The sequence below is a fragment of the Agrobacterium sp. LY4 genome, from assembly GCF_001526585.1.
In the GTDB taxonomy this organism is placed as follows: Bacteria; Pseudomonadota; Alphaproteobacteria; order Rhizobiales; family Rhizobiaceae; genus Agrobacterium; species Agrobacterium leguminum.
Map to the genome: position 1 here is coordinate 1 of NZ_ASYA01000008.1, position 57,671 is coordinate 57,671.

50 protein-coding genes and 1 pseudogene (1 of these 51 running past the window's edge) are annotated in these 57,671 nt (G+C 60.7%); 20 read left to right on the top strand and 31 right to left on the bottom strand.

Features of this window, described 5'->3' with window-relative positions; all coding sequences use genetic code 11:
• Window positions 1-288: TOBE domain-containing protein (locus L904_RS08900; RefSeq protein WP_156428575.1), on the top strand; the 288-nt coding region annotated here is incomplete at its 5' end.
• Between the two features lie 436 nt (window positions 289-724).
• Here the strand turns inward: L904_RS08900 and L904_RS08905 are convergent.
• From L904_RS08905 to aztA, 10 genes are all read right to left on the bottom strand, one after another.
• A complete protein-coding gene (locus L904_RS08905; protein ID WP_020813329.1) occupies window positions 725-1,801 on the bottom strand; it encodes an ABC transporter ATP-binding protein in 1,077 nt (358 codons plus the stop codon).
• A gap of 4 nt (window positions 1,802-1,805) precedes the next feature.
• Entirely contained in the window at window positions 1,806-2,636 is an 831-nt protein-coding gene (locus L904_RS08910) for a carbohydrate ABC transporter permease (protein ID WP_020813330.1), read from the bottom strand.
• Between the two features lie 3 nt (window positions 2,637-2,639).
• Window positions 2,640-3,584, bottom strand: coding sequence for a carbohydrate ABC transporter permease (locus L904_RS08915; RefSeq protein WP_003525091.1), 945 nt, complete (start codon window positions 3,582-3,584; stop codon window positions 2,640-2,642).
• 150 nt (window positions 3,585-3,734) lie between these two features.
• Window positions 3,735-4,994 carry a sugar ABC transporter substrate-binding protein gene (locus L904_RS08920; RefSeq protein WP_003525092.1) on the bottom strand — a complete coding sequence of 420 codons (1,260 nt, stop codon included), beginning with the start codon at window positions 4,992-4,994 and terminating at the stop codon, window positions 3,735-3,737.
• Window positions 4,995-5,031: 37 nt separating this feature from the next.
• Window positions 5,032-6,204 carry a PLP-dependent transferase gene (locus L904_RS08925; RefSeq protein ID WP_020813331.1) on the bottom strand — a complete coding sequence of 391 codons (1,173 nt, stop codon included), beginning with the start codon at window positions 6,202-6,204 and terminating at the stop codon, window positions 5,032-5,034.
• Window positions 6,201-6,893: a FadR/GntR family transcriptional regulator gene (locus L904_RS08930; protein WP_031234537.1), complete on the bottom strand. Its 693-nt coding sequence runs from the start codon at window positions 6,891-6,893 to the stop codon at window positions 6,201-6,203. The genes L904_RS08925 and L904_RS08930 overlap by 4 nt, the downstream gene beginning before the upstream one ends.
• A 230-nt stretch (window positions 6,894-7,123) precedes the next feature.
• Window positions 7,124-7,597, bottom strand: a complete 474-nt coding sequence (locus tag L904_RS08935; RefSeq protein ID WP_020813333.1) for a ribonuclease H — start codon at window positions 7,595-7,597, stop codon at window positions 7,124-7,126.
• 125 nt (window positions 7,598-7,722) lie between these two features.
• Window positions 7,723-8,748: a zinc ABC transporter substrate-binding protein AztC gene (aztC, locus tag L904_RS08940; RefSeq protein ID WP_020813334.1), complete on the bottom strand. Its 1,026-nt coding sequence runs from the start codon at window positions 8,746-8,748 to the stop codon at window positions 7,723-7,725.
• A gap of 28 nt (window positions 8,749-8,776) precedes the next feature.
• The gene (gene aztB, locus L904_RS08945; protein ID WP_080657678.1) at window positions 8,777-9,643 is read right to left on the bottom strand and encodes a zinc ABC transporter permease AztB; all 867 of its coding nucleotides are present in this window, start codon (window positions 9,641-9,643) and stop codon (window positions 8,777-8,779) included.
• Entirely contained in the window at window positions 9,636-10,463 is an 828-nt protein-coding gene (aztA, locus tag L904_RS08950; protein ID WP_020813336.1) for a zinc ABC transporter ATP-binding protein AztA, read from the bottom strand. The genes aztB and aztA overlap by 8 nt, the downstream gene beginning before the upstream one ends.
• Before the next feature lie 296 nt (window positions 10,464-10,759).
• On the opposite strand from aztA, the gene zigA reads away from it, so the two are divergent.
• The gene (gene zigA, locus L904_RS08955) at window positions 10,760-11,965 is read left to right on the top strand and encodes a zinc metallochaperone GTPase ZigA (RefSeq protein ID WP_020813337.1); all 1,206 of its coding nucleotides are present in this window, start codon (window positions 10,760-10,762) and stop codon (window positions 11,963-11,965) included.
• A 192-nt stretch (window positions 11,966-12,157) separates the two neighbouring features.
• Here the strand turns inward: zigA and L904_RS08960 are convergent, their stop codons facing one another.
• The 3 genes from L904_RS08960 to L904_RS08970 all read right to left on the bottom strand — a co-directional run bounded on the left by L904_RS08960 (window position 12,158) and on the right by L904_RS08970 (window position 14,064).
• Window positions 12,158-12,595, bottom strand: coding sequence for a YqaA family protein (locus L904_RS08960; protein ID WP_031234538.1), 438 nt, complete (start codon window positions 12,593-12,595; stop codon window positions 12,158-12,160).
• Window positions 12,596-12,691: 96 nt separating this feature from the next.
• Entirely contained in the window at window positions 12,692-12,961 is a 270-nt protein-coding gene (locus tag L904_RS08965; protein WP_020813339.1) for a hypothetical protein, read from the bottom strand.
• Complete coding sequence (locus L904_RS08970) at window positions 12,958-14,064, bottom strand: GTP-binding protein (protein ID WP_162144099.1); 1,107 nt, start codon at window positions 14,062-14,064, stop codon at window positions 12,958-12,960. Before L904_RS08970 ends, L904_RS08965 begins: the two co-directional genes overlap by 4 nt.
• Window positions 14,065-14,402: 338 nt before the next feature.
• On the opposite strand from L904_RS08970, the gene ugpB reads away from it, so the two are divergent.
• The 4 genes from ugpB (at window position 14,403) to L904_RS08990 (ending at window position 18,584) form a co-directional block, all read left to right on the top strand.
• Window positions 14,403-15,713: a sn-glycerol-3-phosphate ABC transporter substrate-binding protein UgpB gene (gene ugpB, locus L904_RS08975; protein WP_035260638.1), complete on the top strand. Its 1,311-nt coding sequence runs from the start codon at window positions 14,403-14,405 to the stop codon at window positions 15,711-15,713.
• 69 nt (window positions 15,714-15,782) lie between these two features.
• On the top strand, window positions 15,783-16,664 hold the full coding sequence (ugpA, locus tag L904_RS08980; protein ID WP_003523346.1) for a sn-glycerol-3-phosphate ABC transporter permease UgpA: 882 nt from the start codon (window positions 15,783-15,785) through the stop codon (window positions 16,662-16,664).
• Between the two features lie 10 nt (window positions 16,665-16,674).
• The gene (gene ugpE, locus L904_RS08985) at window positions 16,675-17,523 is read left to right on the top strand and encodes a sn-glycerol-3-phosphate ABC transporter permease UgpE (protein ID WP_020813343.1); all 849 of its coding nucleotides are present in this window, start codon (window positions 16,675-16,677) and stop codon (window positions 17,521-17,523) included.
• Window positions 17,523-18,584: a sn-glycerol-3-phosphate import ATP-binding protein UgpC gene (locus L904_RS08990; RefSeq protein ID WP_020813344.1), complete on the top strand. Its 1,062-nt coding sequence runs from the start codon at window positions 17,523-17,525 to the stop codon at window positions 18,582-18,584. Before ugpE ends, L904_RS08990 begins: the two co-directional genes overlap by 1 nt.
• A gap of 72 nt (window positions 18,585-18,656) precedes the next feature.
• On the opposite strand, the gene L904_RS08995 is transcribed toward L904_RS08990, so the two are convergent.
• From L904_RS08995 to odc2, 6 genes are all read right to left on the bottom strand, one after another.
• Complete coding sequence (locus L904_RS08995) at window positions 18,657-19,100, bottom strand: glyoxalase superfamily protein (RefSeq protein WP_020813345.1); 444 nt, start codon at window positions 19,098-19,100, stop codon at window positions 18,657-18,659.
• A gap of 208 nt (window positions 19,101-19,308) precedes the next feature.
• Window positions 19,309-20,007 carry an OmpW family protein gene (locus L904_RS09000; RefSeq protein WP_020813346.1) on the bottom strand — a complete coding sequence of 233 codons (699 nt, stop codon included), beginning with the start codon at window positions 20,005-20,007 and terminating at the stop codon, window positions 19,309-19,311.
• Between the two features lie 311 nt (window positions 20,008-20,318).
• Complete coding sequence (locus L904_RS09005; protein WP_003523351.1) at window positions 20,319-21,614, bottom strand: MFS transporter; 1,296 nt, start codon at window positions 21,612-21,614, stop codon at window positions 20,319-20,321.
• A gap of 89 nt (window positions 21,615-21,703) precedes the next feature.
• On the bottom strand, window positions 21,704-22,105 hold the full coding sequence (locus tag L904_RS09010) for a MarR family winged helix-turn-helix transcriptional regulator (RefSeq protein ID WP_020813347.1): 402 nt from the start codon (window positions 22,103-22,105) through the stop codon (window positions 21,704-21,706).
• 147 nt (window positions 22,106-22,252) lie between these two features.
• Entirely contained in the window at window positions 22,253-22,822 is a 570-nt protein-coding gene (locus L904_RS09015) for a GNAT family N-acetyltransferase (protein ID WP_020813348.1), read from the bottom strand.
• A 249-nt stretch (window positions 22,823-23,071) separates the two neighbouring features.
• Window positions 23,072-24,205 (bottom strand): ornithine/lysine decarboxylase, encoded by a 1,134-nt coding sequence (gene odc2 / locus L904_RS09020; protein ID WP_035261035.1) that lies wholly within the window; start codon window positions 24,203-24,205, stop codon window positions 23,072-23,074.
• Window positions 24,206-24,742: 537 nt separating this feature from the next.
• Here odc2 and L904_RS09025 point away from each other — a divergent pair.
• The gene (locus L904_RS09025; protein ID WP_020810861.1) at window positions 24,743-25,636 is read left to right on the top strand and encodes a LysR family transcriptional regulator; all 894 of its coding nucleotides are present in this window, start codon (window positions 24,743-24,745) and stop codon (window positions 25,634-25,636) included.
• A 56-nt stretch (window positions 25,637-25,692) separates the two neighbouring features.
• On the opposite strand, the gene L904_RS09030 is transcribed toward L904_RS09025, so the two are convergent.
• The 9 genes and pseudogenes from L904_RS09030 to L904_RS09070 form a co-directional block, all read right to left on the bottom strand.
• The gene (locus tag L904_RS09030) at window positions 25,693-26,646 is read right to left on the bottom strand and encodes a substrate-binding domain-containing protein (RefSeq protein ID WP_020810860.1); all 954 of its coding nucleotides are present in this window, start codon (window positions 26,644-26,646) and stop codon (window positions 25,693-25,695) included.
• A gap of 72 nt (window positions 26,647-26,718) precedes the next feature.
• Window positions 26,719-27,720: an ABC transporter permease gene (locus tag L904_RS09035; protein WP_020810859.1), complete on the bottom strand. Its 1,002-nt coding sequence runs from the start codon at window positions 27,718-27,720 to the stop codon at window positions 26,719-26,721.
• A gap of 50 nt (window positions 27,721-27,770) precedes the next feature.
• The gene (locus L904_RS09040; protein WP_020810858.1) at window positions 27,771-29,294 is read right to left on the bottom strand and encodes a sugar ABC transporter ATP-binding protein; all 1,524 of its coding nucleotides are present in this window, start codon (window positions 29,292-29,294) and stop codon (window positions 27,771-27,773) included.
• A 193-nt stretch (window positions 29,295-29,487) separates the two neighbouring features.
• Window positions 29,488-30,108, bottom strand: coding sequence for a TetR family transcriptional regulator (locus L904_RS09045; protein WP_020810857.1), 621 nt, complete (start codon window positions 30,106-30,108; stop codon window positions 29,488-29,490).
• A gap of 118 nt (window positions 30,109-30,226) precedes the next feature.
• Window positions 30,227-33,360: pseudogene (locus L904_RS09050) on the bottom strand (multidrug efflux RND transporter permease subunit).
• A gap of 11 nt (window positions 33,361-33,371) precedes the next feature.
• Complete coding sequence (locus tag L904_RS09055; RefSeq protein WP_080707354.1) at window positions 33,372-34,562, bottom strand: efflux RND transporter periplasmic adaptor subunit; 1,191 nt, start codon at window positions 34,560-34,562, stop codon at window positions 33,372-33,374.
• Window positions 34,563-34,961: 399 nt separating this feature from the next.
• The gene (locus tag L904_RS09060) at window positions 34,962-36,467 is read right to left on the bottom strand and encodes a sensor domain-containing diguanylate cyclase (protein WP_035263901.1); all 1,506 of its coding nucleotides are present in this window, start codon (window positions 36,465-36,467) and stop codon (window positions 34,962-34,964) included.
• 166 nt (window positions 36,468-36,633) lie between these two features.
• Window positions 36,634-37,458: a bifunctional allantoicase/(S)-ureidoglycine aminohydrolase gene (locus L904_RS09065; protein ID WP_035263903.1), complete on the bottom strand. Its 825-nt coding sequence runs from the start codon at window positions 37,456-37,458 to the stop codon at window positions 36,634-36,636.
• A gap of 92 nt (window positions 37,459-37,550) precedes the next feature.
• Window positions 37,551-38,597, bottom strand: a complete 1,047-nt coding sequence (locus tag L904_RS09070; RefSeq protein WP_035263905.1) for a class I SAM-dependent methyltransferase — start codon at window positions 38,595-38,597, stop codon at window positions 37,551-37,553.
• A 316-nt stretch (window positions 38,598-38,913) separates the two neighbouring features.
• Here L904_RS09070 and L904_RS09075 point away from each other — a divergent pair, with 316 nt between their 5' ends.
• Window positions 38,914-40,908: a bifunctional diguanylate cyclase/phosphodiesterase gene (locus L904_RS09075; RefSeq protein ID WP_035263906.1), complete on the top strand. Its 1,995-nt coding sequence runs from the start codon at window positions 38,914-38,916 to the stop codon at window positions 40,906-40,908.
• A 43-nt stretch (window positions 40,909-40,951) separates the two neighbouring features.
• Here L904_RS09075 and L904_RS09080 read toward each other — a convergent pair whose 3' ends face one another.
• Together L904_RS09080 and L904_RS09085 are read right to left on the bottom strand one after the other, a co-directional pair.
• Window positions 40,952-42,028, bottom strand: a complete 1,077-nt coding sequence (locus L904_RS09080; RefSeq protein WP_020809437.1) for an Ldh family oxidoreductase — start codon at window positions 42,026-42,028, stop codon at window positions 40,952-40,954.
• A 91-nt stretch (window positions 42,029-42,119) separates the two neighbouring features.
• Window positions 42,120-44,813, bottom strand: coding sequence for a DNA translocase FtsK (locus tag L904_RS09085; protein ID WP_020809438.1), 2,694 nt, complete (start codon window positions 44,811-44,813; stop codon window positions 42,120-42,122).
• 374 nt (window positions 44,814-45,187) lie between these two features.
• Between L904_RS09085 and L904_RS09090 the strand changes: the two genes are divergently transcribed.
• From L904_RS09090 to L904_RS09135, 10 genes are all read left to right on the top strand, one after another.
• Entirely contained in the window at window positions 45,188-46,798 is a 1,611-nt protein-coding gene (locus L904_RS09090; RefSeq protein WP_020809440.1) for an ABC transporter substrate-binding protein, read from the top strand.
• 9 nt (window positions 46,799-46,807) lie between these two features.
• Window positions 46,808-47,797, top strand: coding sequence for an ABC transporter permease (locus L904_RS09095; RefSeq protein ID WP_031233608.1), 990 nt, complete (start codon window positions 46,808-46,810; stop codon window positions 47,795-47,797).
• Entirely contained in the window at window positions 47,794-48,624 is an 831-nt protein-coding gene (locus tag L904_RS09100) for an ABC transporter permease (protein ID WP_020809442.1), read from the top strand. Before L904_RS09095 ends, L904_RS09100 begins: the two co-directional genes overlap by 4 nt.
• Complete coding sequence (locus tag L904_RS09105) at window positions 48,621-49,424, top strand: ABC transporter ATP-binding protein (RefSeq protein WP_020809443.1); 804 nt, start codon at window positions 48,621-48,623, stop codon at window positions 49,422-49,424. Before L904_RS09100 ends, L904_RS09105 begins: the two co-directional genes overlap by 4 nt.
• Window positions 49,421-50,200 (top strand): ABC transporter ATP-binding protein, encoded by a 780-nt coding sequence (locus tag L904_RS09110; protein ID WP_020809444.1) that lies wholly within the window; start codon window positions 49,421-49,423, stop codon window positions 50,198-50,200. Before L904_RS09105 ends, L904_RS09110 begins: the two co-directional genes overlap by 4 nt.
• A gap of 9 nt (window positions 50,201-50,209) precedes the next feature.
• Window positions 50,210-51,328 carry an alanine--glyoxylate aminotransferase family protein gene (locus L904_RS09115; RefSeq protein ID WP_020809445.1) on the top strand — a complete coding sequence of 373 codons (1,119 nt, stop codon included), beginning with the start codon at window positions 50,210-50,212 and terminating at the stop codon, window positions 51,326-51,328.
• 158 nt (window positions 51,329-51,486) lie between these two features.
• Window positions 51,487-51,681 carry a hypothetical protein gene (locus L904_RS28095; protein WP_003523745.1) on the top strand — a complete coding sequence of 65 codons (195 nt, stop codon included), beginning with the start codon at window positions 51,487-51,489 and terminating at the stop codon, window positions 51,679-51,681.
• A 66-nt stretch (window positions 51,682-51,747) separates the two neighbouring features.
• Window positions 51,748-52,230 carry a helix-turn-helix domain-containing protein gene (locus tag L904_RS09125; RefSeq protein WP_031233609.1) on the top strand — a complete coding sequence of 161 codons (483 nt, stop codon included), beginning with the start codon at window positions 51,748-51,750 and terminating at the stop codon, window positions 52,228-52,230.
• A 14-nt stretch (window positions 52,231-52,244) separates the two neighbouring features.
• Window positions 52,245-52,649, top strand: coding sequence for a VOC family protein (locus L904_RS09130; protein ID WP_003523747.1), 405 nt, complete (start codon window positions 52,245-52,247; stop codon window positions 52,647-52,649).
• A 38-nt stretch (window positions 52,650-52,687) separates the two neighbouring features.
• Window positions 52,688-52,915, top strand: a complete 228-nt coding sequence (locus tag L904_RS09135) for a hypothetical protein (protein ID WP_035263909.1) — start codon at window positions 52,688-52,690, stop codon at window positions 52,913-52,915.
• 138 nt (window positions 52,916-53,053) lie between these two features.
• On the opposite strand, the gene L904_RS09140 is transcribed toward L904_RS09135, so the two are convergent.
• Complete coding sequence (locus L904_RS09140) at window positions 53,054-54,865, bottom strand: IlvD/Edd family dehydratase (RefSeq protein ID WP_020809448.1); 1,812 nt, start codon at window positions 54,863-54,865, stop codon at window positions 53,054-53,056.
• A gap of 522 nt (window positions 54,866-55,387) precedes the next feature.
• On the opposite strand from L904_RS09140, the gene ytfQ reads away from it, so the two are divergent.
• Together ytfQ and L904_RS09150 are read left to right on the top strand one after the other, a co-directional pair.
• Window positions 55,388-56,347, top strand: a complete 960-nt coding sequence (gene ytfQ, locus L904_RS09145) for a galactofuranose ABC transporter, galactofuranose-binding protein YtfQ (protein WP_020809449.1) — start codon at window positions 55,388-55,390, stop codon at window positions 56,345-56,347.
• 75 nt (window positions 56,348-56,422) lie between these two features.
• Window positions 56,423-57,671: the 5' portion of a sugar ABC transporter ATP-binding protein gene (locus L904_RS09150; RefSeq protein WP_020809450.1), read on the top strand. The gene runs 275 nt beyond the window's last position; only the first 1,249 of its 1,524 coding nucleotides appear in the window; it begins with the start codon at window positions 56,423-56,425; its stop codon lies off the right edge, out of view.

Sequence of the window (57,671 nt, forward strand, 5' to 3'; positions counted from 1 at the left end):
CGCATGAACCTGGTGACCGGCGATTACGCTCGCCAAAAGGGAGCGACCACCGCCGGTGTGCGGCCCGAGCATCTGGTGCTGTCGAAGGAAAGTGGGCTCTGGCAGGGCAAGGTGACGGTGGCCGAACATCTCGGATCGGATACCTTTCTGCATCTCGAGGTCGACGGTATCGGGCCGATCACTGCCCGCACTGACGGTGAGTTCGAATGCAAACACGGCGATACCGTCTTCATTACGCCCGATGAGACAAAGATCCACAGGTTCGAAGAAAAGGGTGTGGCGATCTAGGTGCTGGCTTTCACAGGATTTTTCATTCACAGCGGACCCGCAGGCGCGTGGGCTTACCCCCCTCTGCCCTGCCGGGCATCTCCCCCTCAAGGGGGGAGATCGGCAAGAGGCTCTTTCATCGCTTCACTCGCAAGCTTGGAGATGTGCGAGACTTTGCCGCAGATCGATCTCCCCCCTTGAGGGGGAGATGCCCGGCAGGGCAGAGGGGGTAAGCCCCACGCGCCTGCGGGTCCGCTGTGAACGAAAAATCTTGTGAAAACTCCCATCCAGCCGAAGCCTCCACAATAGACGACAGAAGGGCAATCTGATGCCACGGTTGGCGCGTTTGCGAAGGTTCTCAACGTCTCCAGCTCTCCGTCCTTCCGGCTTTAGCCAAAATGACGGAGGAGGCATACAACGGCACAGGAAACCCTCCCGCCGAGTACTATATGAAGCCTCACGCCTCGCCGACCCTCACGCCACTCCTGTCGAAGACATGCAGCCTTTCCTGCGGGAAACCGACCCGCAGGGATTTACCCGGCTGCAACAATGCCCGGTCTGACGAAAACAGCTTGAACGGCAATCCATGCACGGTGAGGTGCAGGATGACGCCGAGGCCGGTCGGCTCGACCAGATCGACCGTCGCTTCCACACCGCCTTCAGCCGGCGCTACAGTCACATGTTCCGGGCGGATACCGAGCGTGACCGACTCGCCATCGGCGAGATCCACTTCCCGGCCAAGCGCCAGACGCGTGCCGTCACCCAGCACGACGAAACTGCCGCCATTCTCCCGTCCGATCCGGCCTTCGAGAAAATTCATGCCCGGCGAACCGATGAAGCCGGCGACGAAAAGATTGGCGGGGCGGTCGTAAAGATCGAGCGGTGCGCCGATCTGCTGCACATGGCCGGCATTCATGGCGACGATCCGTGAGGCAAGCGTCATCGCCTCGATCTGGTCATGGGTGACGTAGACCGAGGTTGCGCCAAGATCGGCATGCATGCGCTTGATCTCGGCCCGCATCTGCTCGCGCAGCCGGGCATCGAGGTTGGACAGCGGCTCGTCAAACAGGAAGGCTTTTGGCTGACGCACGATGGCGCGGCCCATGGCGACGCGCTGGCGCTGGCCGCCGGAGAGCGCCTTCGGGCGGCGGGCGAGATAGGGATCGAGGCCGAGTTTCGCGGAAGCACCGGCCACCGCCGCAGCGATGGTTTCTTTCGGGCGGCGGCGCAGGCGCAGGCTATAGCTCATATTGTCGGCAACGCTCATATGCGGATAGAGCGCATAGGACTGGAAGACCATGGCGATATCCCGATCCTTCGGCCGGCGATCATTGACGCGTTCACCGTCGATGGACAGGTCGCCGGACGTTATCTCTTCAAGGCCGGCGATCATGCGCAGCAGCGTCGATTTTCCGCAGCCGGAGGGACCGACGAGGACGATGAACTCACCATCCCTGATATCAAGATCGACGCCATGCAGCACAGCGAGGTCGCCATAGGTCTTGCCGACATTCTTCAGCTCAATGGAAGCCATGGGATTATCCTTTCACCGCACCGGCCGTCAGGCCCTGCACGAGATAACGTTGAATGAGCAGGAAGAAGAGACAGGCCGGAATGAGCGCCAGAACGCCCGCCGCCATCATCTGCCCGAAATCGACGGAGAATTTCGAAACGAAGGTCAGAAGGCCAACCGGGAACGTGGCGCTCTGGTTGCCGGAAATCAGCATCAGCGCAAACAGAAGCTCGCTCCACGCGGCGGTGAAGACGAAGCCGAGCGTCGCGGCAATGCCCGGAAGCGTCAGCGGCAGAATGATCTGGCGGAAGGACGTAAACCGGCTCGCCCCGTCGATCATCGCCGCCTCTTCCAGATCCTTCGGAATACCATCGAAAAAGGACTGCATCAGGAAGGTGGCGAAAGGCACGTTGAAGGCGGTGTAGACGATGACGAGGCCGGTCAGACTGTTGGTAAGCCCGAGCGGCGACAGCATCTTGAAGATCGGCGCGACCAGCATGACCAGCGGAAACATCTGGGTGATCAACATTAGCGCGACGATCCAGTATTTGCCCTTGAAACGAAAACGCGACAGCGCGTAACCCGAGAGCGAGGAGAGTATCGTCACGGCAAGTGCCGTGGAACCCGCGACGATGACGCTGTTCTTAAAAAACGTCGGGAAGGCACTGTTTTCTATGACGAAACGATAATGATCCCAGGTCGCCCGCGATGGCCACATCCTCACTCCTTCGCTATAGAGCAGATCATTCGGCGTGACGGACACCTTGAGCAGCCAGAACAGTGGGAACAGTGCAAAGGCGATATAGGCAAGGATCGCTAGACGATGGGCAAGGGTGAGAAATATCCTTGAGGTCATCGGTCAGTCCTTCTCGATCAGGCGCTGGCGCAGCAGCACGATCAGCATGGAATAGGCAAGCAGCAGCACCAGCAACACCAGCGCAATGGCCGAGGCATAACCGAAATCCAGACGCCGGAAGGCCTGGGTGAAGATGTAGCTGGCGACGATCTGCGTGCGGTCGGCCGGTCCGCCATTGGTCATGACGATGATGAGATCGGCGAAATTGGCGATCCAGACGGTGCGCAGCAGGATGGTGATGGCGATGGTGGGCGCCAGAAACGGCAGGGTGATGGAGGTGAAACGCTGCAGCGGGTTTGCCCCGTCAATTTCCGCCGCCTCATAAAGATCGCGCGGGATGGCCTGAAGTGCGGCAAGCAAGGTGATGGCGAAGAATGGAATGCCCCACCAGACATTGGCGATGATCGGCCCCCACATGGCAAGCTGCGGATCGGCGAGAATATTGTTGGGTGCGGATAACAGCCCGAGCGAGACCATCCAGTGCGGCAGCGGCCCGATGACCGGATTGAACAACCATGCCCAGTTGAGACCGGCAAGGAAGGTCGGCACGGCCCATGGCAGGAACACCAGTGCCTGCGCCAGCCCCCTGCCCGCAAAGGGTTTATCGAGCAGCAGCGCCAGAATGAGGCCGAAGAAGAATTGCAGGAAAACCGAAGCGCCGGTCCACCACAGCGTATTTTTCAGCGCCCGGTAAAAAGCCGCATCCTGAGACAGAGCCTCCAGATGTTTGAGGCCAACGAAACCGCCGGAAAACGGATTGAGCAGCTGCACATCGCGAAAGGCATAGGAGAGGCCAAGCACCAGCGGCACCAGCATGACGGCGACGATGAGCACGAGGACCGGGGCGCTGTAAAGCCACGGTTCGGCCCAATCGGCAAACCGCCGCATCGCGGGCTTGCCAGCCGGTTTGCGCGCGGCCACCGGCCCGGCGCCATGGGCATAGGACATTGTATCGCTCCCTGATCGGACGACGAACGGACGGGTTTTCCAGCCTTTCGGCTCACCGATCCGAAAAATTTCTATGAAAAGGCCTGTCGCAGCGAAGGCCGGCAAGACCCGCCGCACGGGCATTTGCGCCCGCACGGCCGGTCAATGTCGTTACTTCGAGGCCAGGAACTTCTGCTGCGCCTTGGTCATGTAATCAGCCCATTGCTTGGCAAGGTCTTCCGGCGTGATATCGCCGAGCAGCGCTTCCTGCGATGTCTTGATCACAAGCGAATCCTTGAAGAAGGCGAATTCCTCAAGATAGGTCGGCATCGTCGTCGGCACGGCGTTCTTGTCGGCCAGTTCGTCGAACCAGCCCTTGAACTGCTCGCTGGCATAGAAGGGGTCCTTCTCCGCCGACTTGTGCACCGGCAGCGCGCCGGTCTTCTTGTTCCACTCGATATTGCCTTCCGGCCCTTCGAGCGTCTCGATCAGCTTCCAGGAAAGGTCCTTGTTTTCGGATTTCGACATCATCGACCAGCCGGCGAAACCGATCGTCGGGAAGGTCTTGCCGTCGGGGCCCTTGGGCATGGTCATGACGCCGAAATCTTCCGGCTTCATGCGCTGGGCAATGGCGATAAGGGCGTCCGGATCCTGATCGAGGAAGGCGCAGGTGCCGGAATAAAAGCCGGCGACGATCTCATTGAAGCCCCAGTTGACGCTGTCCTTCGGCGCCAGGCCGTTCTTGTAGAGATCGACCACATAGGTCAGGCCCTTCACCCAGCCGGGGCTGTCGAAGGTGGAGGTGCCTTCCTTGGTGAAGAACTCGTTCGAGCCGGCCATGGAAGCGCCGAACATGACCCAGCCATTGAGGCCACCCGGGCCGCCGCGCAGGCAATAGCCATATTTGCCGGGAAGGGCCGCGACCTTCTTCGAGGCGTCGGCGAATTCGTCGAGCGTCTTCGGCGGCTCCTTCACGCCTGCCTGTTCCAGCAGTTTCTTGTTGTAGAACATGGCGCGGAGATAGAAGCCGTAGGGCAGCATATAGGCCGTGTCCTTCACGTCGCGGCCGAGTTCCAGCGTGCGGTCGCTGAGGCCCGCAGTGTGCTCCCATTTGGCGAGATAGGGCTCAAGGCTTTCGAGCATGCCGTTATTGGCATAGAGCGATAGCCATGTGTCGGGCATTTCCATCACGTCAGGCACATCGCCAGCCGAGACCATGGTGGCGAATTTCTGGAAGGCTTCGCTCCACGGCAGGGAGATGATTTCCACCTTGGTGCCGGGATTGGCGGCCTCGAATTTCGAAACGATGCCCTTCAGCGTTTCGGTGCGTTCCGGGCTGGTGATGACTTCCACCAGCTTCAAAGTCGTGTCCGCCAGCGCCGTTCCGGTCATCAGGGCGGTGAAGATTGCTGCTGTTACCAGTTTTTTCATGTCGTTCTCCCCTTTTTGTCGTCAGTTTAAAAACGCGTCAAGCGGCGGAGGCCGCCTTGATCGCGGGTTCGAGATCGTTCCAGAGCGCTTCCGTGCCCTCCAGCCCGACATGCAGGCGCACCGAACGCGCGCTGATGCCGAAGGTGTGGGCGGAGTTTGGCTGCGCCTTCTGTTCGAGCACCACTTCCCCCGGAACGATCAGGCTTTCATGCCCGCCCCAGGAAACACCCAGTTTGAAAAGCTTGAGGCGGTCGGCAAAAGCGCGCACATCCACCCCTTCCTTGAAGATGAAGGAAAACAGGCCCGACGTGCCGTTGAGACCCGGCGGCAGGCGGTTCGCCAGCCCCGGATGGCAGACCTTCTCCACCACATCCAGCGCCTGCAGGCGGGTTGCGATCTCAAGCGCCGATGCCTGATGCGCCTTCATGCGCAGCGGCAGGGTGCGAAGCCCGCGAATGAGCAGCCAGGCATCGAAAGGCGACATCTTGCCACCGAGATAAGGATAGGTTTCCGCCCGGATGCGGTCGATCATCGCCTTCGAACCGGCCACCACGCCGGAGACCACGTCGCTATGGCCGCCCAGATATTTCGAGGCGGAATGCACGACGAGATCGACGCCGAGCGAGATCGGCTGCTGGAAGACCGGGCTTGCCCAGGAATTGTCGATGACGGTGACGGCGCCGTGCCGCTTGGCAATGGCCGCCAGCGCGCCGACATCATGGGCCTCCATCACCCAGCTCGTCGGGCTTTCCATGTAGAACAGCTTCGCACCCGGCATCGCCTTTTCAACCGCCGCCTCGTCGCGACCGTCGACATAGACCACCTCGATATTCATGCGCTGCATGAAGGTGCCGAACAGGCGGAATGCATCGGGATAGACATGGCGCACGGCGACGATCCGGTCGCCCGGCGAAACGAAGGAGAGCACGGTGGAGGAAATGGCCGACATGCCGCTTGCAAAACCGAGCGCATCTTCGGCCCCTTCGAGCTTCGCCAGCATCTCCTCAAACAGCCGCACGGTGGGGTTAAGCCCGCGCGTATAGACCGGCCGCACCTTTTCGCCGCGATAGGTGGAGACCATTTCGTCATAGCTGGAAAAGGTGAAAAGCGAGGTCTGCACGATGGGCGGCACCACGGCCTCGAAGGCGTGGACCTCATCATGAGCGACGATCAAAGAGGCGGGATCGAAGAGATCGTTGCCTTGGTTCATTTCGACATGTCCTTGATATCCTCCTCGACGACAGCGAGGATTTTCAGTGTTTCTTCACGCGCACCGGCTGCATCGCCGGCGGCGATGGCGTTGAACAGCGTGCGGTGAAAGGGGAAGGAGCGGCCGGCGAAATCCGGGCGGTCGAAGGGTTTCGACCAGAAGCGTTCGAAGCCTTCGCGCATCTGCTCCAGAAGCTGCTTGAACAGCGTATTGTGGGTGGCGTCGTAAATCGAAAGATGGAAGGCGAGATCGGCCTTGCCGGAGGTTCCCTCGGCCAGATGCACCCGCTCCATCTCATCGAGACGCGCTTCCATCGTGGCGATATCCTCTGGCGTGCGGCGTCGCGCGGCGGCCATGGAGGCCTCCACCTCGATGCCACGCCGTACCTCCAGCGTCATCAGCAGCGCATCGCGCAGGCTTTCGGCATCGATGGAAATCGGCATATGCACGGTGGCGGCGGAAATCGGCTTCAGCAAATAATTGCCGCTGCCTTTGCGGCTGTCGATAACGCCCAGCGCCTGAAACTTGCGAATGACTTCACGGATGGTGGAGCGGCCGACGCCGAGCGCTGCCATCAGTTCCCGCTCCGCCGGCAGCCGGTCTCCCGCCCTCAGCCCTGCCCGCTCCACATAGTCGGAAAGCGCGGCTTCCACCTGGCGCACGCGGTCGCTCGGCGGAATTGGCTGCATGAGTTCCCGGCTGGACCTGTCCAAGACGCACCCTCTAAATTGGTCTGACATCTTACCATTTCAAACAGCATGTCGATTGTCAACCGGCAAGGCGGCCGGGCGTGCACACCATTCGGTTGGAGTCGCGAAAGAGTACCGGCGCAACCGCTCGATACGGAAAAAGGTCGAGACGGGAGATGGCTTAAGTGAAGAGATTCATGCGCCGAATCACGGCGACTGACGGCCGTCGGCTAAATCGCCGTCGCGCGGGCCACTCCACGCGCCAATGCATCGGCATGCTCGTTGCCGACAGTGCCGGAATGCCCTTTGCACCATTCTATAACCACATGGGGATGCCGCTCCAGCAGGCTGTCGAGCTGCTGCCAGATGTCCCTGTCGGGGATCGGTCTTCGGCGGCTGCGCTGGTTGGGCGTGATCCGCTTCCAGCCGTTGTTGCGCCAGATCGCCCTATATCGGCGGCAGCCTTCGATGACATGAACGGCATCCGTCCAGAGTGTGACTGCCCGTGTTGGCGCCTCGACGGCGATCCAGGATAGTGCGTTGAGAACGGCGAGGACCTCGAACGTATTGTTCGATGTGCCGACAGTCCTGCCTGAAGCGGAATGGACTTGGTGGCCCGCTTCATGAACCACGAACGCCCATCCTCCGGAGCTGGAAGCATCGTCGAAGGAGCCGTCGGTGAAGATGTGAAGCGCATCGGACATGAGGAGGCTTTGTAGCACCAATATGGAAATCGCTAAAGGAAGAGTTCCAGGGCCGTTGCATAAACACAAAAGCAGAGAGGGCGGCACAAGCCACCCTCCCCGAACTCACAGCGATATGGTCGAACTTACTGGCCGAGCACGGCCGCCGTGATCGTCTCGATATTGTGGTTGATCATGTCGATATAGGTTGCAGCCGGGCCGTCAGCGGTCGAAAGCGCGTCGGAATAGAGCGTGCCGCCAACCTTCAGGCCGGTTTCGCTGGCGATCTGGTCGATCAGCCGCTTGTCGGTGATGTTTTCGACGAAGATCGCCGAGGCCTTGTCGTGCTTCACCTGATCCACCAGCTTGGCGACATCGGCGGCCGAGGCTTCGGATTCCGTCGAAACGCCTTCAGGTGCGAGGAAATTCAAGCCATAGGCATGCTCGAAATAACCGAAGGCGTCATGCGAGGTGATGATGACGCGCTTTTCCGGCGGGATGGCGGCGATCTCGGTCTTCACCTTCTCGTTCAGAGCGGCAAGCTTGGCGATATAGGCATCCGAATTGGCGGTGTAGGTCGCGCAACCGGCCTTGTCGACCTCGCAAAAGGCGCCGGCAATATTCTTCACGTAGATTTCGGCGTTCTTGATCGACTGCCAGGCATGCGGGTCGAACTCGCCGTGATGGTGATGTCCTTCATGTCCGTGGTCGTGATCATGGGCCTCGGCGGTCTCATGGCTGTGGCCGGCTTCCTCTGCCTTGTGGTCGTGACCTTCCTCTTCCTCGGCTTCCGGATGGGCGTGACCTGCCGGCTCTTCGGAAAGCTTGAGCGGCTCCACGCCCTTGGTCAGTTCCACCACCGGCGCCTTGGTGCCGCTGGTGTCGATCAGCCGCTTCAGGAAGCCTTCGAATTCCAGACCGTTGACCAGCACCACATCCGCCTTGCTGACGGCGACGGCATCGGCCGGGCGGGGTTCATAGACATGGGCGTCGCCATCCGGCCCGACCAGCGTGGTGATTTCGACGCGGTCGCCGCCGACGTTCTTCGCGAAATCGGCGATGATCGAGAAACTGGCAACGACCTTGAGTTCGGCGGCGGAGGCCTGCGCCATCAGAACCGGGGAGAGGGAAAGAAGGCTGGCGCAGGTGGCCAGACGGAAGGTTTTGAACATGAAGGTTCTCCTTTTTCGAACGCTGTTTTCAGGCCGTCCTGTGACGGCCGGAACCGAGAAGATCGCTGAGCACGCCGCGCGTGCCGATGAGGATGGAGAGCGCATAGATGACGCCCGCGGAAAGGATGATCGCCGGGCCGGATGGCAGCGACGCGTGATAGGACAAAAGCAGACCGGCAAAGCAGGACACCATGCCGATGCCGATGGAAATGAAGCACATGGGCGCGACACGGTTGGACCAGAAGCGGCTGGCGGCGGCGGGCAACATCATCAGCCCGACGGAAAGCAGTGTTCCCAGCGCCTGAAAGCCGCCGACCAGATTGAGCACGACGATGGCAAGGAAGAGGAAATGCACCGGGCTGCCCCAGTTGCTGACCGAGCGCAAAAACAGGGGATCGAGGCATTCCGCCAGCAGCGCCCGCCAGACGGTTATCATCACCACCAACGTCACGATGCAGATGCCGCCGATCAGGCCAAGCGCCTCATTGTTCAGCGCCAGCACGGTGCCGAACAGCACATGCATCAGATCGACGCTGGAACCGCGCCATGAGACGAGCAGCACACCGAGCGCCAGCGAGATGAGATAAAAAGCGGCAAGCGAGGCGTCTTCCTTCTGGATGGTGAAGCGTGACACAGCACCGGCACCCAGCGCGACCAGAAGGCCGACGGCCAGCCCGCCGATGGTCATGGGCAGGATTTCCAGCCCGTAGAACAGAAACCCGATCGCCGCTCCCGGCAGGATGGCGTGAGACATGGCGTCGCCCGTCAGGCTCATGCGGCGCAGCATCAGAAACACACCGACCGGGCCGCAGCTGATGGCAAGGATCAGCGCACCGGCAAGCGCGCGCTGCATGAAGACATATTGGACGAAGGGTTGGATGAAGATATCAGCCATGGACATTCGAATTCGCGTGGGAGTGGGCATGGGAATGGGCGGATGCAGCCTGCGGACTTGCCCCGACGATCTGCAGCGAAGGCGCCTCGGCCGGCTCGCACCAGGGCGCATTCTCCTCCCACGCCTCGTGGAAATGCCGCGCCTGCCGGATGTTCTCCGCCTGCAGGACCTCGGCCGTCGGACCCAGCCCGACAAGCTTTCGGGCAAGGAACAGGGTCTCCGGAAAATGCTGCCGCACGAGCTGGAAATCATGAAGGACGGCCAGAACCGTGCGCCCCTCCGCCACCCATGATTTGATGAGGACCATAAGGTCGGAAACGGTGCGCTCGTCGACGGCGTTGAAGGGTTCGTCGAGCAGGATCAGTTGCGCATCCTGCAACATGGCGCGGGCAAACAGGGCGCGCTGCATCTGGCCGCCGGAGAGCGAGTCGATATTGCGCTTTTCGAAACCGGAAAGCCCGACCGCCTCCATCACGCGGCCCATCGCCGCCCGGTCTTCGGGACGGTGGCGGCCAAGCAGGCCGCGTTTCGGCCAGAGACCAAGCGCCACCAGATCCCGCACTTGCGCCGGAAAAGAGCGGTCGAGTTCCGATTGCTGCGGCAGATAAGCGACGGACAGATTTGGGCTTACCCGGCATTCGCCGCCGAGCGGCTTCAAAATGCCGGCAATGCCTTTCATCAGCGTGGATTTTCCCGAGCCATTGGCGCCGACCACCGCAGTGAGCGAGCCTTTGGCGATATCGCCATTCAGATGATGCACGGCCGCGCGGCCGGCATATCCAAGCGTCAGATTTTTGAAGGCGAGGCACGGATCGCTCATCGATCCCTCCGGGGCAGGATGTCATTCGATGGCCCTTGATATGTAATGTTATTACATTCGTCAAACGAATATGTAATGAAATAACATTAACTATCGGAAAGATACGTTGCGCTTCGCATAAGCCGCAGCTCCGCATTGCGGGGACGCTTTTTTTCTGTCGCCCGTTGACAGGCGGTCAACATGTAATGTTATTACGTTACAAAACAAAGACGGGGCAGCACCGAACCCGTCGTTTCCAGATCGTGCGCGTGGTCGCCATGAGGTCCACGCGAGCGTTGCCAAAGAACGAGGTCCATATGTCGCAAAAACTTCCCGTCACCGTGCTTTCCGGCTTTCTCGGCGCCGGCAAAACGACGCTTCTCAACCATATTCTCGCCAATCGCGATGGTCTGCGCGTGGCGTTGATCGTCAATGACATGAGCGAGATCAATATCGACGCCGCACTGGTGCGCGATGGCGGCGCCAATCTCTCCCGCACGGAAGAGCAATTGGTGGAAATGACCAATGGCTGCATCTGTTGCACGCTGCGCGACGACCTCCTGACGGAGGTGCGGGCGCTGGCCGAACAGGGCCGTTTCGATTACCTTCTGATCGAATCCACCGGCATCGCCGAGCCGCTTCCGGTGGCCGCGACCTTCGATTTTCGCGATGAAAACGGCCGCAGCCTTTCCGATGTTGCGCGTCTCGACACCATGGTGACGGTGGTGGATGCCGCCAATCTTCTCAACGATTACGGCTCGTCCGATTTTCTCGCCGACCGGGGCGAAACGGCGGGCGATGGCGACAACCGCACCATCGTCGACCTTCTGGTGGAGCAGATCGAATTCGCCGATGTCGTCGTTCTCAACAAGATCGGGACTGCCACACCGGAACAGCGAGACGCCGCCCGCAAAATCATTGTCGGGCTGAACCCGGATGCGAAATTGATTGAAGCCGATTTCGGCAAAGTGGTGCTGAAGGAGGTTCTGGGCACGGGGCGTTTCGATTTCGCCAGGGCCGAAGAACACCCTCTGTGGTTCAAGGAATTGCACGGCTTCAAGGACCACATTCCCGAAACCGAGGAATATGGCATCCGCTCCTTCGTTTACCGCGCCCAGAAACCCTTCGACCCCGTGCTGTTCCAGCGTTTCATCGACCGCGCCTGGCCCGGCGTGGTGCGCGCCAAGGGCTTCTTCTGGCTGGCGACGCGTCCGCGTTATGTCGGTGAGATCAGCCAGGCCGGCGCGTTGGTGCGTACCGGCAAGATGGGCCTGTGGTGGTCCGCCGTGCCGAAGGAGCAATGGCCGCGCGAAAAGCAGTTCCTCGATATGATGAAGCCCTATCTCGATCCGGTCTTCGGCGACCGCCGACAGGAAATCGTCTTCATCGGCTCCGACCCGATGAACGAGGCGCGCATCCGCGCGCAGCTCGATGCCTGCCTGATCGATACCGAGGCATTCACACCGGATGCATGGCGGCATCTACCCGATCCTTTCGCAAGCTGGGACCGGCAGGCGGCTTGATTGTCTCCACCGCCCGCATTTCAGCCGAGTGGTTGCGTCTTTCGCCTTCTCCCCGCCGGGGAGAAGGTCGCGGCAGCGGGATGAGGGGGCAAGGGCAGTGAGTTACGGCAGCGTTGCCCCCTCATCCGACCCTTCGGGCCACCTTCTCCCCGGCGGAGAGAAGAAACAGGCCGCAGCGTTTCTTGCGAAACACTACAGAAAATTCAGCGTCACCAGCGCCAGAACGAGATAACGCCCGACCTTGGCGATGGTGACCAGCAGCAGGAAGACCGGCAGCGGTTCCTTCATGATGCCGGCGGCGACCGTCAGCGGATCGCCGATCAGCGGCGCCCAGCTGATGAGCAGTGACCATTTGCCATAACGACGATACCAGTTCTGGGCGCGCTCCAGCGCCGCCTCACCGACCGGAAACCAGCGTTCATGCCGAAAGCGCTCGATGCCTCGGCCGAGCAGCCAGTTCGCAAAGGAGCCGGCGACATTGCCGGCGCTGGCCACGACGACCAGCAGCCAGACGGGCTGCGATTTCAAAACGATGAGGCCGGCCAGTGCGGCCTCCGACTGCATGGGCAGAATGGTCGCCGCGATAAACGCCGTCAGGAACAAACCCGCATATACCGCCAGATCGGCCATTGCCCGCCCTTCATCATCCGCGAATCCCGCGCTGCCCCTGAAGTGGCGGATGAGGGCGGCGGCGGTCAAGCGCATCCTGAGCCTGAAGACGGGTTCTCAAGCCGAATTCGCGGCGATGGCGCGCACGATATCGTCATGATCCACCGCGAGAAGCGCCTTGTGGATGGATAGTTGCCGGCTGGCACCGGAAGCCGACAGGATGACGATCACCGTTTCGCGTGGTGGGCAATCCGGCAGGGAGCAGGAAAGCTCGCTGACGGTGATAATGTCTTCGGGGTAGAGATGCAGCAGATCGCGGGACCATTGCTTCAGAAGACGGGCCTGCGAGACGATTGCCGAGCCGCTACGCGCAAGCGGATTGTTCATGCCCTGCCCTTTCGCCCCGCCCGCGAGGCCAACGTATCGAAGAGAGCGCGGATCGGCTGCTGCGGCATATCCATGCCGATCAGCACGATGCGCGTGGAACGATTGCCATCCGGCCAGCGCTCCAGGCGGGTCAATGGATAAAGCCGGTGCTGCACCGCATGGGCGACAACCGGCCGCTCCGGGTCATCCGTCGCGCCGAAAATTCCCTTGAGCCGCAACAGGCCGGAATGCACATTGCTGGTGACGAGCTCCAGAAAAGTGACGATCGCCTGCGGATCGAAAGCGCCGTCGAAGGTGAGATCGAAAGCCTCGACCCCGACCCCATGGCGATTGATATCGTGCTGGTGGGCGGCATGAAGGCTCAGCCTGTCGGCCGCAAGCCACCCCGGCGCATCCTCCGGCTTGCCGCGCAGCGAATAATCCGACGCTGCAAACAACGACATCAGATCGAAATCGGCGGCATTACGGTCATGAAACGATGCCGCAGGATTGAGATCCGCGAGGCTTTCGCGGTCCACGGCCGCAGCATCGGCAAGATCGGTTTTCGTCAGAACGATATGATCGGCGAAGGCAAGCTGTTTCCAGCCTTCGATAAAACTGTCGAGCATCGCCGGACCGGAGACAACGTCGAAAGCCGTGACCACGCCTGAAAGGTGGAAATGCCGGGCCACGATGTGATCGCGCAGGCCAAGCGCCGGCGTGCCACCGGCGATCAGGCTGTTGATGATCGGCGCGGGATCGGCAAGGCCGGTGGTTTCGATGACGACCCGCGATACTTCCGGCATCATCCCTTCCAGAAAGGCCTGATGCAGCTCGTAAAGCGAGGTGCGGATATCGCTGGTGGCCGTACAGCAGATGCAGCCCGTCGTCGTTCTGAAATATCGTTCAGAACCCGTTCGCACCAGACCGTGATCGATGGGCACCGAGCCGAATTCATTGACGATGACCGCGGCATCGCGCATGGACGGCTCAGTCAGAAGCGCGTTCAGCAACGTCGTCTTGCCCGCGCCCAGAAAACCGGTCAGCAGGGTAACCGGCACCGTGCGGACAGGTGGCGCGACGGCCGAATCGTCCCTGGAATCGACCGCATTTTTCCGCTTCATTCCGAACACATCCGCACCTTCGCCATCCATAAATTCGCCGCACCATAATACGTAATGTAATAACATATCAATGACGATTATTGGATTTCCGGCGGGAGCTAATCCCGCGCCGGCATTCCCCTAACGGTCGGGCGCATGAAAAAACCATGGAACGCAGGAAATGGAATAATAAATCCGTTTCCTTCACTTTCGTTTTAATCGTTCCACGTTCTCTTGCATTTTCGTTAGAGTTCGCTTTTAATCAGATCGCTAGTACAGAAAAGATCGCCCGCAGCCGGATCGAGGAGGAACGACTGCAATAAGGGGCTGTATCTTTTACTGTTTTCATAACGGGAGGAATGACCTTGAAAAAACTCAGCTACCGCCTCGCCGCGGCATCCGCGCTTTCGTTTTTTGTCACATCGAATGCATATGCAGTAACGGACATTCAGTGGTGGCACGCCATGACCGGCGCCAATAACGAGGTCGTGGATACGCTTGCCAAAGAATTCAACGATAGCCAGAAAGAATACAAGATCACGCCCGTCTTCAAGGGCACCTATCCGGAAACCCTAAATGCCGGCATTGCGGCGTTCCGCGCCAAACAGCCGCCGGCGATCATTCAGGTCTTCGACGCCGGTTCGGGCGTGATGATGGGTGCTGCCGGCGCCATCAAGCCGGTGGCCGACGTGCTGAAGGAAGGCGGCTATACCTTCAACAAGGCCGACTATCTGGCCGGCATCGTGGCCTATTATTCCAAGCCTGACGGCACCATGCTGTCCTTCCCCTATAATTCGTCCTCGCCGATCCTCTATTATAACAAGGATGTCTTCCAGAAGGCCGGCCTCGACGCCGCCAACCCGCCGAAGACCTGGCCGGAAGTTTTCGAAGCTGCCAAGAAGATCAAGACCAGCGGTGCGGCCCAATGCGGTTTCACCTCCACCTGGCTCACCTGGATTCAGACCGAAAACTTCGCTGCCTGGAACAACGTCTCCTATGGCAGCAATGAAAACGGCCTTGGCGGCACGGACGTGAAGCTTGCGGTCAATGCACCGCTCTTCGTCGAGCATTTCCAGGCGATTGCCGATCTCGCCAAGGACGGCACCTTCCGTTATGGCGGCCGCACCTCGGAGGCCAAGCAGCTGTTCATGTCCGGCGAATGCGGCATCCTGACCGAATCCTCCGGCGGCCTTGGCGATATCGTCAAGACCGGCATGAATTACGGCATCGGCCAGCTTCCCTATTATGAGGGCCATGGTCCACGGAACACCATTCCCGGCGGCGCCAGCCTCTGGGTCTTCGGCGGCAAGAGCGACGCCGAATATAAGGGCGTGGCCGAATTCTTCCACTTCCTCTCCCAGACCAAGATTCAGGCACGCCTGCATCAGGTCTCCGGCTATATGCCCGTGACCATCGCGGCCTATGAGGAAACCAAGAAATCCGGCTTCTACGACAAGAACCCCGCCCGTGAAACGCCGCTGCTGCAGATGATGGGCAAGCCGCCGACAGAAAACTCCAAGGGCGTGCGTCTCGTGAACCTGCCGCAGGTGCGCGACATCATGAATGAGGAGTTCGAGGCGATGCTGGCCGGCAAGCAGGACGCGAAAGCGGCACTCGACAAGATCGTCGAGCGCGGCGATGCGGCCATCAAACAGGCTGCCGGCAACTAAAAGATCCCCTGCCCCGCCCGCATCCTCAACAGGGTGCGGGCGGCATTCCCATCTCATCAGGAGATCGCCGTGCAAAGCGTCGTATTCCCCAACAAGATCCTGCCCTATCTGCTGGTCGCGCCGCAGATCATCCTCACGGTGATCTTCTTCTTCTGGCCGGCAAGCCAGGCGCTTTACCAGTCGACCATGCGCGAGGACGCCTTCGGGCTGAACAGCAATTTCGTCGGGCTGGCGAATTTTTCCGCCGTGCTGTCGGATGAAAGCTACCTGAACTCGCTGCAGGTCACCGTCATCTTCAGCATCCTGACCGCGCTCGTCTCCATGGGGCTGGCGCTGCTTCTGGCGACGGCGGCGGACCGCGTGGTGCGCGGCAAGGGTTTTTACCGCACCATGATGATCATGCCCTATGCCGTCGCCCCTGCGGTGGCCGGCATGTTGTGGCTCTTCATGTTCAACCCGGCCATGGGCACCTTCTCCTACATTCTGCGCCGCAACGGCATCATGTGGGACCCGCTGCTCAACGGCGATCAGGCCATGCTGCTCGTCGTCGCGGCTGCCGCGTGGAAGCAGATCAGTTATAATTTCCTGTTTTTTGTCGCAGGCTTGCAGGCAATTCCTAAATCATTGCTGGAGGCGGCCTCCATTGATGGCGCGCGCGGTTCGCGACGCTTCTGGACCATCGTTTTCCCGCTGCTGGCGCCGACAACCTTCTTCCTTCTGGTCGTCAACACGGTTTACGCCTTCTTCGATACCTTCGGCATCATCCATGCCGTCACCGGCGGCGGCCCGGCCAAGGCGACGGAAACGCTGGTCTACAAGGTCTATAATGATGGTTTCGTGAACCTCAATCTCGGCTCTTCCGCCGCGCAATCCGTGATCCTGATGGTGATCGTCATCGCGCTCACCGCCTTCCAGTTCCGCTTCGTCGAGAAGCGCGTGCATTACGGCTGAGGATTTACTGATGATTGAAAATCGCCCGGTCGCCCGCGTGATCGCCCATCTGATGCTGGCTCTCGGCATCATCATCGTGGCCTTCCCGATCTATTACACCTTCGTCGCCTCCTCCATGACGTCGACGGATATCATCCGCCCGCCCATGTCGCTCCTGCCCGGCGATCATCTGAGCGCCAATTACACCGAGGCCATGGTCGGCGGTGTCGAAAGGGTCGTGGGCGTCAGCCTCGAGCGGCTGCTGTTCAACAGCTTCGTCGTGGCGCTCGCCATTGCCATCGGCAAGATCGTCATTTCGTTCCTTTCGGCCTTCGCCATCGTCTTCTTCCGCTTTCCCTTCCGCATGGGCTTCTTCTGGATGATCTTCATCACGCTCATGCTGCCGGTAGAAGTGCGCATCCTGCCCACCTACAAGGTCATCGTCGATCTTGGGCTTATCGACACCTATGCGGGATTGACGCTGCCGCTGATGGCCTCGGCCACGGCAACCTTCCTGTTCCGGCAGTTCTTCCTGACCATTCCCGGTGAGTTGGTTGAGGCGGCGCGCATCGACAATGCAGGGCCGTTCCGTTTCATGCGGGATATTCTGCTGCCGCTGTCGAGAACCAATATCGCCGCCCTTTTCGTGATCCTGTTCATCTATGGCTGGACCCAGTATCTCTGGCCGCTGCTCGTGACCAACGACGCCAAGATGAACACGATCATCATTGGCCTCAAGCGCATGGTGGATTTCACCGACGCTTCGACGCCATGGAATTATGTGATGGTGACGGCGATACTCGCCATCATCCCCCCGATTATCGTTGTGGTGCTGATGCAGCGCTGGTTCGTCAAAGGTTTGGTGGAGACCGAAAAGTAATGGCAAAAATTGCGCTGAAAGACGTCCGCAAGGTTTATGGCGGCAATGTCGAGGCCATCAAGGGCGTATCGATGGATATCGCCGACGGCGAAATGATCGTGCTGGTCGGCCCCTCCGGCTGCGGAAAATCCACCCTGCTGCGCATGATCGCCGGGCTGGAAGGCATTTCGGGCGGCCAGATCGTCATCGGCGACCGCGTCGTCAACGATCTCGAACCCTCCGACCGCGACATCGCCATGGTGTTCCAGAATTATGCGCTTTATCCGCATATGACGGTGCGCCAGAACCTTGCCTATGGCCTGAAGAACCGCAACACGCCGAAGGAGGAAATCGAACGGCGCATCACCGAGGCGGCCAAGGCGCTGGAGATCGAGCAGTTCCTGGAGCGCAAGCCGCGCCAGCTTTCCGGCGGCCAGCGCCAGCGCGTGGCCATGGGCCGCGCCATCGTGCGCAAGCCCGCGGCCTTCCTGTTCGACGAGCCGCTCTCCAACCTCGATGCCAAGCTGCGCGTGCAGATGCGGGTAGAAATCCGCCGCCTGCAACGCTCGCTCGCCACCACCAGCGTCTACGTGACCCATGACCAGATGGAGGCCATGACGCTGGCCGACCGGCTGGTGGTGCTGAATGCCGGCCGCATCGAGCAGATGGGCACGCCGATCGAGCTTTACGAAAAGCCGGCAACCACCTTCGTCGCCACCTTCATCGGCTCGCCTTCCATGAACCTGCTGAGCCATGGCGCGACATCGGCAAACGGCACTTCCGGATGGTCGGTGCAGGGAACCGAGGCACTTCCGCAGGGCGTCGCCACGCTCGGCATCCGCCCCGAAGACATTACCCTTGCCGATGAAGCCCCCGCAGACGCCGCCTTCACCGGCACCGTGCAGGTGGATGCCGTGGAACTGGTGGGTGCGGAAAGCTACGTGCACGGCTCCTTCGCCGACGGCACAACAATCGTCTTCCGCGTCCACGGCCGCTCTCAGCTTCGCATCGGCGAAACGCTGAAGATCGCCGCACAGGCGAAGGATTTTCACCTGTTCGATGCGGCGGGGAAGAGAATCTAAGCCTGCCGACGAAAAAGGGACACCCGCCACTCGGCGGGTGCTCGCACTATAGCTAGAATCTCCGACGGCTCGTTACCACACCAGCTCTACCTGCGGCCGACCGTTGGAGGTTTTCTCCACGGTGCGGCCGGATGTATCAACATTGCAATGAACGCGCTGCCGGAAAGCGGAAAAGCTTTCGAAACTCACCACATCCACCGGATCGTCGAGATGCAGGGTCAGCCGGTAGCGTTCGGGATCGCCGCCGAGCGCCTGCACGCCGAGAACGGAGGCCACGAAGGGTTGGCCGAGGTAAAAACCTTCCACCCTTGAACCCAGAAGATAGGGGTTGAAGGCGGGGCGGTTGCCGGCCGATGCGTGGAGGGTGTTCCAGTCGCGGAAGCCATATTGCGCGGCGATGAGTTCCAGCGCTTTCGAATGGGTGATTGCCTGCCCCTGATCCTCAAGGGCGGCGCGCAGGCGTTTTGCCTGTTCTTTCAGTCCCTCAAGTGCGGGGAGCGGTTTGGACACGTTCATAACGGTTCTCCAACATGCGCATGCCGACTATTCCGAAGGGGGTCCGCGTTGCCATCGACGACATGCAAAACATGGGATGACCGTTATTAAAGAAAGAGCTTCACCAGGGGCGCAAGCGCCTGCGGACGGCCGGGGCTCTTTGCCCGTGGCCGTCCCTATAGCCCAGAAAGCGCCGCCCGTCAAAGGCGGCGCTCAGCCGATCCCGTGATCAGAAGCGATAGGTGATACCCGCGCCTATCAGCCAGGGATCGAGCTTCGCCTTGCCGCTGATCGGCGTGCCGCCGAGTTCCGCCGTCCAGTCGGTCTTAAGGAAGATCTTCTTCACGTCGAAGTTCACGCCCCAATGCTCGTCCAGCATATAGTCGAAACCGACCTGCACGGCTGCACCGACCTTGTTCTTGACGTCGAGATTGCTGAAACCGGGCTTTTCCGTCTGGTTATAGAACAGCGAATAGTTCACGCCCGCGCCGATATAGGGCTTGAAAGCGCCGAAATCGGTGAAGTGATATTGCAGCGTCAATGTCGGCGGCAGCAACCACGTCTTGCCGACGGGCGTGCCGGCCAGCAAACCCTCGCCATTGATCTTGGCATAGGTGGTGCCGAGGATAAGCTCTGCGGCGAAGTTTTCGGTGAAGAAATAGCTGATGTCGAGTTCCGGGATCACGGTGTCCGAATAGGACAGGCCCGCTCCCGGCAAACCGTCGACGCTGCCGCTGTCATGGGTGATGACGCCGAGGCCGCGCACGCGCAGCATCCACGGGCTTGCCGCCGCAATCGCCTCTTCGGCGGTGGGGGCCGGCGCTACCTGGGCCAGATCGGCAGCCATGGCATTGGCGGATACCAGCATGGCCGCAACGCCAACTGCGACACTGGCAAGCAAGGCGGTTTTTTTGTTTCTGTTCGTCATTCCATCTCTCCTATAGCGCACCGCAGCCGGGCAAGTCCCCGGAACCGGCTGATGACGGCGGGCTTTCGCGAATCTTCGCCTGCCGCAACCGCTTGGGGCCACTATGACGAAGGGAGAGGCGGGCCGATTGAGATGGATCAAACCGGGACCCCGATCATGGATCGGAACGATTAACCGGCAAGCATTGTGACAATTACGCAACAAATGCCATCCAGCGATAGAGAAGCGGATGCACAAGGCGCCCGGCCAGACGCCGGAAAAATACGAAAAAGGCCTGCATTTGCAGGCCTCCTTCCAGTGCATCACCTCTATCACGCGGCCTGGGGCGTCAGGGTTGCGGAACCCGGCTTGCGCAGAAGCAGAACCGAGACGGCCGCGATCATGCACATCAGACCGGCAATCTGCAGCGCGGGCATATAGGTATCGAAGTCGCTCTTGAAGAAACCGGCGCCAAAGGCGGCGGTGGCGGCTCCCAGCTGATGGCCGGCAAACACCCAGCCGAAAACGAGACCGGCCTTTTCGCGGCCGAAATTCTCGGCAGCGAGCTTCACCGTCGGCGGCACGGTCGCCACCCAGTCCAGCCCGTAAAAGACGGCGAAGACCGAAAGCTCCACGAAGCTGAACCCCGAGAATGAGAGATATAGCAGGGAAAGCCCGCGCAGACCGTAGAACCAGAACAGCAGGAAGCGATTGTCGAACCGGTCGGAAAGCCACCCGGCGAAGATCGTGCCGAAGAAATCGAAAATGCCGATCACCGCCAGCGTGCCTGCCGCCGTCACCGCAGCCATGCCGAAATCGCCGCAGATCGAAATCCAGTGTGTCTGGATGAGACCATTGGTCGAAAGCCCGCAGACAAAGAAGGTGCCGAAAAGCACCCAGAACACCGGGTTGCCCGATACGCTCTTCAGGGTCACCAGCGGCGATACCAGTGTGGCGAGAAGATTGTGATCCTGCTTGACCGGCTTCGCCACCGCCGTCTCGCCATAGGCCGGCAGGCCGACATCGGCAGGATGGTCACGCATCAGAAGCAGGACGAGGACCATGGCGGTGGCGATCACCGCAACGGAAAGGGTCAAGGCGGCTCGCCAGCCGTAGGCTTCCGTCAGCGCCGCCAGCAGCGGCAGGAAAACAAGCTGGCCGGTGGCGTTGCTCGCCGTCATGAGGCCGATCACCAGTCCGCGACGCTTGGAAAACCAGCGTGTCGCCACGGTGGCGCCCAATACCAGCGCGGTCATGCCGGTGCCGACGCCGATCACCACGCCCCAAAGCAGCAGCAATTGCCATACCTCGGTCATGAAGAAGGAGGCGACAATGCCGCCCATGATCAGGGCAAGCGCAGTGGACACCACCTGCCGGACGCCGAAATGATTCATGAAGGCGGCGGCAAAAGGCCCGAGCAGGCCAAAAAGCACCAGCCTGACGGCCATTGCGGAGGAAATATCGGCGATATCCCAGCCGAATTCCTGATGTAGCGGCTGGATCATCACCCCGGCGGACCCCATGGCACCGGCGGTGGCCAGCATGGTCAAAAAGGTGGTTGCGGCAACGAGCCAGCCATAATGCAGATTTCTGCCGGCCATCCAGCTGGCGAGGCGTGTGGAGAGCATGTTCAAATTCCCTTTCCAGCGGCCGCGGCCGATATTTTACGGGTATATACCCTGTATTGCGGGCAGATACCCGCTTATGTCTCCAAAAATCACAGGGCTGCGAGCAGTTCCTGCAATTGTGCTGTCTTCTCAGGCCCAAGCCGGGCCTCGATTTCATCCTGCACCCCATCCCAGAGCGGCGCGCCAGCTTTCAGGATCGCGTGGCCTTCCTTCGTCACGGTCAGCATCGCTTCCCGCTGATCCTCGCCGTGGCCGATGGCCACCAGACCCATGCGAGCCAGCACCTTGGCGTTGCGGCCGACGGTGGAGCGATCCAGTTCCACCCGCGCGGCCAGATCGGTCAGCGAGACCGGCGCGGTGCGATTGATATTCCGCAACAGGCTGAACTGACCGATATTCACGCCAAGCGGCGCCAGGGCCTCGTCATAATAGGACGAAACCTTGCGGGATGCTTTGCGCAACAGGATGCAATGGCAACTATCGTTTGGCATTTGTCTCGGGTATATACCCGTAAATTTCTGCGCGCAAGATGCGCCCGGAGAAATTATCGGCGGGCAACGGCCGACCCCATGGCCATAGAGCAGAAACAATAAACCCCGGCTTTGGGCCGGGGTTTGATATCAGCAGCGAGACTCGTCTCAGGCCGAGAGCCTGCGGCCGCTTGCCACCAGCAGGCCGGCAGCGCCTTCAAGCCAGCCGGATTTCAGTTCCAGCGCCAGGAAACGGCTGCGCTCGAACGGGCCGGGCATGATGAGATGCTGGGCCTTGTCGGCGAAAAAGCCGAAGCGCTCGTAATAAGGTGCATCGCCAACCAGAAGAACGGCGCCGTGGCCGCGCTTGGTGGCTTCGGCAATGGCGGCACGCATCAGCGCCGAGCCGATGCCCTTGCCCTCATGGGCGGCATCGACGGCCAGCGGGCCAAGCAGCAGCGCTTCGACGGCGCGGCCTTCGCGCGAAATGCCGGCTTCGACATTCCACAGGCGCACCGTGGCGATGACATGGCCATCCTCATCGCGGGCGACGAGCGCAAGGCCTTCGGCCGGAATGCGACCGGCGCGCAGCTTTTCGGAAGACTTGCGGCGGCGGCCGGCGCCCATGGCGCGGTCGAGCAGGTTCTCACGGGCGACGACATCGCCCGGATTTTCCTGATCGACATGAAATGTCTGCGGCGTGAAAAATGCCCGTACCGAATTCAAAAGAGCGGCCATCCTTGGCCTCCCGTCACACTACCGCCCACACGCGGCCCTTGATGAAAAATTGGTGGAGCCGTTCCGGCCCGCCGACACGCTTTCCTCGGCTGGAAGAGGTGCAGCAAGCAGGGATTTGCGCATCAGCACAATCGGCAAGGCCGGAACGGAAGCTTGGTCGAGACGCCGCCCTGCTCAGCGGACGGCGTTCGGACTTTTAAGGAGCATCGGATTTTCCGAAAACCGCGTAACGCTTTTCGGTTCGATGCTTTAGATAACGTAGGCCTTCAGCGGCTCGAAACCGTTGAACGCGACCGCCGAATAGGTGGTCGTGTAAGCGCCCGTGCCTTCGATCAGAACTTCGTCTCCGATGGTCAGCGAGACCGGCAGCGGATACATGTTCTTTTCATACAGCACGTCGGCGCTGTCGCAGGTCGGGCCGGCCAGAACGCAGGGCTCCATCTCGTCCTGATCGCGTGTCGTGCGGATCGGGTAACGGATAGCCTCGTCCATCGTCTCGGCGAGACCGCCGAACTTGCCGATGTCGAGGAACACCCAGCGGTGGTTGTCATTGTCAGATTTGCGCGACACGAGAACGACTTCCGCCTTGATGACGCCGGCATTGCCGACCATGCCACGGCCCGGTTCGATGATCGTCTTCGGAATCTGGTTGCCGAAGTGCTTGCGCAGCGCCGTGTCGATCGCCTGGCCGTATTCTTCGGCAGCCGGAACGTCGCGCAGGTACTTGGTCGGGAAACCACCGCCCATATTGACCATCTGCAGGTGGATGCCCTGCTTGGCGAGCGAAGCGAAGACGCGCTTGGCATCGGCCAGCGCCGCATCCCATGCGTCGAGATTCATCATCTGCGAACCGACATGGAAGGATACGCCGTAGGACTCGAGACCGAGCTGATGTGCGTAGACCAGAACGTCGACAGCCATCTGCGGAACGCAGCCGAACTTGCGCGACAGCGGCCATTCGGCACCTTCGCCATCCGTCAGCACGCGGCAGAAGACGCGCGCGCCAGGAGCGGCACGGGCAACCTTCTCGACTTCCTCATGGCTGTCCACGGCGAAGAGATCGATGCCGAGCGCATGGGCGCGTGCAACATCGCGTTCCTTCTTGATGGTGTTGCCGAAGGAGATACGGTCAGCCGTCGCACCGGCATCGAGCGCCATCTGGATTTCAGCCACGGAGGCGCAATCGAAGTTGGAGCCGAGCGAAGCGAGCAGCTTCAGGATTTCGGGAGCCGGGTTTGCCTTGACGGCGTAATAGATGGCGCTGTTCGGCAGGGAATGCCGGAAAGCGTTGAAATTGTCGCGCACGACGTCGAGATCAACCACGAGGCAAGGGCCTTCGGGACGTCGGGTCTTGATGAAGTCGAGAATGCGTGCAGTCGTCATCGATGTATTCCCTGTTAAACCGGCTTCGGAAAAATCCGAAGGACAAAGGACGCTCGAGATATGCATTCGAATCAGCCGGTGGAGGCGCAGAATCGATAGCATACGCTCAAGGCGCGAATGTGAACGATGCCCTGCCAGAGCATCATTCGGCTTTGTCTGCCATGGATTGGAGGGAATGACCCGACCGCACTTCAGGCAATGATGGTGTGCCTCTTTAGTACCCCGGCTGATGGAAAGCCGGCAGAGAACCAGAAAGGCCCGCACCGTCGTTGCTTCGTATGTCCTCGCATTTTCCGGTTGGCCGGAATAGCGACTGGAGGGGTTAGTTCCAGGTACCTTACCTAAATCCTCACCACATCGAGGAATCGGCGGACACACATGGGCACGTGCGACTTTGGGCAGCACGGGAAATAAGAATATTCGCAGTCATAATCAAGAGGATTTTTTCACCAAAGAGCGGATTTTTTCGGCAATGAATTAAGGGTTGAACAGTCTGCCCTCGCCGTTCAATTATATGGAACGAACTGGAGGATTTTCATGGACACGCTCACCCGCATCCGCGCCTTTATCGATGTCGTCGAAGCGGAGGGTTTTTCCGCCGCTGCGCGCAAGACGGGGCGTTCCAAGGCGCTTCTGTCCAAATATGTGCGGGAACTGGAGGACGATCTCGGCGCACTGCTCCTCAACCGCACCACCCGGCAGTTTTCTCTGACAGAAGCCGGGCACACCTATTACCGCACCGCTTCAGACATTTTGAAGGAGATCGATAACCTTGCCGATCTGGTGCGCGAAAAGAATGCCGATCTGAAGGGCAAGCTCAGGATTTCCGTTCCCCGCACCTTCATCGATGCCGATGTCGGCCAGAGCCTGATCGACTTCGCCAAGGAAAATCCGGAGCTGTCGCTGGAAATCGTCGCGGAAGACCGATTCGTCGACCTGATCGAGGAGGGTTTCGATCTCGCGGTTCGGATAACCCGGCTGGAGGATTCGGGCCTCATCGCCCGCAAGCTCTCCGATTTCCGGGTCTATGCGGTGGCGACGGCGGATTTCGTGGCGAAACATGGGCCGCTCGACGGACCGCAGGATTTCTCCCGCGTTCCCTTCATCATCGACACCAATACGCGGTTTCACAATACGGTGCGCTATCTCGAGCCGGATGGCGGCTCGAACTCCGTCACCATCAGCGGACCGATCGAGGTCAACAGCCCACAGGCCACGCTGCGCGCCGCCCGCGCCGGCCTCGGCATTGCGCTGGTGCCCGATTTCATCGCCAGACCCTATATCCAGTCCGGCGAGCTGGTGACGCTGTTCGACGATTTTATTTCCAAGGACAGGGGTATCTATGCGGTCTATCCGCATCGCCGCTACCTGCCGGCCAAGGTGCGCAGCTTCGTGGATTATCTCTCGGCCTGGTTCAGGAAGAACGGGTGAGCCACAAAATGAAACGCCCGCCTTTTGGCGGGCGTCGGTGTTAGCGGAAAATCAGATCAGAACGGCGAATCCGGGAAGTAGAACTGCTCGGCATTGTCCTTGGTGATGAGCGTCGCATCGAGGATATATTCACCCGCGACCGGCACCTGATCGTAGAAATGCCCGGCTGTCAGCTGCATGGCGGTCGCCACCATCGCCGGCGGGTAGAGAACGTCGACCGGCACCAGCTTGTCGCCATCCATGACCTTCTTGATCATGTCCTTGGAACCGGCGCCCGCGACGATATACTGGATATCGGTGCGTTTCGCCTGCTGGATCGCCTCCAGCACGCCGATAGCCATGTCGTCATCCTGACACCAGACCACGTCGATCTTCTTGTACTTGGTCAGATAGTCCTGCATCACGCGGAAGGCGTCGTCGCGGTTCCAGTTGCCGTATTGACGGTCGAGAACCTTGACGCTGGAACCGGCGATACCCTTGTCGAAACCGTCCTGCCGCTGCTGATCGATCGGGATCGGCAGGCCGCGAATGACCACGACTTCGGCGTCAGGCGTGGTCTTCTTGATGTATTCGCCTGCCACCTGGCCAAGTGCGGGGTTGTTGCCGGCAACATAGAGATCGCGGATCGAATTGTCGTTGACGCTCGGCGCGCGGTCGACCAGCGCGACGAAGGTGCCCTTGTCCTTGATCTCCTTGATGGCGTTGACCAGCGGATCGGGATCGGACGGCAACACGACCAGCGCATCGAGCCCCTGCACGGCAAGGTCCTGCAGCGCATTGGCCTGATTGGCGGCGTCCGGCGACGTCTTGACGATGACATTGAGCCCCGGATGTTCCTGCATCAAAAGCTTCGCCACACGCTCGGCATGGTAGACGACGCCCGCCGTCCAGCCATGGTCGGCCGCTGGAATAGAAACGCCGATGGTGACCTTCTTATCCTGCGCATGCGCTGAAGCGGCAAGCACCGTGGCCAGCGCGGCAAAGGCCACGCCGATGAATTTACTACGCATAGTCTCTTTCCTCCCAAGACCGGGGCGTTCCTCCTTCGACCGCGCCTGCCCCACATGGCGCGGCGTGATACGTCACCTGCGGCTGAGCGAACGCTGCACCAGCATGGCGATGATGATGATGGCCCCCTGAATGGCGCCGATCAGATATTCGCTGACGAAGTTCGACAGGATCATGATGTTGCCGACGATCTCCAGAATGAAGGCGCCGCAGATCGTCCCCCAGATGCGCCCCACCCCGCCCCTCAGCGCCGTGCCGCCGACGACGACGGCGGTGATGGCCTGCAACTCCCACAACATGCCTGTGGTGGCCGAAGTGGAAGCGAGGCGCGGCACGTAAAGCAGCACCGCAACGGCGACACACAGCCCCTGCACCACATAAGCGATGGTGCGCACCCGCGCGACCGAAATGCCGGAATATCGCGCCACATCCTCGCTCGACCCTACTGCGGTCAGATGCCGCCCGTAACGGGTGCGGTAAAGCACGAAGGCGGCTATCGCAGCGGTGACGAAGATGACGATGACCGGCACCGGCACGCCCAGAACATTGCCGAAATAAACCGGACGATAAAGCGTCTGGATTTCCGGATTGCGCAGCGTGATCGCCCCGCCCTGCGACAGCCATGTGGTCAAGCCGCGATAGATGCCCATGGTGCCGAGCGTGGCGATGAAGGGTTCGATACGGCCGATGGTGGTGATGAGGCCGTTCGTCAGCCCGCAGGCAGCCCCGATGGCGAGCGCCAGCGCCATGGCGGTGAGCAGCATCAAAAGCGGACTGGCGATGACGCCGCTATTCATGAACAGGATCATCAGGCTGGCGACGAAAGCCACCATCGCGCCAACCGAAAGATCGAGCCCGCCCGAGGTGATGACGTAAGTTGCGCCGAGCGCGATGATGGCGATGAAGGCGCTGCGGGTGATGACGTTCAGGAGATTGTCGATGCCGATAAAATTGGGATTGGCGATGGTGCCGAGAACCAGCAGCAGGGCCAGCGCCACGAAAGGCGCGACGGCGCGCAGATCCCAGTCCTTCGAGGTCTTCGGCGTTTTGCCGTTGTCAAATGCGGCCTCAGTCATGTTTCCCCTCAGTCTCTTTTGTCAGGCCATGTTTCCCGGCACACGGGCGCTCAGGCGGGTTCCTGCGTATGAACGCCCGTCGCCAGCGCCACGATGTCGTTCTCGGTCATGCGCTCACCCGTCACCTCCCCGACGATCCGGCCCGACCGCATCACCAGAATGCGGTCGCAGATGCCGATCAGCTCCGGCATCTCCGAGGAAACGACGATGATCGAGCGCCCCTCATCCGCGAGCCTGGCGATGAAGCGGTAAATCTGTTCCTTGGTGCCGATATCGATACCGCGCGTCGGTTCGTCGATGATGACGATGGACGGATCGATGAGCATCATCTTGGCCAGCAGCAGCTTCTGCTGGTTGCCGCCGGAAAGCTGGCCCGCCAGCAGATCCTTGCGGCCGGTGCGGATGTCGAAATCGCGGACAGCATCATCGAGCGCCGCCGTTTCCCGGCGGGTATCGATCTGGAACAGCCGGCTGAATTTCTTCAGCGAAGCAAGCGTGAGATTGACACGCAAATCCTTGGTAAGCAGCAGGCCCTTGCCCTTGCGATCCTCGCTCAGATAAACGATGCCGGCCTTCAGGCTGTCTTCCGCCTTTGCGAAATGCACCGGCCTGCCGTGGTGTCGCACCGTTCCCCGACCGGCGCGCAGGCCGAGTATTCCTTCCATGAGCTCCGTTCTGCCCGCGCCGACCAGACCGGCGAAACCGAGGATTTCGCCCCTGCGCAGGCTGAAACCGGCATCCTGAGCATAACCCGGAACAGTAAAACGCTCCACCTGCAGAACCGGCTCGTGCTCTCCGCCGGCGGCGCGGTCCGGATAAAGCTTGGCGACATCGCGCCCCACCATCAGCCGCGCCATATCGGCAGGCTCCAGCGCCGATGCCGGATGGGAGGCGACCAGCCTGCCGTCTCGCAGAACCGTCACACGGTCGGCGATCTCCTTCACCTCCGGCAGACGATGCGAAATGTAAAGTACGGCCACGCCTTTCGCCCGGATGTCCCTGATGACATTCAGCAGCGCATCCGTTTCGATGGGCGTAAGGCTCGCCGTCGGCTCATCGAAAATGACCACACGATGCGGCACGAGGAGGACGCGGGCGATCTGCACGAGCTGCCGCTGGGCAATCGACAGGCTGCCGACAATGGCGTCCGGATCGATCGTAGCGCCGAGATCGGCGATTGCCTTGCGGGCGCCGGCGCGCATGGCGCGGTCGTCCACCATGGCGCCCCGGCGCATTTCGCGGCCGAGATAGATGTTCTGCGCCACCGTCAAATCCGGGGCCAGCAATATTTCCTGATGCACGAGAACGATGCCGCGATGTTCGGCATCCACCGGACCGCTTAGCGTAACGGCGTCGCCATCGATGCGGATTTCCCCGCCCGACGGCTTTTCATTGCCGGCCAGCAACTTCATCAGCGTCGACTTGCCGGCGCCGTTCTCGCCAATGATCGCATGGACCTCACCGGCGCGCACCGCGATCTCTATATCCTTGAGAACCTGTACCGGCCCGAAAGACTTGGACAGCCCAACCGTCCGGATAAGGGCGCGGTCTGGAGATTCGTCAGCAAAAGCCATGTGCCGTCACCGGAATCCGGCGTGAACGGACGGCGCTTGCCCCTTGATTTTATCTGAAACGACCATCTGCGAACTCCTCCCAAAGCTCGAGGAAGAAGCTAGCCTTCGTTTTGAGGTACGTAAAGCAAATTTCGCTGGTGTTTTAGAATACACTCAAATTTGACCGCCGCGCCGGGTCTGGGAAATCCGGTCGCTATGTCGGGGAGCGTCGAAAAGCCTTCATGAGACGATGCACCGCTTCCGCACCCTCATTGGCCAGATCGAAACGCTTGCCGAACAGCAGCCAGTCCGAGCACATGCCTTTCAGCAGCCAGTAGAGCGCCCCGAGCGCGGACTCGGCTGTCCAGTTATCGTTGAAAGCCCCTTCCGCCTGCGCCCGTTCGAAAGCCTCCTCGAGCAGCCGCTTGTGGTAACGGTCCAGCTCCTCCTGCGCGCGCAGCACGGGGGCGAATTCATCGGAATAATTGGTGCGCAGGCTGATGGTCATGATGCGCTGGCGCTGTTCGTCTTTTGAAAGAAGCGAAAGCCAGTTGCACGCGGCGTCCTCGATCTTGGCCAGCAGCGCCTCCCCCTTGAGGTCCGGATCGCCGAAATCGAGCAGGTCCGATTCCGGCAGCGCCACCGATTCGTAAAGGCCGATGAAAAGGTCGCTCTTGCTGGAAAAATGCCAGTAGATCGCCCCGCGCGTAACGCCGGCCGCAGCCGCCACCTCATCCAGAGAGCTGTTGGCCACGCCCTTCTTGAAGAACACCCGCTCGGCAGCGGCAAGGATCGCCTGACGCGTCTCTTCTGCCTCGGCCTTGGTTCGGCGCATGCTGATGTCTCCTTCCAGTCGCGGCACGGCGCTTTCGCACCGTGCCTTGTTTGCGATGCCGGGCTGTCAGTCAGATGAACGCATTCACGTGACTTTTCGCCCAGCCGTCACACCCGTTTTATTCCGCCGGCGATACCGCGTCAGCAGCAATCTCATTCTCCTTCTTCCGATCCCCGAAAATCTTCATGACGAAGACGAAGAAGACGGGAACGAAGAAGATCGCGAGGATCGTCGCCGAGATCATGCCGCCGAGAACCCCGGTGCCGATGGCGTTCTGGCTCGCCGCACTGGCGCCCGAAGCAATCGCCATCGGCAGCACGCCGAGCGAGAAGGCGAGCGACGTCATCAGGATCGGCCGGAAGCGCAGATGCGCCGCCTCCACCGTCGCATCATAGGTGGATTTTCCTTCCGCCCGCAAATCCTTGGCGAATTCGATGATCAGGATCGCGTTCTTGGCGGACAGGCCGATGATCGCGACGAGGCCTACGAGGAAGTAGACGTCGTTCGGCATGCCGCGCAGCATCACCGCCGCTACCGAGCCGATGACGCCGAGCGGCACCACCAGCATGACGGAGAGCGGAATGGACCAGCTTTCGTAAAGTGCTGCCAGCAGCAGGAAGACGAACAGAACGCTGAGCCCGATCAATGCCGGCGCCTGCGACCCGGACTGGATTTCCTGCAGCGACTGGCCGGTCCATTCGAAACCGAAGCCGCTCGGCAACTCACCCGCTAAGCGCTCCATTTCGGCAATGGCGTCACCCGACGAATAACCGGGGGCGGACTGGCCGCCGATACGGACCGCCGGATAGCCGTTGTAACCGACCACCTGCGAGGGACCGCGCACCCATTCGACCGTGGCGAATGAGCTCACCGGCACCATGCCGCCATTGGCATTGCGGACGTTGAGGTTCAGGAGATCCTCCGTCTTCATGCGCTGGCCCTGTTCCGCCTGCACCGTCACGCGCTGCATGCGGCCGGCATTGGGGAAGTCGTTGACATAGGACGAGCCCATATTGGCAGAGATGGTGGCGTTGATATCGCTGAAGGTGACGCCGAACGTATTGGCCTTCTCACGGTCGATGATGAGATTGACCTGCGCCGCATCCGGCATGCCTTCGATGCGAAGACCGGCAAGGATGGGGCTCTGGCGGGCAGCGGCCATCAGTTGCGCACCGGCGGCGCTGAGAGCCGCCTGTCCCGCGCCCGAGCGATCCTGCAGGCGGAAGGTGAAGCCGCTGGAATTGCCGAGGCCCTGGATCGGCGGCGGCGACAGCGCAAACGACATGGCGTCCGGAAGACCCCACAGCTTGGCGTTGACGCGCGCCGATATGGCGGCGGCGGAATCGTTCGGTCCGCGTTCGCTCCAGTCCTTCAGGGTGGCGAAGGCGAGACCCGCATTCTGGCCGGAGCCGGAGAAGGAGAAACCCGAAACCGCAATCACGCGATCCACCGCCGGCTCTTCCATGAAGATCTTTTCGATCTGCTGGATGGATTGCAGGGTGCGGTCGCTGCTGGCTTCCGCCGGCGCCTGAATGTCGACGATCAGATAGCCCTGGTCTTCGTTCGGAAGGAACGAGCTCGGCAGCTGCATATACGCCCAGCCAAGACCGACCAGCAAAGCCGCGTAGATGACCATGAAGCGACCGGAACGCTTGATGATGCTGCCGACGGACGAGGAATATTTGTGCGACGCCTTGTCGAAGCCGCGGTTGAACCAGCCGAAGAAGCCCTTCTTCTCATGGTGTCCGGCCTTGATGGGCTTCAGGAACGACGCGCAGAGCGCCGGCGTGAGCGACAAAGCAAGGAAGCCCGAAAACAGGATCGACACCACCATGGTCAGGCTGAACTGCTGGTAGATGATGCCGACGGCGCCTGGGAAGAAAGCCATGGGCACGAACACGGCCGTCAGCACCAGCGTGATGCCGATGATCGCGCCGGAAATCTGGCCCATCGCCTTGCGGGTGGCCTCCTTGGGCGACAGATGCTCCTCTGCCATGATGCGCTCGACATTCTCGACGACGACAATCGCGTCATCCACCAGAATGCCGATGGCGAGAACCATGGCGAACATGGTCAGAACGTTGATCGAGAAACCCGAGACATACATGATGGCGCAGGTGCCGAGCAGCGCCACGGGCACCACCAGTGTCGGGATGATGGTGTAGCGGATATTCTGCAGGAAGACGAACATCACCACGAAGACGAGGATGATCGCCTCCACCAGCGTGTTGATCACCTTCTGGATCGAGATTTTCACGAAGGGGCTGGTGTCATAGGGAATTTCATATTCCAGACCCGGCGGGAAATATCGGGACAGTTCTTCCATGGTGGCGCGAACGCCCTCGGAGGTCTGCAGTGCATTGCCGGTGGGCGAAAGCTGCACGCCGATGGCGGCGCTCGGCTTGCCGTTCAGGCGGCTCGAGAAGTTATAGCTTTCGCCGCCCACTTCCACGCGTGCGACATCGCGCAGCCGCACGGATGAGCCGTCCGGATTGGCGCGCAGCACGATGGAGCCGAATTCTTCCGGTGAGGTCAGCTGCCCCTGCACGTTGACGGTTGCGGAAATCTGCTGGCCGATGGGATTTGGCGATGCGCCGATGCGGCCGGCGGCAACCTGCGAATTCTGCGCCTGAATGGCGCCGATGACGTCGTCGAGGTCAGGCTGAGGCCCAGCATCTTGTCCGGGTCCATCCAGATACGCATGGAGCGCTGGGTAGCGAAGAGCTGCGCGCTGCCGACGCCGGGAACGCGGCGCAATTCGCCGAGTACATTGCGGCTGAGATAATCGCCGAGACCGATGGCGTCCGTGTTGCCGTCGACGGAGGTCAGCGCCACCATCATCAGGAACGACGTGCCCGCCTGCTCCACGCGCAGGCCCTGCTGCGTCACCGCCTGCGGCAGGCGGGGTTCGACGCGGGCGATGCGGTTCTGGACCTCCACCTGGGCTTCACCGATGTTGGAGCCCGGCGCAAAGGTGACGTTGATGGAAATGCGGCCCGAAGATTCCGACGTCGATTCGAAATAGATCAGGCCTGGAACGCCGTTCAGCTCTTCTTCGATGGGACGCGTGACGCTCTGGTAAATATCTTCCGGCGACGCGCCCGGATAGGTCGTCGAGACGGAAATCTGCGGCGGGGCGACATTCGGATATTGCGCAATCGGCAGCATGGGAATGGCGAGCAGGCCCGCCAGCATGATGAAGATGGCGACGACCCAGGCAAAAATGGGCCGATCGATGAAAAAACGTGCCATGAAATCGGTCCTTATTGCTTCGCAGCCGGAGCCGCGCTCTCGCTGTCAGCGGCGGTTGCGACATCGGCCTCATCGGACCACGGTTCCGGCTTCACTTTCGTGCCCGGAGCGGTCTTCTGGAAACCTTCGGCCACGACGCGGTCGCCATCCTTCAGACCCTCGGAAATCACCCAGCGATCGCCGATGGAGCGACCGACGCTGACGCGACGCTGCTCGACCGTGTCTTCGGCATTGACGACAAGCACGCTCGCCTGCCCGCCGGCATCGCGCTGAACCGCCTGCTGCGGCACGGCGAAGGCCGCTTTCTGGATACCCTGCTGGATCTGTACGCGGACATACATGCCCGGCAGCAGATCGCCGTTCGGGTTAGGGAATTCACCGCGCAGCGTCACCTGACCGGTGGTTTCATCCACCGCCGCTTCGGAAAACAGCAGGCGGCCGGGCAGCGGGTAACGGCTGCCGTCATCGAACAGCAGGTTGACTTCTGCCTCGTTCGGGCCGGTCATCAGCTTGCCATCCTGCAGGGCCTTGCGCAGGCGGATGAGATCGGCGGCCGGCTGGGTGAAGTCGGCATAGATCGGATCGAGCTGCTGGATCGTCGCCAGATTTTCAGAGCCAGTGGCGCTGACGAGGGCGCCTTCGGTAATACGCGCGCGACCGATGCGGCCGCTGATCGGGGCTTTGACATCGGCATATTGCAGATTGAGCTTCGCTTCCGCGACGCCGGCTTCGGCCACGGCCACCTCGGCATCCGCCTGCGCCAGCTGGGCGATGGCGTTGTCGAATTCCTGCTGGGAACCGACGTTGGAACGGCGCAGCTGCTGCTGCCTGTCGGCCGTCTGCCGCGCCTGAAGCTGCGCGGCCTGCGCCCGGCGCAGCGTGCCCTCGGCGCTGTCGACGCGCACCTGGAACGGCGCGGGATCGATCCGATAGAGAACATCGCCTTCCGTCACCAGCGAGCCCTGCTCAAACACCCGCTCCACGATGATGCCGGAGACACGCGGGCGCACTTCGGCAAGCCGCGTCGGCGCAATGCGTCCCGGCAATTCGTTGGTGATGGGCAGTTCTTCCTGGCTCACCGTCACGATCTTCACCGCACCGGGCGGCGGCGCGCCGGGCGCGGACGCCTGCTCATCGCTACATCCGACAAGAACGATGCCCGTCAACAACACCGCCGCGATCTGCCCCAATCTCTTCGCCATACTGCGCTCCGAATCCATAAAAAATGTCACATTTACATACATACTAAGACGTATGTAAAACTTCAGCAACGAAATTGTTGCAGCGCAAAAGCCCTCTCACGCGCTTGTGAAGGCGTGTGAGACGGCTTGCGGAGAGCGCTGTAATTGGGAACGGAGGACTAACTGGCGTTCAAGGCAGGACATATCCCGACGAGCCGGAGGCGACAGCCGGACGGATGAAGCTTTCCGCTGTTTCCGTCGCGACCAAACCACCACTGCGTGGTTTAGATTCCCCGACAACATTCTCTCGACGTCATCCTCGGGCCTGTCCAGAGGATCTGCAACCGATTGATTTTATTCGACGTGACTAGATCTTCGGCATGGGGCTGAGGGAATGCCCCACGACGCCCTCACTACCCCTCAGGACAGACGCTTCAGCGAGGAGGCTTCCGGCTGCGGACCGGGTTTCGTCGTGTCGTTATTGTCGGCGGATCTGTTGCGCAGCGCCGCATAATAGGCGTTCTTCTGCTCGTACATATTCATATCGGCGCGACGCACCAGCGATTCCATCGTCTCGCCGGCCTCGCTGGTGGCCACACCCAGCGACAGGCTGAGCGGTGCGCTGGAATAGAACTGGTTGTTGATCTTCAGCAGCTCATAAACGGTCTCGACCATGGCGGCGGCCACCTGCCTGTCGGCGCCGGGAAGAAGGATGGCGAATTCGTCGCCGCCGATGCGCGCGGCATGGTTCGGCGCGGTCACCACGCCATTCAGCACCTCGCCCACACGCCGCAACAATGCGTCGCCAGCATCGTGTCCCAGCTTGTCGTTAGCGTCCTTCAGGCCATTGAGATCGATGACGATGGCCGAAACCGGCCTGAGCGCGCTGCGCTCCAGCCGGTTCAGCTCGTCCGAATAGAAGGCGCGATTGTGCAGCTTGGTCAGCACATCGTGCTTGCCGAGATATTCGAGATAGGCTTCCGCCTTCTTGCGCGCGGTAATGTCCGTCAGCGCCACCTGCACCAGCGACCAGTCGCGCTCATGGCCGGGGAAGACGGAAAAATGCAGGAGCACATGCCGCTCCGAACCGTCAAGCGCGTAATTCACCACCTCGCGATGGTGGGTGAGATTGCCGTTCCAAAGCTCCATCAGCTGTTCCCGGAACGGCTTTTCCATCTCGCCGCGGAAAATATCGCCGAGTCGCTGCAACAGAACCTGCCGGTCCGGCGCGCAGAACAGGTCCAGCGTGGCGCGGTTGACGTCGATGACGCGGATTTCGCTCATGCATTGCCGCACGAATTCGGGATGCACATCCATGAACACGCGGAAATCGACGATGCCGCGGTCCCTAACCTCCTCGATCAACCGCCGCACGCGACTGAAATCCTCCACCCACAGGGAAACGGGCGAATGTTTGAACATGCCTTCGGCGTAACGGCGGTTGAGAAGTTCCTTGCGGCGCGCCTCCTCCCGCTCCGTCACATCCTCGGTGGTCAAAAGCAGCCGTCCGAGCGTTTCTTCATGGCCGGGTATGACCGCGCCGCGCAACTGGATATCCAGCCGCTTGCCGCCGATTGAATAATTGACCGCGTTGCTGGTGAATTCCGTCTTGCCCGCCCAGAGTTCGGAAAGCTCGTTCACATGGCTTTCCAGCATGTCGTCACGAAAAATCCGATGGAGATTGTCGATGAGATGCGCCTGATCGCGGGCCTCGAACAGTTCCAGCGTTCTGGCGTTGACCTTGATCACGCGGATTTTCTGCGAGCAGGCCGCCACTCTCGATAAATCTTCCAGAAGAAACGCCCGGATATCCTCGACGCCCTGCGATCGCCAGATATCGAACTGGCTTTTCACCTCGCTGAAATCCTCGATCCACATCGCCACGGGGGCAAGATTGAAGACATTGGTATCGATTATCTCATTCATACGGGAGGTCTTCTCAAGGATAGCAGGCGAATGCCGAAACGGTGCGGAACAACGATGGCCGCCCGCATAACCGGATTTATTAGTGATATTCGATTTAACGCAAGCATTTATCGCGCAAACCGCCGGATTGCGCGATAATTCATGGGTTTTGCGGATATGATGCCCGTTACCAGAGCTTCACGTGCCGGTTCACATCCTTGTAGAGCAGGTAACGGAAGCGGCCCGGTCCACCCGCATAGCAGGCCTGCGGGCAATAGGCGCGCAGCCACATGAAGTCGCCCGCCTGCACTTCCACCCAGTCCTCGTTCAGCCGGTAGACGGCCTTGCCTTCCAGCACATAAAGGCCATGTTCCATCACATGGGTTTCCATGAAGGGAATGGTCGCGCCCGGCTCGAAGGTGACGATATTGAGATGCATGTCGTAACGCACATCTTCCGGATCGATGAAGCGGGTCGTCGCCCATTTGCCGTCCGTATCCGGCATGGCCGACAAAGCGTGCTCATCCTCATGCGTGAAGATCGCCGGCGGTGGCTCCAGCCCCTCGATCGCCTGAAACGCTTTGCGGACCCAGTGGAACTTGACGGGCGCCTTGCCCGAATTGCGAAGCTGCCAGCGGGAACCGGCCGGCAGGAAGGCAAAGGAGCCTTCCCGCAACGCATGCTGCACGCCCTCGAATTCCACGGTCATTTCGCCGTCAACGACGAAGATCGCCGCTTCGGCCCGTGCGTCCGGTTCCGGCCGGTCGCTGCCGCCGCCCGGCTGCACCTCGACGATATATTGCGCGAAGGTTTCGGAAAAACCCGTCATCGGCCGGGCGATGATCCACGCGCGAGTGCCGGTCCAGTGCGGCAGCACGCTCGTCACAATATCGGACATGACGGTTTTGGGGATGACCGCATAGGCGGTCTTGAACACCGCCTTGCTCGACAGAAGTTCCGTCTGTCCCGGCAGACCGCCCATATCCGAATAATATCTCTTCATTTCAGCCATTCCATTCTGCAACGCATTCGGCGCGGATTCTTAGGCCCGCGCCAGCGTTTAATCAAATGGTTATTGGCAAGCAGAGACTGGCCCGAAGGATGTCACACCTTCTTACGCATCGTGGCGTAGACGATATTGTGGTTCTCGCCGAAGAACACATCCGCCTCGATGCTTGCGGGATCGGCGCTGGCATTGACGATCCGCCACATATCCGCCTTGGAGCGCAACAGCAGCGCCCAGTTCATGAAGGTTTCCATGTAACCGTCGACGACGATATCCTCCGAGAAATTGGCGAAGAGGAACATGCCGCCGGGCTTCAGCATTTCCATGCAGCACCGCGTGAGTTTGATCGCCACGCGGTCGTTCAGATAATCGTAGAGACCGGCCGCGTATATCAGGTCGAAAGTGCCGAGTTCCTGCGTGCGCAGGACGATATCGCGCACCGAACCGTCGATCGCCTCGATGCAGCTACCGTTGAAATCGCGGGCGACGGAACCGACGCTCAAGGGGTCCTGATCGAGCGCCACCCAGCGCTTGATTTTACCCTCTTTCAGCGCGACGGAGGCATCCGCTTCGCGCAGATGGCCGGAAGCGATGGTGAGGATTTCCGTCTCATTACCGTGCCGGGCCGCAGCCTCATCGACGAACCGTGTTAGCAAATCGCGCCGCTCGCGCACGGCGACCGAGGAACTGGCATCCTTGGTGTAGTCGTAAAGGGCCGCACCGAGCGGCGTGGCGTTATTTACCAGTTCGGCAACGCTGTCGTGGCCATAAATGAAATCGAGCAGCTGGGCATCGCCCGAATAACCCCGCGGCTTTTCGAAAGACCAGCGCGTGAACGGGTCCTCCAGAAAATGGGTCGAAACGGGGTGATTCTGCACCAGCGGAATCAGTTCAGCCCACACGCTGGAGTGGAGCTTCTCCCGCAGGGCATGCAGTGCACCCGCCGTTCTATGTATTATCTCACGTGCTGAAACACGATTGTCGAATTGCTGCTGTGCCAATTCGAGAATGAGCGCAATCTCTGCTTTCGCAACTGCGAACTGCTCATCGAATGTTTCCGTTCTGCGTGCAAAAATCTCTTTTGCGACAGTATCCGGGGTAATCAGACTTGCCCCGTCAAGATTTTTCTTCTTTACCCGCACCACTTCAGCCTCCAGTATTAACACATTGTTAACTATACGTTTCTGGGAGGCGGAAGGCCACTCGCTTTCGATTTTTGAGCGGTGTAGGGATACATTAGTAGATTAGCGTATTTTTTTGGTCACACTGGTGAGGACGGGAGAAAGCAGATACGCGATTTAGTGAAACTTAATGTTGCGAACGTATGATGCGTTCTTCCTTTCCATGTTCTCCGCACGCATCGGCAGGGATCGACGGGAACCCGCACTGGGTGCGACAGCACACGGAAAAGTGGAATAAGCAGTTACTTAATAAAGTATACGCAACACTATGGGAAAGTGCATGAAGCACACATTGGGAGAGGTGAGTGGACAGCAAGACTATCGGCGGCCGGACTCCCGGTTTTCTGATGAACTCCTTGCCCTTTACCAGCAGGAAGGTGAGCGCAGCCGCCGCGGTTCGATCCGGCGGGGCCTGTGGACCGCTGTCTTCATCTATCTGCTGTTTGCCGCAACCGACATCATTCTGATACCTGACGTCGCTTTTTACACCATTATCGCACGCCTGATTGTTGTCCTGTCATCCCTGCTGACGCTGGAGATTCAGCTAAGCAAGGGCGCCAGCACCACGGCGCTCGATCTCACCTGCGCCACCGCTCTCGTCATGGGCTATATCGGCTGGCTGCTGCCCTCGCTGTTGACCGACAATACCGAAAACATGTCCTATTACATGGTTTTCGGGGCGATCTTCATGATGGGCGCCAATCTGTTTTTCACCTTCCGCTTCCATCTGTCGCTGGTGTCTTCAGGCATCATTCTCGTTACCTATTTTCTGGCGGCCACGCAGTTTCCCGAAGACAGCTTCTACAAGTTCGCCTTCGGCACTTTCTACATATCCTGTTTCGTCTTCACCTCTTACGTGAACTGGAACCTGAACCGGGAGCGCTACCACGTCTTCGTCAACGGGCTGGAGGCGAAGGCCCAGCAGAAGGCGGCGGACGAACGTGGCCAGGCGCTGCTGCGGCTTTCCAATACCGACTCCCTGACGGGCCTGCAGAACCGCCGCGCGATAGACCACCATCTGCGCCTGCTGTGGGACAACTGGATCAGGAAGGAAGAAGGCTTTGCCGTTTTCCTGATCGATGTCGACTTCTTCAAGAAATACAACGACCGTTACGGCCACCAGGAAGGCGACAAGTGTCTGGTAACGGTGGGCAACGCCCTGCAGGATGCGATCATCGAACACGGCGCTTCCATCGGCCGCTATGGCGGTGAGGAATTCATCGTGCTGGCGCCGTTCAAGTCCAAGCAGCAGGTGGGTGAGCTTGCCGAAACGATCCGCCACACCGTTGAAGACCTGTCGCTTGCGCATGACCAGCGCCGGGATGGCACCTTCATCGTCACCGTCAGCATCGGTGCGTCCTTCACCCGTTCCAATGCGGACGGCAAGCTGGAAAAGATCATCAACGAGGCCGACCGCGCGCTCTATATAGCCAAGGGCAATGGCCGCAACTGCATGAAGCTGTTCGATCCGGACGACCCGCAAACCAGCGACGAGACGGAGAATATTGCCGCCCTGCTGAAAATCGCCGTCGCGGAAGATCTCGTTTCCCTCGTCTATCAGCCTATTCTCAACATTTCGACCAATGAGACCGCAGGGGTCGAAGCGCTGATGCGACTTCGCCTGCTGGATGGCAATCCAGTCGCACCCGGTATTTTCATTCCGATTGCCGAACGCACCGGCACGATCATGGAACTGGGCCTGTGGACCATCAAAACCGTCTGCAAACAGATACTGGCCGATGACAAGGTGGCGGTCGTCAGTGTCAACGTGTCACCGATGCAATTGAAAAATCCGGGTTTCGCCACTTCCGTGGCGGCCATTCTCGTGGAGGCGGGAATTGCCGGCAACAGGCTCGCCTTCGAAATCACCGAAGGCGTCGACATGGAAATGCATTCGGACGTGCTGCGTTGTCTGAACGATCTGAAAACGCTCGGCATCAATATCTGGCTGGATGATTTCGGAACGGGTTTTGCCGGCCTTTCCTGGCTGCGCATGACGGATTTCGATACCGTCAAGATCGACCGCTCCTTCCTGCACGACAGCAAGACCCCGCGTGGCCGGGCGATGCTGCAGGACATGATCCGCCTCATTCGCAACCGCGGCCACAAGATCCTGATCGAAGGCGTGGAGACTGAGGAACAGCTGAGGCTCGTGCGTCAGATGGAGATCGACTACGCGCAGGGTTATTATATCGGTCGCCCCATCGGGGCCGAAAGGCTGGGCGCGGCGGCAGCGCCCTATCCGCGCCCGAACATGCTGCTGCGCCCTGCCTGATCGCGGGATGACGGCGGAACGCCGCCGTCAGCCGCAGGCCGCTTTAATGATAGGCGGGCGGGTTGACCAAGAATTTTACGGCAAGCTCCGAGAAGGCCGCCCGCGTGACGGGATCGACAGGAGCCCCTTCCCTCTCCCGCCTTGCCGCCACCGCCCACTCCCGGTCACCCGGCGCCATGACCTTGCAATCCTCCCGCACGGGGGATCCGCGCAGGACCTCGAGATAACGTTTCATGCCCTCGTCGAACACCTCGCGCTCCAGGAAGGCTTCCGGCTTCAGCGCCAGAACGAAGGCCCCAAGCCCGCGCGGCGTGGAAAAATCCGGCCCGCCCATGGGAGCGATATCGAAGCTGAGTTTCATGCCCGTGAGAACAGCGCTGAAAATCTCGACCATTCCCGCAAGCGCCGCACCCTTGAAACCGAACTCGCCGCCGACCGGGGCAAGCATTTCAACGGCATGGGGATCGCGCGTATCGACACCATCACCATCCGAGGCGACACCTTGCGGCAATTGCTGGCCGAGGCTCCGGTAAAGCAGGACACGGTTATAGGGAACCGCACTGGTGGCCATATCCAGCAGCCAGGGCATGTCATCCGCTGCCGGTACACCGATGGCGATGGGATTGGTGCCGTGGAAACGCATGGCGCCATCATGCAGGCGCACGAAACTGTCGGAATTGCAGAAGGTGAGGCCGATATAGCCCTGCCGCGCCGCTTCCAGCGCATAAGCGCCGGCCGGGCCGAAATGCGATGAGTTGCGGATCGCCACCGCGCCAATGCCGAATTTTTCCGCGAGCGCCATGGCGCTGTCCATCGCGGCATAGGTGGCGCGGGCGCCATGGGCATGGTCTGCGTCGATCGTCTCCACCGCGCCGAAGCCCGAAACGCGGCGGATCTGCGGCCGCCGATTGAGACGCCCGCCTTCGAGCGCGGTAATATAATGGGCGAGCAGGCGGACGCCGTGGCTGTCTACACCGAGCCTTGTGCCGTGCATCATGGCGCGTGTCGCCGCATCGGCCGTTTCGTCATCGGTGCCGGCGGCCAGGAAAACGGTGCGGCAAAACCGCTCCAGCTCATCCAGACTCGCCAGAACGGTGGCTTTTTCATTGCTGTGCGCCATGAGGGAATCCTCCCAATTCCAGAATCCATGCCGCACAAGCTATTCACGGGGCGCGTTTTTGCAATCGAATATCGCGCGCCCGAAGGCTCAATCAGTCTTCCGCTCCCATGGCATCGTAAGAAGAGCGTTCGCCGGCGATAATCGCGCGTTTGCCGACATGGTTGGCAGGCCCGACAATGCCTTCCTGTTCCATGCGCTCGACCAGCGAAGCGGCACGGTTATAACCGACGGACAGGCGGCGCTGAATATAGGAAGTAGAGCACTTGTTGTCGCGCATCACCACCTTGACGGCCTTTTCATAGAGATCGTCGCTATCATCCTCGCCCATGGCGGTCTTGTCGAAAACAGCGGCTTCCTCTTCCACCTCTTCGTCGGTTTCGTCGGCGTCTTCGGTAACGGTGCCGAGATATTCCGGGCGTCCCTGCGTCTTCAGATGCGCGACCACCTTTTCCACTTCCTCATCCGAAACGAAGGGACCGTGGACACGGGCGATGCGGCCGCCGCCCATCATATGCAGCATATCGCCCTGGCCGAGCAGATGTTCCGCGCCCTGTTCGCCAAGGATGGTGCGGCTGTCGATCTTCGAGGTCACCTGGAAGGAGATACGGGTCGGAAAATTCGCCTTGATCGTACCGGTGATGACATCGACTGACGGGCGCTGGGTTGCCATGATGAGATGGATGCCGGCAGCACGCGCCATCTGCGCCAGACGCTGGATCGCACCTTCGATTTCCTTGCCCGCGACCATCATCAGGTCGGCCATTTCGTCGACGATGACGACGATATAAGGCATGGCCGTGAGGTCCATTTCCTCCTGCTCGTAGACCGCCTCGCCGGTGGCGCGGTCGAAGCCGCTCTGCACGTTGCAGAACACCGCCTCGCCCTTGGCGCGGGCAGCAGCGGCCCTTGCATTGTAGCCATCGATATTGCGCACGCCGAGACGCGACATCTTGCGATAACGGTCTTCCATTTCGCGCACGGCCCATTTCAACGCCATGACCGCTTTTTTCGGATCGGTGACTACAGGCGTCAACAGATGCGGAATACCGTCATAAACGGAAAGCTCGAGCATCTTGGGATCGACCATGATGAGACGGCATTCTTCCGGCTTCAGACGATAGAGCAGCGACAGGATCATGGTGTTGATGGCGACCGACTTGCCGGAACCCGTGGTGCCGGCGACCAGCAGATGCGGCATCTTCGCCAGTTCGGCGATGACAGGTTCGCCGCCGATGGTCTTGCCCAAGCAAAGCGCAAGCTTCTGGCGGGTCTCGGCGTAGTCTGTCGCTTCGATCAGTTCGCGCAGATAAACCGTCTCGCGCACCGGGTTCGGCAGTTCGATGCCGATGACATTGCGGCCGGGCACGACGGCGACACGGGCCGAGAGCGCCGACATGGAGCGGGCGATATCGTCCGACAGGCCGATGACGCGCGAGGACTTGACGCCGGGAGCCGGTTCGAACTCATACAACGTGACGACGGGGCCGGGGCGGACATCGATGATCTCGCCCTTGATGCCGAAATCCTCCAGCACGCTTTCGAGAAGCCCGGCGCTCTGCTCCAGCGCTTCCGGTGTCATGGTCGTGGTCTGCTGGACGCGGGCCTCCTGCAGAAGATCGATGGAGGGGTATTCATATTCCCCCTCGGCAAAAACCGGAGCTTCGCGGAACATCGGCTGCGAGGCCTGGATGGGCGCGCGGGGCGTGAAGCGCGGCTCGGCCGCAATTTTCTCAACCGGCTGAACCTGCTCCACAGGTCTCGGCGTTTCGACAACCATCGGCGCTTCCGCGACGGGCGGCGGTGCGACTTCCTGTTCCACGACCGGAAGGGCGGCAGGAACGACGGACTGACGCACGCCGATCTCGCGGTAAAGCCGGATTGCAGAACCACCCGGCACGGTGACGACAGGAGGTTCGGACGAAAGCACGATCGCAGCGGCTGCCGGCGACACGACGGCGACCGGCGCGACTATCGCAGGCGCGGTGACGACCGAATTTGCAAGAACGGCGCGCGTGGACGCGGAAACGCCCTCACTGGCGCCGCCCGGCAGATCGAGCGTCATCACTTCCCAGAAAAGCTCATCCGGCAGATGGGCGGCGAAAGCAGGAATGACGGCCTGAGCGGCCTCGACAGCAGGTGCGACGGATTGCGGCTGAACCGACGGGAATATCTGCGGTACCGGCGCTTCCACGGCTACGGAGATACCTTCCTGAACCGGCATCTGCGCAGCGGCAGCCGCCTCTTCCGCCTGCTTGCGGGCAAGCTCCAGCCGCAATTTGTAAGTCAGCGCTCTGGCGCCCCGGGCCTCCGGCGGCTGCGGCAGAAACGGCATGCGCGGCGGCGGCACGCGCTGCTCCGCCGGCTTCACGACGGGTTGAGGGACAGGAGCAACCTCCTCCTGCACAGCCTGCTGCTGCGCCACCGCTCCCTGCTCCACCGTTTCAGGCGGAGCGGCAGCCGGGATTTCCTCTTCCGGAATATTGGGTGTCTCGACAGGCATGCGCCGGGCAAAGGCGCTTTCCGGCGTGCGGGTGAAACGCACATTCGGGCCGAGCACGAAAGCATTCTGCCAGCCGGGCATCTCGGCGCGGCCTTCGATGGCGTCGGCTGCGCTGACATCGGCATTCGGCCGGGGTGCCGCGCCCGCCTTCATTCCCGCCGTCTGCTGACCGGCAACCGACTGGCCGTCGGCATGACGAGCCTTCTCGCTCCCCTCCCCTACGCTATTGGACGAATTCTGGAATCTGGATCGGGAGAAACTCATGGCAGCGTGCACACTCATCATAAACGTACATATTTCGGTCTCCCTGAAATAGAAAATAAAGGTTAATTACCCCTTTCCAGACAGGGCCGCCGAGGCAGATTTTCGCTCCGCCCACAGGCGCAACGGGGCACACACGGCCGAAGCATCGGTATCCCAACCACCTAATTTCATTGCGTTAAATCAATTTTCCGGAACATCGTCGCCGGCAGGACCGCAGCAGGAGAAAAGCGTATTGCCGCCGGAAAGCATATTGTTTCCGCAAAGGCCCACGCAACGTAAAATCATTGCTGTAAAGCCCGCGAATTAACGTGGACACTGCCGAGGTTGCAGTCTTAAGATCGGCCGCCGCGGACCAAGTGGAAAGGCCCGCCCAGCCCTCATTTCCGGAGTGAATCATGTCGCCTGTCCACCTGTCCCGCCGCTCGCTTCTCAAGACATCACTCCTTCTTGCCGCAACCACGGGTTTGGCGGGCATCGCCGCCGCGCAGCAGGCGGCACCCGGCGGAAGGCTGATCGTCGCGGCCGATTCGGAGCCGAAGAACCTCAACCCGGCAATCGTCGCCTCAAACGGCGTGTTTTATATCGCCAGCAAGATCGTCGAGCCGCTGGCCGAAGCCTCCTTCGATGGCAAGGACGGGCTCACACCGCGGCTTGCGACCGAATGGCAGGGATCGGATGACGGTCTCAGCGCCACTTTCAAGCTGCGCGAAGGCGTGTCCTGGCATGACGGCAAGCCGTTCACCTCGGCGGATGTGGCCTTTTCGGCGCTCTACATCTGGAAGCCGTTACAGAATCTCGGACGGCTGGTCTTCGCCAATCTCGAGAAGGTGGACACGCCGGATGAACACACGGCGATTTTCCGCTTCTCCAAGCCCACGCCCTTCCAGCTCATCCGCAACGCACTGCCGGTCGTTACCAGCGTCGTGCCGAAACATCTTTATGAAGGCACCGATATCGCCACCAACCCGGCCAATACCAAACCGGTCGGCACCGGGCCTTTCGTCTTTGCCGAATACAAGCCCGGCGAATATTATCGCCTGACCCGCAATCCCAATTACTGGGGCAAGGACGAACCGCAGCTCGAAGAGATCATCTACCGCGTCCTGCCGGACCGGGCGGGTGCGGCTTCCGCGCTCGAAGCAGAGGAAATCCAGCTCGCCGCCTTCTCCGCCGTGCCTCTGGCCGATCTCGACCGCATCTCAAAGGTGGCGGGCATCAAGGTCATTGCCGATGGTTACGAGGCGCTTACCTATCAGCTGGTGGTCGAAATCAACCATCGCCGCAAGGAACTGGCCGATCTCAAGGTCAGAAAGGCCATCGCCCACGCCATCGACAAAAAATTCGTCATCGACAAGGTCTTCCTCGGTTACGCCACGGCATCCACAGGCCCGGTACCGAAGAACGCCCCTGAATTCTACACCGACGATGTCGAGACCTATGATTTCGATGTGGCCAAGGCCAATGCCCTGCTGGACGAGGCGGGTTATGCGCGCGGCCCGAACGGAACACGTTTCTCGCTGAAACTTCTGCCGGCGCCCTATTTCAACGAAACCAAGCAGTTCGGCTCCTATCTTCGTCAGGCGTTGCAGGAAATCGGCATCGATGCCGAGTTGGTCAACAATGATTCAGCCGCTCACCAAAAGGCCGTCTACACCGATCATGCCTTCGATCTCGCCATCGCGCCGCCGGTCTTCCGCGGCGACCCGGCAATTTCCACCACCATTCTCGTGCGTTCCGGCATTCCGGCGGGCGTCGGCTTCTCCAACCAGGGCGGTTACGAGAACAGGACGCTGGACGAATTGATCGACAAGGCGGCGATAACGGTCGACACCGCCGCGCGCACGGCGCTTTACAAGGATTTCCAGAAGCACGTCGCCGCCGATCTGCCGCTGATCAACGTTGCCGAATGGGGCTTCATCACGGTGGCGCGCGATACCGTCAAACATGTCGCCAGCAATCCCCGCTGGGCCGTTTCCAATTGGGCGGATACGGCGGTCGATACGTAAGGATGCATCGTGAAGCGTGCAGTAACATTGCTGAAGCGAAGGGCAGTCAGCGCCATTCCGGTGCTGCTGATCGTTCTCATCTTCACTTTCGTACTGCTTGAAAATGCATCCGGAGACGCGGTGGACGCCTATCTCGTCTCCATCGGCGGCGGCGATGCCGGGCTCAGGGATGTACTGCGCGAGCAATATGGCCTGAACGGTTCGGTGCTGGCCCGTTTCTGGCTCTATGCCAGCTCGGTGCTGCGGCTCGATCTCGGCTGGTCGCTTGCTTTCGAGCGGCCGGTGCTGGGGCTGATCCTCGAGCGGCTGCCGAACACGCTTCTGCTGATGGGCAGCGCCACCGCATTCGCCTTCATCCTCGGCACCGGGCTTGGCATTGTGGCCGGCGCGCGTCCCGGAGGGCTGACGGATCGCGTGCTTTCAACGCTTTCGCTGGCGCTTTACGCCACGCCCGGCTTCTGGCTCGGCCTCGTGCTGGCCATCGTCTTTGCCGTTCAACTCAAATGGCTGCCCACCTCAGGCATCGAAACCATCGCCTCGGGCAAGCAGGGATTTGCAAGGGCGCTCGATATTGCCCGCCATCTCGTGCTGCCGGTCGCCAGCCTCGGCCTCATTTATCTCGCGCTTTTCTTGCGCGTCATGCGCACTGCCATGGCGGCGGTCTGGCCGCTGGATTTCGTGCTTTTTGCTCAATCCAAGGGGCTTTCCAAACGGCGGATCGTGCTGCGCCATGTCGCGCGCAACGCCGCTCTTCCGCTTGTCACCGTGCTTGGCCTGCAGGCTGCGACCATGTTGGGCGGCAGCGTGGTGATCGAAAGCGTCTTCGCGATTCCCGGCTTCGGCCGGCTGGCGCAGGAGGCGGTCAGCGGCCGCGACACACCGCTTTTGATGGGCATTATTCTGACAAGCGCCGTCTTCGTCATCCTCGTTAATCTCGCCGTCGATATTGTCTATGCCGTTCTCGATCCGCGCATCGGCAGCGGGGAGCGACAGGCATGAGTTTCGCTCTCCGGCTGCTGCGCAGTTTCGAAGGCGCCACGGGCACCATCATTCTGGTGCTGCTTGCCATGACGGCGCTTGCCGCCCCCCTCCTCTTTCCGGGCGACCCGCTGGCCATTGTTGGCGAGCCGCTGATTGCGCCCTTTACGGATGCCGCCCTGCCGCTGGGCACCGACCGGCTGGGCCGCAATGTGCTGGCCGAGCTTGCCCATGGCGCGCAGGCCTCCCTGCTCGTCGGCATGGGTGCTGCCGCCGCCGCGCTGGTGATCGGCACCGTCATCGGCACCATTGCCGGATTTGCCGGCGGTCTCGTGGATGAAGCATTGATGCGCGTCACCGACGCCTTCCAGATCGTGCCGAATTTCCTGCTCGCACTCGCCTTCGTCAGCACCATCGGCCCTTCCATGCCCATCGTCATTCTCGCCATTGCGCTCGGCGCATGGGCGGATCCGGCGCGGCTGATGCGGGCGCAGGTGTTGAGCATCCGCGAGCGCGACTACGTGCAATCCGCCCGCGCCATCGGCATGCATCCGCTGGAAATCGCGTTCCGGCAGATTTTACCGAATGCCCTGCCGCCGGTTCTGGCGCTGGCCGCCATCATCGTCGCGGCAGCGATTCTCACCGAAGCTGCACTGTCCTTCCTCGGGCTTGGCGATCCCAATATCGTCACCTGGGGTTCTATGATCGCCGAAGGACGCAACGTCCTGCGCTCGGCCGCGTTTTTGTCCGTCATCCCCGGCATCGGCCTTCTGGTCACCGTTCTCGGCGTCTACCTTCTCGGCGAAGGCATCAACAGGGCGATGGCGACGGGGAGGCAAGCGCCATGAGCGGAAATGCGCTGTGCCGGATCGACGATCTCAGCGTTTTTTATGCGGCGGGCGATGCACCGGCCTTGCAGAATGTTTCGCTGACGATCCGGCAGGGGCAAAGGCTGGCGATCATCGGCGAAAGCGGTTCGGGAAAATCCACGCTCGGCAGAGCCATTGCCGGGCTTCTTCCCGGTAATGCCCGGGTTTCCGGCGATATTTCCTGGAGCCGCGATAGCGGCCTGTTTCACGGCAGGCCGCTGCCAGGGCGAGATATCGGCACGATCTTTCAAGATACCGGCGCGACACTCAACCCGGTTCTCACCATCGGCGAACAGGTGGCGGAAGGCGCCTCGCGGCATCTCGGCCTGTCATGGGGGCAAGCGCGCGATCTTGCCCGCGATCTTCTGGAGCGGGTGCGGCTGCCGCATCCTTCCCATCTGCTCACCGCCTATCCGCACCAGCTTTCCGGCGGCCAGAGGCAGCGCGTGGCGATTGCCGCCGCCATTGCCGCCAGTCCTTCGATCCTGATTGCCGACGAGGCCACGAGCGCACTCGATACGGTCAGCCAGGCCGCAATCGCCACGCTGCTGGACGATCTGGTGCGGCAGGAAAACAAGACGCTGGTGTTCATCACCCATGATATCGGCCTTGCTTCCAGCCTTGCCGACGAGATCGCGGTTCTGCGCGCGGGGCTACTGGTGGAACACGGCCCGACGCGGCGGGTGCTCTCCACACCCTCCCATGACTATACGCGTGCGCTGCTTGCAGATTATCTCGATCTCTCCACCCCGCCGCTCATCAGCGAGGCCGCGTCATGAACGAAGCCCTTCTGAGTGTCGACGGATTGTCGAAAACCTATCGCACCGGCGCAAGAACGGTGGCGGCGCTTTCCGACATCTCCTTTTCGCTTCAGCCCGGCGAGACCCTGGGGCTTGCCGGTCCCTCCGGCTGCGGGAAATCGACACTGGCGCGCATTCTGATGCGGCTGATCCCGGCCGATGAAGGCACGATCCATTTCAAAGGCCGTGACTGGCTGGCGCTTGACGACGGCAAGCTTCGTGCCGCCCGCCGGCACATGCAGATGGTGTTTCAGGACACGCATGGTGCCTTCAATCCGCGCGCCAGCGTCGAGGATGCCATCGGCGAACCGTTGCGCATCCATCGCATGGTCAAAAGACGCGAGCGTGCGGCGGAAATACACCGCCTTCTCGAGCGCGTGGGCCTGCCCGCCAGCTATGCCGGCCGCTCGGTCTTCGAGCTTTCCGGCGGCCAAAGGCAGCGTGTCGCGATTGCACGGGCCATTGCGCTCAAACCGTCGCTTCTCATTCTGGACGAAGCCGTATCCGCGCTCGATGTTTCGGTTCGCCGGCAAATCCTCGAACTGCTGGTGGAAATACAGCGGGAGACGGCCGTTTCCTGTATTTTTGTTTCCCATGATCTCGCGGTCATCCGGGCCGTCTGCCACCGCGTCGCCATCATGGAAGCGGGGCGGATCGTTGAAATCGGCAGGACGGGAAATATCGTCTCGGCGCCGCAATCCTCGACCGCCAGAACCCTGATCGACGCCGCACCGCGCCTGACCATTGCCACGTAAGGAAAAGACATGCCCGTTCTGGATTATGCATTGCTGCTCGACCCGCCCGCTTTTCCCGCGGAGCGTTACGCGATTCTGGCTGACCGGCTGGCAGCCTTGATGGGCACGGGGAACGACGTCCTTCTCATGCAGGCGGAAGCCGTGCTGGCGCTTGAGGCGGCGGCGACGAGCCTTGCCCGACCGGGTCTTAGAGCGCTCAACATCGTCACCAGCCCCTATGGCGCATGGTTCGGCGGCTGGCTTGCGAGAGGCGGCGCGACGGTGCGCAACCTGACGGCCAGCCCGGCAAAGCCGGTCACGCTGGAGGAGGTGGAACGGGCGCTGGACGAGGGCCCGGGCTTCGATCTTCTCGCCCTCGTCCATGCGGAATCGGCAAGCGGCATTCTCAACCCCCTGCCCGCCATTGCCGCGCTCGCTCGGCAAAGGGGCATAGTGACCCTTGTCGATGCCGTCGCCTCCATCGGCGGCCATGCCTTCGAGGTCGACCGGCTGGGCATCGATATCGCCGTGATCGGCCCGCAAAAGGCGCTGGCCGGCCCGGCCGGGGTTTCCGCCATTTCCGTCAGCGAAAAAGCATGGGAGCTTCTTTCCCATGGTGATGCGCCGGCAAACTCCATGCTCTCGCTTCTGGACCAGAAAAAACTCTGGCTCGATGCCGGCCGCGGCGTGCTGCCCGGAACGCCCGCTCCGCTGGAATTCTACGCGCTGGAGGCCGCCCTCGACCGGATAGAGGCGGAAGGTCTGGCATCCGCCAATGAACGCCACGAAAGGGCGGCAGCGGCCACCCGGAACGGCATCAGGGCGCTCGGTATCCCGACCTGGGTGGAAGAGGCACACGCCTCCGCCCTCGTTTCCACGGCGATCCTGCCGGATACCGTGGAGGCCAAGGCGTTCCTCGTCGCTGCATCCCAAAAGCAGGGCGCAGATCTTTCCGCCGGTGTCGGCCCCGGCGCGGAACGGCTGATAAGGCTCAATCACACCGGTCGGAGGGCGCATCCGGAGGCGGTAAAAGCCAATATCGCGGCCTTCTCCAGCGCCCTGAAGAGCCTCGGCCATGCCGCAGATACCGATTCCGCACTGGAAGCGACTGAAAAAGCCTATTCTGACGCCCCTGCGAACGGCGTTTAATGCCGCTAATAAACGTTCATTGCGCCAAATCCGGCAGCGTTGGAATGTCAGTCACGACATTGTTGTTAAAAATGGTAGACAAATTCCTCGGCCAATCTTGACGAAATCATGGCAACGCGCGAAACTTAACGCTACGTTAACTCGCGTGAAGAAGGGAAATGGCCATGGTAGCAGGGTTCAACATGCTCTCCTTTGACCTCTTTGGCATCGGCCGAAGGATGCCCGTCGTCAATGAGCGGGTGGAGACCGAGTTTCAGGACAAAACGCCGCGTAGACCCGACGACGAGTCGCACGACGATGATCGCGATCAGGAATATGAACTGTTCTTCTGGTCGCTTTACCCGGTGATCTGAGCCATTTACAGCGGCTTGCAGGCATGAACCTTGCCAAGGACCGCGGGTTCATTCAATGATTGCCGCATGCGCCGGCCCGAAAAGAACTCTGCGAACAGAGACTTGCAACTGTTGCGCCGCCTTCTGCGGGCCAAGGATCATATGGACGCGGCGCCCCATGAGGCGTGGCCTGTTTCACGTCTTGCAAGCGTCAGCGGGGCATCGCAGGCGCACTTCGCGAGATCGTTTCGCGATGCTTTCGGCATACCTCCTCACCGTTATCTTCTGACCCGCCGGGTGGAGCGCGCCGTGGCGCTGTTGCGTGACACGGATTTTCCGGTCATCGAAATCGCGTTGCAAACCGGCTGGAACAGCATCGGCACATTCGGCCGTGTTTTCCGCGACGTGACCGGGGAAAACCCGAGTGAATTGCGGCGCAGGATGCGGCTTTTGCCTGCCGACCTTGAGCAGGTTCCCCATTGCTTCGTCAGCGCCGCACATCGTCCCCATCTCACAATCGCAGTTTCGGAGAAGCGCCGGCGAACGGAAAGCGGTAGGCACGGTGAGTGAAAGGGAGATAGCTCATGAAAAATGGTGTTCAACTTGTCGGGCTTTATGTTCATGACCAGGACGAAGCGCTGCAATTTTATGTCGAAAAAGTCGGATTTCGTCTGCATACGGACGCACGTAACGGCGATTATCGCTGGTTGACCGTGCAGCACCCGGACCAGCCGGATTTCCAGCTGGGCCTGTTTCGGCCGCAGGCCCCGACCGTTGATGAGGCGACGGCGCAGGATCTGAACGAAGCCGTGGCCAAAGGCGCCATGCCGCCGCTGGTTCTGGTGGTCGAGGATTGCCAGAAAGCCTTTGACGCCATGCACAAACGCGGCGTCGAATTCACCCAGGAACCGATCGCCCGCTACGGCTCGGTGGATGCGAGCTTCCGCGATCCTTCCGGCAATGGCTGGAAGCTCGTTCAGGCCCGCTGAAGCGCCGATGTGTCACATTCCATCATGGATGCTTTTTCTTGGGGGCGATTTTGATCTTGCGAAACTGGATAAGGCAGGGCCATCGGTGGCTGGGCATTCTGCTGACCATTACCATTCTGGCGAACTTCGCTTCGATGGCCTTCGGCCCGACGCCGCCGGTGATCGTCTTTGCTCCGCTGCTGCCTCTGACTTTGCTTGTTTTCAGCGGGCTTTACATGTTCTTCCTGCCATATCTGGGAAAGCCGCCAGCCCCATCGGAGAAGTAGGCAGATAAGCAATGATGCTATCGCGCTCTTCGGCCGCCGTGCAGTTTATGCGGTTGCGAAGCACGGTATTCAAAATGTTTCGGCCCCGGGTTTTACCCCGGGGCCGATTAAAAAGCGGTCGGCCGAAACTACCTGACCTTAGTGGTTGTCGCGCGGCAGGCCCTTGGTCTGGGCGATGCGCTGATACTTCACGGCCGGCTCCAGAACCGCGCCGGTTTCCATCTGGCTGACGATACCGCGCTGGATTTCCTGCCATGGGGTCTGGTGATCGGGGAACTTGTAACCGCCCTCGGCGGAAAGCGCCTCGTAACGCTTGGCCAGCTCTTCACCGGAAATCAGGATATCCGCCTTGCCGCGGCCCACATCGATGCGGACGCGGTCGCCCGTCTGAAGAATGGCAAGACCGCCGCCTGCCGCCGCTTCCGGGGAAGCGTTGAGGATGGACGGGCTGCCCGACGTGCCGGACTGACGGCCATCGCCGATGCAGGGCAGCGAATTGACGCCTTCCTTCAAAAGATAATCCGGTGCGCGCATGTTCACCACTTCCGCCGCACCCGGATAACCGATGGGGCCTGCGCCGCGCATGAAGAGGATGGTATTGGCGTCGATCTTCAGCGACGGATCGTCGATGCGGTGATGGTAGTCCTCCGGACCGTCGAACACCACGGCGCGGCCTTCGAAGGCTTCCGGATCGTTCGGGTTGGAGAGGTAACGGTTGCGGAACTCTTCCGAGATCACGCTGGTCTTCATGATGGCGGAGGAGAACAGGTTGCCGCGCAGAACGCGGAAGCCGGCGCGCTCCTTGAGCGGCTGCTCATAGGGGCGGATGACCTTCTCGTCTTCGATGATCGCGCCACGGCAGTTTTCGCCGATGGTCTTGCCGTTGACGGTCATGGCGTCTTCCATGATCAGTCCCTGTGTCATCAGCTGGTTGACGACGGCAGGAACGCCGCCGGCATGGTAATAATCCTCGCCGAGATATTCACCGGCCGGCTGCAGGTTAACGAGCAGCGGCACGTCTTCGCCATAGGTCTGCCAGTCATCCACCGTCAACTCGACGCCGACGTGGCGGGCGAGGCCGTTCAGATGGATCGGCGCATTGGTGGAACCGCCAATCGCCGAATTGACGCGGATGGCGTTGATGAAGGCATCCTTGGTCATGATATCGGAAGGCTTCAGATCTTCCTTGACCATTTCGACGATGCGCAGGCCGGTAAGATAGGAGACTTCCTGACGGTCACGGTAAGGCGCCGGGATGGCGGCGGAGCCCGGAAGCTGCATGCCGAGCGCTTCAGCAAGCGAGTTCATGGTCGTTGCCGTGCCCATGGTGTTGCAGTAACCCGTGGAGGGAGCCGAAGAGGCGACGAGCTTGACGAAGCCCTGATAATCGATCTCGCCCTTCGCCAGCAGTTCGCGCGCCTTCCAGACGATGGTGCCGGAACCGGTGCGTTCGCCACGGAACCAGCCGTTCAGCATGGGGCCGACGGAAAGGGCGATGGCCGGAATGTTGACTGTGGCCGCCGCCATAAGACAGGCAGGCGTGGTCTTGTCGCAGCCGATGGTCAGAACGACGCCATCGAGCGGATAGCCATAAAGCACTTCCACGAGGCCGAGATAGGCAAGGTTACGGTCGAGACCGGCGGTCGGGCGCTTGCCGGTTTCCTGGATCGGATGCACCGGGAATTCGATGGCGATGCCGCCCGCTTCACGGATGCCTTCGCGCAGGCGGTTCGCCAGTTCCAGATGGTGGCGGTTGCAGGGCGAAAGGTCCGAACCGGTCTGCGCAATGCCGATGATCGGGCGGTCGGACTGAAGCTCGGCCTGGCTCAGACCGAAGTTCATGTAACGCTCGAGATAAAGCGCGGTCATATCCGCGTTGGCGGGATTGTCGAACCACGCGCGCGAGCGAAGCTTGCCTTGGGTTGCAGGCAGATTGTCGGATTTGGTCATTATGCAGGTCTCCAGCCGGAAGTGGCCAACGGTAAAATATTACGAAATGCGACAAGCTTATGTTGTGCGCAAGGAAAATGGAATCAGCTTTCGGAGATCACGCATAACCGACAGAGCAGCCCCAGACGAGTGATTTGGAGCTGTTCTTCGGCTTTAACCGAATATTTTTCGGCATTTACGATGATACCGGTTTCGCGCAACGGCCTCTTCCTCCCTGCCTTGCCTGAATGCGGCCGGCCCGATGGCCCGGCACTCCGCCTCAGTCTGATCTCTTTATTTGTATTACTATTAGATGCCATCATTGGCTGTCAAGCCACATCACGGGCCATTTTCGGCGTGTTCAGACAGGAAAAAAGCGCAATTAATTTCCATTCAAACCATTGATTCATTGTATTTTATGACAAAATTTCGTCGCAGCTCGTGAAAACCAAATTGCGAAAAGGCCAAAAAACCACTTTTCAAGAGTATTACTATATGCTCATAGTGTCGCCGTCACGCTGACATCATCTCTGGGAGGATAAGATGAGAAAAGCTCTTGCGGCATTCACTGTCGCCGTTTCCGCATGCCTTGCATCCAGTGTTTCCGCACAATCGCTTACCGTCGGCTTCTCGCAGATCGGTTCGGAATCCGGCTGGCGCGCGGCTGAAACAACCGTCACCAAGCAGCAGGCGGAGAAGCGCGGCGTCACGCTGAAATTCGCCGACGCGCAGCAGAAGCAGGAAAATCAGATCAAGGCCGTTCGCGGCTTCATCGCGCAGGGCGTCGATGCGATCCTGATCGCTCCGGTCGTCGCAACCGGCTGGGACGCCGTGCTGAAGGAAGCCAAGGAAGAAAAAATCCCTGTCATCCTGCTCGACCGCCAGATCGAGGCTTCGGACGATCTTTACCTCACCGCCGTGACCTCCGATCAGGTTCATGAGGGCAAGGTTGCCGGCGACTGGCTGGTCAAGGATGTCGGCTCCAAGGACTGCAAGGTCGTTGAATTGCAGGGCACGACCGGCTCTTCGCCCGCCATCAACCGCAAGAAGGGCTTCGAAGAGGCGATTGCCTCGCACAAGAACATCAAGATCGCGCGCTCGCAGACCGGTGACTTCACCCGCACCAAGGGCAAGGAAGTGATGGAAAGCTTCATCAAGGCCGAAGGTGGCGGCAAGGATATCTGTGCGGTCTACGCTCATAATGACGACATGGCCGTCGGCGCGATCCAGGCGATCAAGGAAGCCGGTCTGAAACCCGGAACCGACATCAAGGTCGTTTCCATCGATGCCGTGCCTGATATCTTCAAGGCCATGGCGGCCGGCGAAGCCAACGCCACCGTCGAACTGACGCCTGATATGGCCGGCCCCGCCTTCGACGCGCTCGAAGCCTATCTGAAGGACAAGAAGGCCCCGCCGAAGTGGATTCAGACCGAATCCAAGCTCTACACGGCGTCCGACGACCCGATGAAGGTCTACGAGGCGAAGAAGGGTCTGGGTTACTGATACCCCATTCTTCGGAAGGAGCGGCGCGCCGTTCGTGCCGCTCCATCATGGCATTTTTCATGCGGAACCTGCTCAATGTCCGAAACGGCACCACTTCTGGAAGCACGCGCCATCGGCAAATCCTTTCTGGGGATCACGGCGCTCGATGGCGTCGATTTTTCGCTTGGACATGGTGAAATCCATGCCCTGCTCGGCGAAAACGGCGCGGGTAAATCGACGCTCATCAAAATCCTGACCGGCGTTTATCACCGCGACAGCGGCTCGATCTTTCTGGAGGGCAGCGAGATTTCGCCCGCCAATGTGGGCGAGGCGCAGGCGCTCGGCATCGGCACGGTCTATCAGGAAGTGAACCTTCTCGAAAACTTGACGGTTGCCGAAAACCTGTTTCTCGGCCGCCAACCGCGCCGCTTCGGGCTGATCGACCGCAACACGATGCAAAAGAATTCGCAGGCGCTGCTTGCCCAATACGGGCTTTCCATCGATGTCAACGCGCTTCTTTCAAGTTATTCCGTCGCCATCCGGCAAATCATCGCCATTGCCCGCGCCGTCGATCTTTCCGGCAAGGTGCTGGTGCTGGACGAGCCAACCGCCAGCCTTGATGCCCATGAGGTCGAGATGCTGTTCGGGGTTTTGAAAAACCTGCGCGCCCGCGGCATCGGCATCGTCATCATCACCCACTTCCTCAATCAGGTCTATGATATCGCCGACCGGGTGACGGTGCTGCGCAATGGCCGCCTCGTCGGCACCCGCGACATCGGCAGCCTGCCGAGATCCGAACTCATTTCGATGATGCTCGGTCGCGAGCTTCAGCACATTACCCATGAACATCAGGCGACCGAAGATACGGTTGCCGAGGGCGAGCCGCCGATCCGTTTCGAAGGTTACGGCAAACGCGGCAGCATCGGGCCCTTCGATCTCGGCATCCGCCCGGGAGAAATCGTCGGCGTCGCCGGTCTCCTTGGCTCCGGCCGAACCGAAACCGCCTTCCTGCTGTTCGGCATCGACCGGCCCGATACCGGCACGGCGACAATCGACGGAAAGACGGCGGCGATTTCGTCTCCTGAAGCTGCGATCTCGGCCGGGTTCGGATTCTGTCCGGAAGAGCGCAAGACGGACGGCATCATCGGCGACTTCTCCGTTACCGATAATATTGCCCTGGCGCTGCAGGCACGGCAGGGCTGGGCACGGCCGCTCTCGCGCCGGCAGAAGGCTGAGCTTGCCGAAAGCTTTATCAAGTCGCTCGATATCCGCCCGGCCGACCCCGACCGGCCGATCAAATTCCTGTCCGGCGGCAATCAGCAGAAGGCCATTCTGGCGCGCTGGC

What these genes read in the sequence shown, in the direction of transcription:
- L904_RS08905 (WP_020813329.1), bottom strand. Translation starts at nt 1,801, where the DNA reads ATGGCTTCCATTGAGCTGAAGAATGTCGGCAAGACCTATGGCGACCTC.
- L904_RS08910 (WP_020813330.1), bottom strand. Translation starts at nt 2,636, where the DNA reads ATGACCTCAAGGATATTTCTCACCCTTGCCCATCGTCTAGCGATCCTT.
- L904_RS08915 (WP_003525091.1), bottom strand. Translation starts at nt 3,584, where the DNA reads ATGTCCTATGCCCATGGCGCCGGGCCGGTGGCCGCGCGCAAACCGGCT.
- L904_RS08920 (WP_003525092.1), bottom strand. Translation starts at nt 4,994, where the DNA reads ATGAAAAAACTGGTAACAGCAGCAATCTTCACCGCCCTGATGACCGGA.
- L904_RS08925 (WP_020813331.1), bottom strand. Translation starts at nt 6,204, where the DNA reads ATGAACCAAGGCAACGATCTCTTCGATCCCGCCTCTTTGATCGTCGCT.
- L904_RS08930 (WP_031234537.1), bottom strand. Translation starts at nt 6,893, where the DNA reads ATGCAGCCAATTCCGCCGAGCGACCGCGTGCGCCAGGTGGAAGCCGCG.
- L904_RS08935 (WP_020813333.1), bottom strand. Translation starts at nt 7,597, where the DNA reads ATGTCCGATGCGCTTCACATCTTCACCGACGGCTCCTTCGACGATGCT.
- aztC (WP_020813334.1), bottom strand. Translation starts at nt 8,748, where the DNA reads ATGTTCAAAACCTTCCGTCTGGCCACCTGCGCCAGCCTTCTTTCCCTC.
- aztB (WP_080657678.1), bottom strand. Translation starts at nt 9,643, where the DNA reads ATGGCTGATATCTTCATCCAACCCTTCGTCCAATATGTCTTCATGCAG.
- aztA (WP_020813336.1), bottom strand. Translation starts at nt 10,463, where the DNA reads ATGAGCGATCCGTGCCTCGCCTTCAAAAATCTGACGCTTGGATATGCC.
- zigA (WP_020813337.1), top strand. Translation starts at nt 10,760, where the DNA reads ATGTCGCAAAAACTTCCCGTCACCGTGCTTTCCGGCTTTCTCGGCGCC.
- L904_RS08960 (WP_031234538.1), bottom strand. Translation starts at nt 12,595, where the DNA reads ATGGCCGATCTGGCGGTATATGCGGGTTTGTTCCTGACGGCGTTTATC.
- L904_RS08965 (WP_020813339.1), bottom strand. Translation starts at nt 12,961, where the DNA reads ATGAACAATCCGCTTGCGCGTAGCGGCTCGGCAATCGTCTCGCAGGCC.
- L904_RS08970 (WP_162144099.1), bottom strand. Translation starts at nt 14,064, where the DNA reads ATGAAGCGGAAAAATGCGGTCGATTCCAGGGACGATTCGGCCGTCGCG.
- ugpB (WP_035260638.1), top strand. Translation starts at nt 14,403, where the DNA reads ATGACCTTGAAAAAACTCAGCTACCGCCTCGCCGCGGCATCCGCGCTT.
- ugpE (WP_020813343.1), top strand. Translation starts at nt 16,675, where the DNA reads ATGATTGAAAATCGCCCGGTCGCCCGCGTGATCGCCCATCTGATGCTG.
- L904_RS08990 (WP_020813344.1), top strand. Translation starts at nt 17,523, where the DNA reads ATGGCAAAAATTGCGCTGAAAGACGTCCGCAAGGTTTATGGCGGCAAT.
- L904_RS08995 (WP_020813345.1), bottom strand. Translation starts at nt 19,100, where the DNA reads ATGAACGTGTCCAAACCGCTCCCCGCACTTGAGGGACTGAAAGAACAG.
- L904_RS09000 (WP_020813346.1), bottom strand. Translation starts at nt 20,007, where the DNA reads ATGACGAACAGAAACAAAAAAACCGCCTTGCTTGCCAGTGTCGCAGTT.
- L904_RS09005 (WP_003523351.1), bottom strand. Translation starts at nt 21,614, where the DNA reads ATGCTCTCCACACGCCTCGCCAGCTGGATGGCCGGCAGAAATCTGCAT.
- L904_RS09010 (WP_020813347.1), bottom strand. Translation starts at nt 22,105, where the DNA reads ATGCCAAACGATAGTTGCCATTGCATCCTGTTGCGCAAAGCATCCCGC.
- L904_RS09015 (WP_020813348.1), bottom strand. Translation starts at nt 22,822, where the DNA reads ATGGCCGCTCTTTTGAATTCGGTACGGGCATTTTTCACGCCGCAGACA.
- odc2 (WP_035261035.1), bottom strand. Translation starts at nt 24,205, where the DNA reads ATGACGACTGCACGCATTCTCGACTTCATCAAGACCCGACGTCCCGAA.
- L904_RS09025 (WP_020810861.1), top strand. Translation starts at nt 24,743, where the DNA reads ATGGACACGCTCACCCGCATCCGCGCCTTTATCGATGTCGTCGAAGCG.
- L904_RS09030 (WP_020810860.1), bottom strand. Translation starts at nt 26,646, where the DNA reads ATGCGTAGTAAATTCATCGGCGTGGCCTTTGCCGCGCTGGCCACGGTG.
- L904_RS09035 (WP_020810859.1), bottom strand. Translation starts at nt 27,720, where the DNA reads ATGACTGAGGCCGCATTTGACAACGGCAAAACGCCGAAGACCTCGAAG.
- L904_RS09040 (WP_020810858.1), bottom strand. Translation starts at nt 29,294, where the DNA reads ATGGCTTTTGCTGACGAATCTCCAGACCGCGCCCTTATCCGGACGGTT.
- L904_RS09045 (WP_020810857.1), bottom strand. Translation starts at nt 30,108, where the DNA reads ATGCGCCGAACCAAGGCCGAGGCAGAAGAGACGCGTCAGGCGATCCTT.
- L904_RS09055 (WP_080707354.1), bottom strand. Translation starts at nt 34,562, where the DNA reads ATGGCGAAGAGATTGGGGCAGATCGCGGCGGTGTTGTTGACGGGCATC.
- L904_RS09060 (WP_035263901.1), bottom strand. Translation starts at nt 36,467, where the DNA reads ATGAATGAGATAATCGATACCAATGTCTTCAATCTTGCCCCCGTGGCG.
- L904_RS09065 (WP_035263903.1), bottom strand. Translation starts at nt 37,458, where the DNA reads ATGGCTGAAATGAAGAGATATTATTCGGATATGGGCGGTCTGCCGGGA.
- L904_RS09075 (WP_035263906.1), top strand. Translation starts at nt 38,914, where the DNA reads ATGAAGCACACATTGGGAGAGGTGAGTGGACAGCAAGACTATCGGCGG.
- L904_RS09080 (WP_020809437.1), bottom strand. Translation starts at nt 42,028, where the DNA reads ATGGCGCACAGCAATGAAAAAGCCACCGTTCTGGCGAGTCTGGATGAG.
- L904_RS09085 (WP_020809438.1), bottom strand. Translation starts at nt 44,813, where the DNA reads ATGATGAGTGTGCACGCTGCCATGAGTTTCTCCCGATCCAGATTCCAG.
- L904_RS09090 (WP_020809440.1), top strand. Translation starts at nt 45,188, where the DNA reads ATGTCGCCTGTCCACCTGTCCCGCCGCTCGCTTCTCAAGACATCACTC.
- L904_RS09100 (WP_020809442.1), top strand. Translation starts at nt 47,794, where the DNA reads ATGAGTTTCGCTCTCCGGCTGCTGCGCAGTTTCGAAGGCGCCACGGGC.
- L904_RS09105 (WP_020809443.1), top strand. Translation starts at nt 48,621, where the DNA reads ATGAGCGGAAATGCGCTGTGCCGGATCGACGATCTCAGCGTTTTTTAT.
- L904_RS09110 (WP_020809444.1), top strand. Translation starts at nt 49,421, where the DNA reads ATGAACGAAGCCCTTCTGAGTGTCGACGGATTGTCGAAAACCTATCGC.
- L904_RS09115 (WP_020809445.1), top strand. Translation starts at nt 50,210, where the DNA reads ATGCCCGTTCTGGATTATGCATTGCTGCTCGACCCGCCCGCTTTTCCC.
- L904_RS28095 (WP_003523745.1), top strand. Translation starts at nt 51,487, where the DNA reads ATGGCCATGGTAGCAGGGTTCAACATGCTCTCCTTTGACCTCTTTGGC.
- L904_RS09125 (WP_031233609.1), top strand. Translation starts at nt 51,748, where the DNA reads ATGCGCCGGCCCGAAAAGAACTCTGCGAACAGAGACTTGCAACTGTTG.
- L904_RS09130 (WP_003523747.1), top strand. Translation starts at nt 52,245, where the DNA reads ATGAAAAATGGTGTTCAACTTGTCGGGCTTTATGTTCATGACCAGGAC.
- L904_RS09140 (WP_020809448.1), bottom strand. Translation starts at nt 54,865, where the DNA reads ATGACCAAATCCGACAATCTGCCTGCAACCCAAGGCAAGCTTCGCTCG.
- ytfQ (WP_020809449.1), top strand. Translation starts at nt 55,388, where the DNA reads ATGAGAAAAGCTCTTGCGGCATTCACTGTCGCCGTTTCCGCATGCCTT.